Genomic DNA, 54,935 nt, shown 5'->3' on the forward strand with positions numbered 1-54,935 from the left:
CATCAGTTCCTCCGGCTCGGCACGGAGGGCTGCGCCGACATCTGGCAGCCCGATCTCACGCTTTGCGGCGGGCTCGCCCAGGGGAAGCTGATCGCCGAGCTCTGCCACCTCCACCACAAGCGCCTCAGCCCGCATGTCTGGGGCTCGGCGATCGGGCTCGCCGCGGCGGTGCACCTCGTCGCGACACATGCCCCCTATCCGGCGACCACGCATCCCCCCGATCCCACCTTCGTGGAATACGACGTCGGCGAGAACCCGTTGCGCGACGCGCTGCTCGCCACGCCGCTCCTTCCAGAGGAAGGCTACCTCACCGTCCCCGACGGCCCGGGCCTCGGGATCGCGCTCGACCCCGACGCCGTGCGACGCCTCGCCGGCGAGGCGTGAACGGGCTGGACAGCCGCCGCCCCGCTGCCGTCTCATGGCGCGCAGCGAGGAGACACCGATGCCCGACCAGCCCGCCAACCGACGCGTGATCCGAAGCCCCCGCGGCCCGGAGCGCAGCGCGCTCTCGTGGCAGACCGAGGCGCCGCTGAGGATGCTGATGAACAACCTCGACCCGGAGGTCGCCGAGCGGCCGGACGAGCTCGTCGTCTATGGCGGGATCGGCCGCGCCGCACGCGACTGGCCCTCGTTCGACCGGATCGTTTCCGTATTGAAGCGCCTGACCGACGACCAGACCCTGCTCGTGCAGTCAGGCAAGCCCGTCGGCGTCTTCCCCACCCACCCTGACGCGCCGCGCGTGCTGATCGCTAACAGCAATCTCGTCCCAGCCTACGCGACCTGGGAGCATTTCGACGCGCTCGACCGCAAGGGGCTGATGATGTACGGCCAGATGACGGCGGGGAGCTGGATCTACATCGGCAGCCAGGGGATCGTGCAGGGCACCTACGAGACCTTCGCCGAGCTCGCCCGGCGCCACTATGGCGGCAGCATGGAAGGGCGATGGATCCTCACCGCGGGCCTGGGCGGCATGGGTGGCGCACAGCCGCTCGCCGCGGTGTTCGCCGGCGCCTCAATGCTTGCGATCGAGTGCCAGCCGAGCCGGATCGAGAAGCGGCTCGCGACAGGCTACGTTGATGTCTGGGCGAAGAGCCTCGAGGAAGGGCTCGCGATGGTGCGCGCCGCCTGCGCGGAGAGGCGCGCGCTCTCGGTCGCTGTGCTCGGCAACGCAGCCGAGATCTACCCCGCTTTGGTCGCGCAAGGCGTGCGTCCCGATGCGGTGACCGACCAGACGAGCGCGCATGACCCGGTGAACGGCTACCTCCCCGCCGGCTGGACGCTCGCGGAGTGGGAGGAGCGACGCATCTCCGACCCGCGCGGCACGGCGGCGGCGGCACGCCGGAGCATGGTCGCCCAGGTCGAGGCGATGCTCGCCTGGCACCGGATGGGGATCCCCGTGGTCGACTACGGCAACAACATCCGGCAGATGGCGAAGGAGGAGGGGCTTGCCGACGCCTTCGCCTTCCCGGGCTTCGTTCCAGCCTATATCCGCCCGCTGTTCTGCCGCGGCATCGGCCCGTTCCGCTGGGTGGCGCTGTCGGGCGACCCTGCCGACATCGCCGCGACCGATGCGAAGGTGAAGGAACTGATCCCCGACGATCCTCATCTGCACCGGTGGCTCGACATGGCAGCACGGCGAATCCGCTTCCAGGGCCTGCCCGCGCGGATCTGCTGGCTTGGGCTCGGCCAGCGCCATCGGGTCGGGCTTGCCTTCAACGAGATGGTCGCGCGCGGTGAGGTCTCTGCTCCGATCGTGATCGGCCGGGATCATCTCGACAGCGGCTCGGTTGCGAGTCCAAACCGCGAGACCGAGGCGATGGCCGACGGCTCGGATGCGGTGTCGGACTGGCCGCTCCTCAACGCGCTTCTGAACACCGCGTCGGGCGCGACCTGGGTGAGCCTGCACCATGGCGGCGGCGTGGGCATGGGCTGGAGCCAGCATGCGGGGATGGTGATCGTCTGCGACGGCACGGAGGCGGCGGCGCGACGGATCGCCCGCGTGCTCTGGAACGACCCCGCAACGGGCGTGATGCGCCACGCCGACGCAGGCTATGATCTCGCCATCGCCTGCGCCCGCGCGCACGGGCTCGATCTGCCGATGCTCGATGCTTGAGCGTCTGACGCCGGGGGCGGTGACGCTCGCCGCGCTCCGCCACATTCACGAGGGAGCGGGCGTGACGCTTGCCGAGGGCTGGCGCAAGGCCGTCGAGGCTTCGGCCGAGACCGTTTCGGCCATGATCCGCCGCGGCGACACCGCCTATGGCGTCAACACCGGCTTCGGCAAACTCGCCCAGACGCGGATCGCGCCTTCGGATGTGCGCGCGCTGCAGCTGAACCTCGTGCGCAGCCACGCCGCCGGAACCGGCCCGCCTTTGCCTCAGCCCATCGTCCGGCTCGTGCTCGCCTTGAAGGCGATGAGCCTCGCGCGCGGCTTCTCGGGCGTACGGCCAGCCATTGTGGAAGCGCTCGAGCGTCTGCTCGCTGCCTCCGTCCTGCCGGTGATCCCAGGCCAGGGCTCGGTCGGCGCCTCGGGTGACCTCGCCCCGCTCGCGCATCTCGCTCTCGTCCTCGTCGGCGAGGGGGAGGCGACGCTGCCCGATGGGCGCGTCGTGGCTGGCGCCGAGGCGCTTCGTGCCGCCGGCCTCGAACCGCTCGTTCTCGAGGCGAAGGAAGGGCTTGCTCTGCTCAACGGAACGCAGGTCTCCACCGCGCTCGCGCTCGCCGGCCTGTTCGCCGCAGAGGATCTGTTCGCCTCCGCCTTGGTGACGGGGGCGATGTCGGTCGATGCCGCGCGCGGGTCGGATACGCCGTTCGAGGCGCGGATCCAGGAGGTGCGGGGGCATCGCGGTCAGATCGATGCCGCCGCGGCGCTGCGGCGCCTGCTTGCCGGCAGCGCGATACGCGAGAGCCACCGCGTGGGGGACCCGCGCGTGCAGGACCCCTACTCGCTCCGCTGCCAACCGCAGGTGATGGGTGCAGTGCTCGACCTGATCCACACCGCCGCCGCCACGCTCGAGACGGAGGCGAACGCCGTTTCCGACAATCCGCTCGTGTTCGCAGACAGCGGCGAGATCGTCTCGGGCGGCAACTTCCATGCGGAACCTGTTGCCTTCGCGGCCGACCTGCTCGCGCTTGCGCTTGCCGAGACCGGAAGCCTCGCCGAGCGGCGGATCGCGCTTCTGACGGACCCGGTGATGACCGGCCTCCCCGCCTTTCTCGTCCCTGACCCAGGGTTGAACTCGGGGTTCATGCTCGCGCATGTCACCGCCGCTGCGCTCGCTGCCGAGAACAAGGCCCTCGCTCACCCGCGCAGCATCGACAGCCTCCCCACCTCTGCCAACCAGGAGGACCATGTGAGCATGGCGACGCATGCTGCCCGCCGGCTCGGCGAGATGGCGGCGAATCTTGCGGGCATCGTCGCCATCGAGGCGCTCGCCGCGGCGCAAGGGATCGAGTTCCATAGGCCGCTCCGGTCCTCCGAGCCCATCGAGGCCGCGATCGCGGCGCTGCGCGAGCACGTCCCCCGCTGGGAGAACGACCGGGCCATGGCCCCCGACATCGCGGCAGCGACCGCGCTGGTCGCAGGCGGTAGGCTTGCCGCGTTCGCGCCGATCGCGCTTCCCTCGCGCGCATGAGGGGGTCTTCCGGGACGATCGCGGTCGTCTATCATCCGGCGCAAATAAGGAGGGGGCGGATGAAACGTCGAGGCGTGGTAAAGGCAGGGGCTCTGGCGGCCGCGTCGGTCGCGCTCGCGGCACCTGCGCTGTCGCAGGGCAGGATCGAGTGGCGCATGGTCACCTCCTGGCCCCGGAACCTGCCCGGCACCGGTACGGGTGCGAACCGGATCGCCGAGCGCATCGGCCAGGCCACGGGCGGGAGAATCATAGTGCGGGTGTTCGCCGCAGGCGAGATCGTTCCGGCCTTCGGCGTGTTCGACGCCGTCTCGCAAGGGACGGCCGATCTCTACCATTCGACACCGCATTTCTGGTTCGCGCGCTCGCGCGCGGCGGCGATCATCGGCAGCTTCCCCTTCGGCCTGACGACGACCGAGCTCACCGGCTGGCTGCGCAATGCCGGCGGCCAGGCGATGTGGGACGAGCTCTATGCCCGGTTCAACCTCAAGCCGTTCGTGTGCGGCAACTCCGGGCCGCAATGGACCGGCTTCTTCCGCCGCGAGCTCGCCACACCCGATGATCTCAGGGGCCTTCGCTTCCGTGCCGGCGGGCTGATCGGCGGGCTCTATCAGCGGCTCGGCGCATCGGTGGTGCAGATGCCGGTGGGCGAGGTGTTCCAGGCTCTTCAGGCCGGCACGATCGACGCTGCCGAGTTCGCCGGCCCTTGGGCCGACGGCCCGCTCGGCTTCGGCAGGGTGGCGCGGTTCTACTACCGCCCCTGCGGCCAGGAACCCTCCGCGAGCCTCGAGACGGTGATCAACAAGGCACGGTTCGACACCCTGCCGGACGATCTCAAGGCGGCCGTTCGCTTCGCCTGCGAAGGCTACAACGAGGAAAGCGTCGCTGAGTGGGACCATTTCAATCCGCTTGCGCTGAAGGAGATGGTGGAGCGGCAGAGCATCGCCGTGCGCTCCGTTCCGGAGCCGATCCTGCGCGCGATGGCCGAGGCCGCCGCCCGCTTCATCCGCGAGCTGCGTGAGGACCAGGACCCCCTGAACCGGCGCATCATCGAGAGCTACATCGCCTATCGCGAGACGGCGGTGGACTACGCGGCCGAGGCCCACGCGCCCGTCAACGCCGGGCGCGCGCTCGCCCGCTGGAGCTGAGCGGCGCGTGATCCGGGCGCTCGAGGTGGCCGGCCGCGCGCTCGACGCGTTCTCCGACCGGTTGGGCCGCACGGTGAGGTGGCTTGCCGTGCCGCTTGTGCTCGTTCAGTTCGCCGTCGTCGTGCTGCGCTACGCGTTCTCGACGAGCCTGATCCAGATGCAGGAGGCGGTGATCTACCTCCACGCCACCCTCTTCATGCTCGCGATCGCCTTCACGATGCGACAGGAAGGGCATGTACGCGTGGACGTCCTCTACGCCGCCCTTCCCCCGCGACGCCGCGCCCTGATCGACCTCATCGGCGTCCTCGTCGCAGTGATCCCGTTCTGCCTCCTGATGCTCTGGACGTGCTGGCCGTTCGTCGCCGCCTCCTGGCGTATCCGCGAAGGGGCCATCGCCTATGGCGGCATCCCCTACCAGTATCTCCTCAAGTCGCTGATCCCGGCGATGGCGATCCTGCTGCTGCTGCAGGCGGTGGCACATCTCTGCCGCTGTGCGCTTACGCTTGTCGGCCGACGCGTCGACCACCGCGCCGGCCAGCTCGCGAACGGGGCCTGACGGCCTTGGGCAGCACGGGCGGGGGCGTGCTCGACGTCCTGATGTTCGCGACCCTCTGTGTCGGCATCCTCTCCGGCTTCCCGGTCGTGTTCATCCTCACCGGTTCGGCGCTCGTATTTGGCGCGCTCGGCTGGGCCTTCGGCGTGTTCACGCCGAGCCTCCTCGGGGCGCTTCCGCAGCGCGTCTTCGGCACCATGACCTCCGAGGTTCTGGTGGCGATCCCGCTCTTCGTGTTCATGGGCATCATGCTCGAGCGGTCGAAAATCGCCGAAGACCTGCTCGAGACGATGGGCCGGCTGTTCGGCCGCTTGCGCGGCGGGCTTGCGATCTCCGTCACGGTCGTCGGCGCGCTGCTTGCTGCCTCCACCGGCATCGTTGGCGCGACGGTGGTGACGATGGGGTTGATGGCGCTGCCGGCGATGTTGCGTAACCGCTACGATGCGGGCTTCGCCTGCGGCACGATCTGTGCGGCCGGTACGCTCGGGCAGATCATCCCGCCCTCGACGGTGATGGTGATCCTCGGCGAGATCATCTCCGCCGCCTACCAGCAGGCGCAGCTCGCCAAGGGCCTGTTCTCGATCCAGACCGTTTCGGTGGGCGAGCTCTTCGCGGGAAGCCTCCTGCCCGGGCTCCTGCTCGTCGCGCTCTATATCCTCTACCAAGCGGTGACGGCCTGGCTGAGGCCCGCGATCGCCCCTGCCCTGGTGCAACCGGAGGGGGCCGTCAGCCGCGGAGAGATCCTCGGCGCTCTGGTGCCGCCGATCGTGCTCGTCGTCGCCGTGCTCGGCTCCATCCTCGGCGGTGTCGCGACGCCGACGGAGGCCGCCTCGGTCGGTGCCGTCGGGGCGACGCTGCTCGCGGCGCGGCGTCTCGCGGGCGCCGTCTGGCCGGCGTCCCTGTCGCTCGCCTCCGTCCTCGGGCTCGTCGTGCTCGCGAGCCTGTTCGACCTCAGACTCGGCCGCTCCGCCCCGCCGCTTGCCGATCAGGCAGCGATCGCCGCCGCGGCGCTGTGCTCGGCCGGGCTTGCGGTCGCGATCGGCCATGCTCTCGCGGTCACGGCCCGCGCCGGCGTGCTCGCTGGCGTCTGCCGTTCCACCGCGACGATCACGGCGATGATCTTCGCGATGCTGATCGGCGCGACCCTGTTCGCGCTCGTATTCCGCGGCTTGGGCGGTGACGACATGGTGCACGCGGCGCTGTCGGCGATCCCGGGCGGCGCGGCCGGCGCGATCGCGGCCGTGATGGCGGTGATCTTCGCCTTGGGCTTCTTTCTCGACTTCGTCGAGATCTGCATCATCGTGATCCCGATCGTCGGGCCGATCATCCTGCAGATGGATGTCGACCCGATCTGGTTCGGCGTTCTCGTCGCGGTCAACCTGCAGACGAGCTTCCTTACCCCGCCCTTCGGCTTCAGCCTGTTCTACCTGCGCGGCGTCGCTCCGGAGAGCGTGCGAACGCTCGACATCTACCGTGGCGTCGCCCCGTTCGTCGCGATCCAGCTTGTTGCGCTCGCGATCACCGCGTCTTTCCCGGAGCTTGCGACCGCGCTGCCAAGGGCGCTGTTCTGACGCCCGGGCTCAGCCGCCGGCGCCGAAGTCGAGCACGCGCTCAACGTCGAGCACGACCATGAGCTTGTCCTGAAGCCGGAACACGCCAGAGGAGACGCTGCGCCAGCGCGGATCGAGCGTGGGCGGGTTCGCCTCGCGCGTCTCGCCGTCAAGCGAGAGCACCTCGCCGACCTGATCCACAAGCAGGCTGTAGAACTCGCCCGACACCTCGACCACCACGCTCATCGCACGCGCCCCCTCGCCCGCCGGAGAGAGGCCGAGCCGTCGCCGCAGGTCGATCGCGGTCACGATCCGCCCCCGCAGGTTTAGGCTTCCCGCGACCTCGGGCGGCGCAAGCGGCACGCGGGTGACGCTCTGCGGCCCGAGGATGTCGCGCACTGTAAGAACCGGAATGCCGCAGAGCTGGCCGCCGACGGTGAGGGTGACGAACTCCTCGCTCGCCGAGCTCGCGCGCGCCGGACGGCGCTTCTCGATCACGGTCGTCATCTCAGACTGCCTCCACCTCCCGGACCGAGAGCGCCTGCTCGAGCGCACGCAGCACCGCGTCCCGGTCGAACTTCGCCACATAGTCGGAGAATCCGGCGGCATGGCCGCGGGCGATGTCGGCCTCCGAGACCCGGCTCGTCAGCGCGATCACCGGCAGGCTCGCCCAGGCGCCGCCGCGCCGCACCTCCGACACGAAGGCGATGCCGTCCATCTCCGGCATCTCGATGTCGGAGACGATGGCGTCGAACATGTCGCCACGATCACGAAGCTTGAGCGCCGAGGCAGCACTGTCCACCACGGTCACCTCGTAGCCGGCTGCCCCGAGCACCGGCACGAGGAGCTGCCGGAAGAAGGCGCTGTCATCGAGCGCGAGAACGCGGCGTCGAGCCTCCGCCTGTCCGGCCGATCGCTTCATGAACCAGTCGGGATAGGCGCGGCGAAGCCAATGCCCCGTGTCGAGCACCTCGGTGGCGCGTCCAGCGATGGTCGCTGTGCCGAGGAAGCCCGGCCTATCGGCGGCGAGCTCGACGCGGAGCCTGTCCTCCACCACGTCGAGTATCTCGTCGACGATCAGCCCGACCGACCGTTCGCCCTCGTTGAACACGAGCACCGGATGGCGCTCCTTCATGGCGGATGCCGAGAACGCCTCGTCGATCGGGACGAGCGGCATCAGCCGGCCGCGATACTGCATCACGAGCGCGCCGTTGGCCCGCTCGATCGACTCGGCCGGCGCCTCCTCAAGCCGCGCCACAAGGCCGAGCGGCACCGCCTTCGGCTCCGCCCCGCCGGCACGGAACAGGAGCAGCGCCGTCCGCTCTGACTCGGCGGTGGCCTCGGCGGTGGCGACGGCGATCTCTTCGCGATCGCCGCCGCCGCGGGTTCCGATCCCGACGGCGCGCGCGATCCCGTTCGGATCGAGGATCATGATCACGCTGCCATCGCCGAGGATCGTGTTGCCCGAGAACAGGGTGATGTGGCGCAGGATCGGCGCCACAGGCTTGACCACGATCTCCTCGGTGTCGAACACGCGGTCGACGATCAGCCCGAATACCTGCACGCCGACCTTGCAGACGATGATGAACGCGCCCGAGCCGGCATCAGCCGTCCGCTCGCCCTCGGACGCAAGCCCGAGCAGCTGGCGCAGATCGACGAGCGGCAGGAGCCGGTCGCGCAGGCGCAGCACCGGTGTCTCGTTGATCCGCTCGATCGTCGCGTCCGATCCGCCGCCGGTGCGCACAAGCTCGACCACGCTGATCTGCGGGATGGCAAACCGCTCGCCGCCCGCCTGAACCACGAGGGCGGCGACGATCGCAAGCGTGAGCGGGATCTTGATCGTGAAGGTGGTGCCCTGGCCCTCCACAGATCGCAGCTCGATCGTGCCGCCGATCTTCTCGATGTTGGTCTTGACCACGTCCATGCCGACGCCGCGGCCGGACACGGCGGTGACGGCGGCGGCGGTCGAGAAGCCGGCGCGCCAGATAAACTGGTGCACCTCGCTGTCAGGCATGGCGGCGACCTCGGCCTCGGTCGCGAGCCCTTGCGCCACCGCCTTCTCGCGAATCCGCGCCGTGTTGAGGCCGCGGCCGTCGTCGCTGATCTGGATGATGATGTGCCCGCCCTCGTGGAAGGCGTTCAGCACGAGCCTCCCCGTCTCCGGCTTGCCGGCGGCGCGTCGCTCCTCCGGCCGTTCGAGGCCATGGTCGACGCTGTTGCGCACCATGTGCGTCAACGGGTCCTTGATCAGCTCGAGCACCTGCCGGTCGAGCTCCGTCTCGGCCCCGATCATCGAGAGCTCGATCTTCTTGCCCATCTCGTGCGCAAGGTCGCGCACAAGCCGGGGGAACTTGTTCCAGGCATTGCCGATCGGCTGCATGCGCGTCTTCATCACCCCGTCCTGCAGGTCGGAGGTGATGTGCGAGAGGCGCTGCAGCGGCACGGTGAAGGGATTGTTCTCGTGCGTGCGCGATAGCTGCAGGAGCTGGTTGCGCGTGAGCACGAGTTCGCTCACGAGCGTCATCAGATCCTCGAGCACGTCGACACCAACGCGGATGGTCTGCTTTGCCGCGAGCGTCTCCGTCACGTCGCGGGTCTGATCGGGCTGCGTGTCGGGCTCGGCTGTCTGCGTCTGGGCGGCCGGGCGATCCGCCTGCGCCGGAGCCGCGGGCGTCTGGGCGGTCGGTTGCGCCACCTGCTCGCCCGAGAGCAGTCGGTTCAGCGCCTCGATGACGTCGCCGTCGTCGCCAGGAACCTCCGAGCCGGTGCGTTCGAGGTCGGCGACGATCGTCTTGATCCGGTCGATCGCGCGCAGAACCACCGAGATGGCCCCGGTGGTGACGGGCATCGACCCGTCGCGGAAACGCCCGAGCACGTTCTCCGCGGCGTGCGCCACCTTCTCGAGACGGGCGAGGCCGAGGAAGCCGCAGGTGCCCTTGATCGTGTGGACAAGGCGGAAGATCAGGGCGAGCGTCTCGGCGTCATCCGGCGCCTGCTCGAGCCGGATCAGGGCGGTGTCGAGCTCGGCGAGGCTCTCTGCCGTCTCGGTGAGGAAATCCTTGAGCAGGTCGTCCATCGGCGCACCTCCAGAAGCGCCGCCATTCGACCCTGATCGACCAAAGAAAGGGTAAAGCCGTGATCAGCGCCCGAACGCGCCGCCGAGATCGGCCGGCGGGCCGAACGCGCGCGGCCGCAAGCCGGCATGGAACCAGGCGATGAAGGAGTAGATATCATACACGGGCAGGCCGAGCTCCGCCCGAAGCAGATGCGCATAGGGCGGCATATTCGTGCACTCGAGCACGATCGCCCCCACCTCGGGGTGGCGTGCGACCAGATCACGACCCGCCTCGAGGATGTCGGCGGCGGCGAGCGCCACGTCGAGGTCCTGCTTCTCGCCCTTGATCAGCACGCGGAAGAACTCGCGCCCTCCTTCGGTGCCGGCGATCGGTGTGTCGCGCGGCACGCCGGCGGCGTCGAGATGCGCGGGCGTGAGCGACGCGGCGGAGACGGTGATGATGCCGACGCGCCGGCCGGGCGGCAGCGTGGCCTGCACCATCGGCACCTGCATCAGGCTCGAGGTCGCGACCGGAACCCTGAGCCGTGCGGCCATCTCCGCCTGGAAGATGCTGAGAAAGCCGCAGTTGGTCGTGATCGCCTCGGCGCCGAGGTCGATGAGGTCCTCGGCGGCGGCGAGGAAGGACTCGAGCAGGCCGCGCGCTCCCTCGAGCACGACGCGTTCCGGGCTCGCGCCGCGAACGACGCGGAACAGGACGGGAAAGGGCCAGGTGAGGCCGTTGCCCATGTCCCCCGGAATGCGGGGGAACCTCGCCTCGAGCATCAGGATGCCGAGCGGCGCCCCGTAGATGCTCTTGCCGCCGGGCGCGACTGAGGCCACCCGCACCGTCCGATCGTCCATGATCGCCCGCTCCCGCATTGCGCTCCCATGCGGAGCCCGACACTATGCCCCTCTGCGAGGTTTTGGGAGAGAGCGATGATCGGTCGTACCGCCGCCCTGCGCAGGCCGCTTCTGGTCGCGGCTGCGCTCAGCTTCGTCCTGCCCGCAGCAGCGGGGGCACAAGGGTTTCCGGTCGCCGGCAAGCCCGTCACGCTGATCGGCGGCTTTCCGAACGGCTCGGGAACGGACATCTACAGCCGCAAGCTCGCCGAACCGCTCGCCCGCGCGCTCGGCGTTCCCGTGGTCGTGGACAATCGCGTCGGCGCCGGCGGCAACATCGCGATGGACCATGTGGCGAAGGCCGCGCCCGACGGGCACACGATCCTGATGGGCACCTCGGCGATGCTCGCGATCAACCCCGCCCTCTATCCGCGCATGCCCATCGACACCATGCGCGATCTCGCTCCCGTGCTCGCGCTCGCGGACGTGCCGAACGCGCTCACGGTCGCCCCCGAACGACGCCCGCAGTTCACCGACTGCCGCGCCGTGATCGCCGCGGCGAAGGCGCAGCCTGGCCGACTTACCTATGCGTCGACCGGCAACGGAACCTCCACACATCTCGCCGGGGCACAGTTCGCTGCCGCCGCCGGGCTTGATCTCGTGCACGTTCCCTATCGCGGCGGCCCGTTCGCGATGACGGCGCTGCTCGGCGGCGAGGTGGACATCTTCCTGCACCAGACGCCCGCCCTCGTCGGCCCCTACCGGCAGGGGCAGGTGCGGCTGCTCGGCGTCACGAGCAGGACGAGGCTCGCCGCCTTCCCCGACGTGCCGACCATGGCCGAGGCCTGCGACCTTCCCGGCTTCGAGACGACCACGTGGTATCTGCTCGCGGTCCCCGCTGCCACCCCTGCCGCGATCGTCGAGCGGCTCGCGGCCGAGGTGCGCAAGGTGATCGATGAGCCCTCCTTCGTCGCCTGGGTGAAGGAGCAGGGCCTGACGCCGATGACCGGGGGCCCGGTGGAGGCGCGGGCGCTGCTTGCCGCCGACCTGCCGAAATGGGCCGAGGTGGTGCGCCGCTCCGGCGCCCGCGTCGACTGAGCCCGTTCCGTGGCGGAGGCGATCCAGTACTTCCACTCGCTTTCGAGCCCCTGGGCCTATCTCGGCGGGCAGCGACTTCACGAGATCGCGGCACGCTACCGTGTCGCGATCGTCTGCCGCCCGATCACCGTCCTGACCGAGAATGGCGGCATCCTGCTCCGCACCCGGCCGGAGCCGCGGCAACGCTACCACGCGCTCGAGCTCGACCGCTGGCGGCGCTACCTCGGCATGGAGCTGAACCTCACCCCGCGCCACTACCCGACCGACCCGAAGCCCGCAGGCCTCGTCGTCATCGCCGCGCAGCGGGCGGGGTATGACGCCGCGCGGCTCTCCCATGCCTTCCTCCGCGCCCTCTGGGCAGAGGAGGAGGACACGAAGGACGCGGCCGTTCTGGCCCGGATCGCCGATCGCGAGGGCATGTTCGGGTCTGCTCTCGTCGCCGCCTCCTCCGCCCCCGAGGTCGAGGCAGAGTGGGAGGAGAACCGCCGCGAGGCCATCGCCGCCGGAATGTTCGGCACGTCGAACTATGTCTAGCGCGGCGTGATCCACTGGGGCCAGGACAGGCTTGGCTTTCTCGAGCGCCTGATCGCGGCAGACCTCGCCCCGCCGATCGCAACCGGGCGCACCTGGTAGGAGCGCACGATGCCTGAACCGCAGCGCGGCGACCTCGTCATCCGCGGCGGCCTGGTCGCCGACGCCGCGCACCCGCTCGCCGAGGCGCGCGACATCCTGGTGCGCGACGGGGTGATCGTCACGATCGGCCCTCCCGGCATCGCGGTGCCCGAGGGAACGGCGGCCTTCGACGCCTCCGGCCTGCTCCTGCATCCAGGCCTCGTGAACGGCCACACGCATTCGCACGGCTTCCTCGGGCGGGGCATCGGCGACCGCTGGACGCTCGAGCTCCTGCTCGCCGCCTCGCCCTGGGTCTCGGGCGGCAGAACGATGGACGACATCGCGCTCAGCGCGACCATCGGCGCGGCCGAGCTTGCGCTCAAGGGCTGCACCGCGGTGCTCGACATGGTGGGCGAGCTGCCGCTGCCGACCGAGGAGGGGCTCGATGCCGTCGCCTCGGCGTATGACCGCGTCGGCCTCCGCGCCGTGATCGCGCCTCTGGTGGCTGACCGCACCCTCTACCAGGCGATCCCGCCGCTTGCGGAAGCGCTGCCGGGGGAGCTGCGCGAGGAGGTCGCACGGCTCGCCCTGCCGCCCTGGGACAGGACCTTCGACGCGCTCGTGCGCCTCGTGCGCGGCTGGCGCTGGTCAGGCCGCGGCATCGGCTTCGGCCTCGGCCCCACCATCCCGACGCATTGCGATGACGCCTTCCTGCGCGCCTGCGCCCGGCTTGCCGGCGAGCATGGCCTGCCGCTGACCATGCACGTGGCCGAAAGCAAGGTGCAGGCAGTGATCGGCGGCCGAACCTACGGCCGAAGCCTCGTCCGCCACCTCGACGCGCTCGGGCTCATCGGCCCCCGCTTCATCGCCGCGCACGCGATCTGGCTCGATGACGAGGACCGCGCGATCCTCGCCGCCCGGGGCGCCTCTATCATCCACAACCCGAGCTCCAACATGAAGCTCGGCAACGGCCTGTTCGCGATGCGCGAGGCGCTCGATGCCGGGATCACGGTCGGGCTCGGCACAGACACCTGCAGCTGCGGCGACAACCTCAACATGTATGAGGCAATGCGCCTCGCCTCGCTGCTCTCGAAGGTGCAGGGCCCCGACCCGGCTGCCTGGGTGTCGGCAGAGGAGGCCTATCGTGCCGGCACGGAGGGTTCTGCGCGGGCGCTCGGCCTTCCCGGCATCGGCCGGATCGAGGAGGGCGCGCTGGCCGACATCGTCTTCCTCGATCTCGGCCACCCGAACTGGATGCCGCACCGCTGGACAGTGAACCAGCTGGTCCATGGCGAGGACGGAACGGCGGTGCGGCACGTCTGCGTCGGCGGGCGCTTCATCGTGCGCGACGGCCGGCTCACCACGGTCGATCTCGACTCGCTGCGCAGCAAGGCCGAGGAGCACCGGCAGCGGCACGAGCGCGCGACGCGGCACGAACGTGCCCTGTTCGAGCGCCTTGCGCCGATCGTCGCCCGGGTCGGTCCGGCGCTTGCCGCAGAGCCCCTTTCGGTGCGGCGCTATCTTTCGGATCGCGGGCCCTTTTGACGATCGCGCGGCTTGACGCGTCCTTCGCGCTTGCGCAGCGTGTTGCGACGCAACGGGGGACGAGGCGATGGATGCGGCGACGCTGCGTGCCCAGCTGGCTGGCCAGATGGCGAATCGCGCCCTGATCTATCTCGAGCTGTTCGAGACCCTGTCTTCTGAGCTCGGCGCGGCGCGGGCCGAGGCGCTGCTCGCCCGGGCGATACGGTCCCGCGGCCGGGCGGTCGGCGAAGCCTTCAAGCGCTTCGGCCCGGCCGATCTTGCCGGGCTCAAGGACGCCTTCCTCGCCTCGCTCCCCGGCGGCACGGAGCTCTTCAAGCCAGAGGTGAAGCGCTGCGATGCCGAGAAGCTCGAGATCCAGTTCCATGCCTGCCCGCTGAAGGCGGCGTGGATCGCGGCCGGCGTGCCTGAGCAGAAGCTCGCCACACTCTGCCGGATCGCCGGTGCGATCGACAACGGCACCTTCGAGGCTGCGGGCTTCACGATCGAGAACCGCACCTGGCAGCCAGGGCGCGAGGGGTGCTGCAACCTCCACATCACGCCCGGGCCGACGGCCTGACCTTGCGACGGAGACCCTCATGACCACGACACGCAGAACCCTGCTGATCGCAACCGCGGCCCTTCCCTTCGCCGGCGCCGCGCATGGGCAGACACGCACGATCACGATCGGTTACCAGCTCCCGCTGACAGGCGAGTTCAGCCAATACGGCGAGCGGTTCCGCAACTCGGCGCTGATGGCGCTCGAGGCCTTCAATCGCTCTGGACGGATTCCGGCCCAGGTGAACATCGTGTTCGAGGACACGCGGTCGGATCCGCGCGAGGCCGTGGCGGTGGCGCGGAAGTTCGTCGACAACCGTGAAATCGTCGCCGTGCTCGGCGACTTCTCCTCCTCCGCCTCGATCCAGGCCGGTCGCGTCTATGCCGAGGCCGGCATGCCGCAGCTGAGCCAGACCGCCTCGCACCCGGATTTCGTCAAGATCAGCCCCTGGCAGTTCCGCAACATCACGACGCAGGCCTATGAGGGCCCACATGTCGCCCGCTGGATGGCCTCGCAGGGGGTGAAGCGTGTGGCTGTCGTTGCGATCCAGAATGACTGGGGCCAGTCGGTCGTCTCGAACTTCGCCGATGCGTTCCGCGCCTTGGGCGGCGAGGTGGTAGCCACCCAGATGTACAACCCCGGCAACCGCGAGTTCCGCGCGATTCTGACCGACATCGCCCGCGCCCGCCCCGACGCGATCTATCTCGGCATGTTCTACGAGGACGGCGCGGCGTTCCTGCAGCAGCGTCGGCAGCTCAACATCCGCGTGCCGGTCTACGGCACCTCCTCGATGTACGAGCCGAAGCTGATCGAGCTCGCGGGGCCAGGCGCGGAAGGCTTGTTCCTCTCCACCTCGTTCATGTCTGAGAGCCCTGAGCCTGCAGTCCGCGCCTATGTGGAGGAGTACAGGCGCCGCTACCGCTCGGAGCCGAACATGTTCAGCGCCCAGGCCTTCGACGCGGTCAACATCATGCTCGAGGCGATCGCGCGCGCCTGGCCCGACGTGACGCGCCAGCGGGTGCGCGACGAGCTTGCGAAGACGAAGGACTTCCCCGGCGTGACGGGAGTGACCACCTTCGACCCCGAGACGCGCGAGCCGTCGAAGACGCTCGCGCGCATGCAGATCCAGGACGGCAAGTTCACGCTGCTCCGCGACTGACACGCAGGCTTTGAGGCGGGGGCGCCGCCCCCACCGATCCGGGGCACGCTGGTGTTCGACCGCTTCGACATCTTCTTCGTCCAGCAGCTGGTCAACGGCTTCTCGCTCGGCCTCGTCTATGCGCTGGTCGCGATCGGCTTCACCCTGATCTTCGGCGTGCTTAACGTCGTTAACTTCGCCCATGGCGAGGTGTACATGCTCGGCGCCTATGCCGGGCTCCTGGCGCTCCTATTCCTTGCCCCTCCTTGGGCGGCGCTCCTCCTGATCGCACTCGCCGCCGGCATTGTCGCGGGTGTGACGCTCGAACGCGTCGCCTTCAAACCGTTCCGCCGCTTCCGCGACGAGGCGTCGCTCAAGTCGAAGGCGATGCGCGAAAGCACGCTCCTCTCCTCTCTCGCGGTGTCGATCATCGTGCGGGAGTCAATGGAGAAGACCTTCGGCGCCGACATGCAGCCGATCCCGCGCGCCTACGCGAACGCGCTGCAGGAGCCGATCCTCTTCGGCGAGCTCGCCGTAGCCTCCGGCCAGCTCGCGATCCTCGCCGCCGCCGTGGTGATGTTCATCGCGCTTCAGGCGATCCTCTACCGCACACGGGTCGGCCTCTCGATCCGGGCGGTCGCCGCGAACCCGCTCGGCGCGCAATATGTCGGCGTCAACGTCGACCGCACCGTGATCGCGACCTTCGCGATCGGCTCAGGGATGGGCGCGGTCGCCGGGATCCTGATCGGGCTCTACCAGGGAACGATCTTCCCGGCGATGGGGTTCGCCCCGGGCGTGAAGGCCTTCGTCGCGATGGTGATGGGAGGGCTCAACTCGATCCCGGGTGCGGTGATCTGCGCCGTCGTGCTCGGCGTCTCGGAGGCGGTGGCGACCGAGTTCTTCTCCCAGGGCTGGGCCGACCTCGTCGCCTATCTCTTCCTCGTCGCAACACTCGTGTTCTTCCCAACCGGCCTGTTGGGCGCGGGGCGAGACCGTGTCTGAGCCCGCACCCTCTGGGCGAGGCGTCCGCCCCTTGCCGCTCGCGGTCGCGGCCTTCGTGTTCGTCCTCCTGCCCCTTGGCTTAAGCCTTGCCGGCTCGGGCTACCTGTTCCGCCTCGCGGTGGTGACGCTGATCTTTGCGATCCTCGCCCTCTCGATGCAGCTGATCACCGGCGTGGCTGGTCTGCTCAGCCTCGGCCACGCGGCAATCTACGGTGTGGGGGCCTACACCGCCGCTATTCTCGCGACACGGCTCGGGCTCGATGCGGCGCTGACCATACCCCTTTCCGGCCTCGTCTCGGGCCTTGTCGGCATCGCGCTTGCGCTGCCGACGATGCGGCTTGTCTCGATCTATTTCGCGGTCGCCACGCTCGGCCTCGGCGAGATGATCTATGTGACGCTCCTGAACTGGGTGTCCTTCACCAAGGGGCCGCTCGGCATCGGCGCCATCCCGCCGTTGCGGCCGCTCGGGATCGATCTCTCGGGCCCGCTTGCCACCTATCTCTTCGTCGCCGTCATCACCGCATTCGCCGCGGTGGTCGTGCATCGCTGCGCGCACAGCTACTATGGAAACGCGCTCCGCGCCGTGCGGGAGGACGACCAGTGCGCCGACGCGATGGGGCTCAACGTGGTGCGGCTCAAGATCGAGGTGTTTGCGATCGCCTGCTTCCTCGCCGGGCTTGCCGGAGCGCTCTGGGCGCACACCACAGGTTACGTGAACCCGGCCGATTTCCGTTTCGCCGAGAGCATCCTGATCCTCGCGATGGTCGTGGTCGGGGGCTTGGGCAGCGTTCCGGGGGCGATCATCGGTGCCGCACTCCTGCTTCTCCTTCCCGAGGCGCTTCGCTCCGTCGGCGAGGTGCGCATCTTGATGGTGGGAGCGGTGATGTTCCTCTGCATCCTGTTCCTGCCAAAGGGGCTGTTCGGCGAGGTCTCGGCGCTCGATCTCGCACGGCGGCAGTTCGGCGCTGCGTGGCAGCCCGAGCGTGGTCTCGGCTGGCGTTGAGCGGATGCCCGCCCTGCTCGAGATTGACCGGGTGACGCGTCGCTTCGGTGGGCTCACGGCCGTCGATGACGTCTCGGGCCATGTGCGGGAGGGCGAGCTCGTCGGTCTGATCGGCCCGAATGGTGCCGGCAAGACCACGCTGTTCAACGTCATCTGCGGGTTCACGCCGCCCTCCTCCGGCGAGGTCCGATTCGCCGGCACACGGATCTCCGGGCTCAAGCCGTGGCGCATCTGCCGCCTCGGAATCGGGCGCACGTTCCAGAACCTGCGCGTGTTCCCGAACATGACGGTGTTCGACAACGTCTCGGTCGGCGCTGCCGGCCGCGAGGGGCACTCGCCGCTTGATGCGCTGTGGCGATCGGCGGCGGCGCGAGAGCGGAGCGCGGCGATCAGCCGGCGCTCCTGGGCGGCGCTCGAGCGCACCGGGCTCGCCGATGTCGCGGGAGAGCTCGCCGCCAATCTCTCCTACGGGCGGCGGAAATATCTCGAGATCGCGCGCGCTCTCGCGACCGGCCCGCGGCTTCTCGTGCTCGACGAGCCAGCGGCCGGGCTCAACGACACAGAGACGCAGGCGCTCGCGCGCTTCATCACCTCGCTCGCCGCCGAGGGGCTGACCATCCTGCTCGTCGAGCACGACATGGGGCTCGTGATGAGCATCTGCCAGCGCGTGATGGTGCTCGCCTCAGGCCGCAAGATCGCCGACGGAACGCCCGAGGAGGTGCAGCGTGACGAGGCGGTGCTCGAGGCCTATCTCGGCGTGGCGGAGGAGGGAGCGTGAGCGCCGTCCTTGCGGTCGAGAACCTCGTTGTGCGGATGGGCGCGCAGACCATCCTGCACGGCGTGAGCCTCGCCGTGCCGGAGGGAAGCATCGTCACCGTGCTCGGCTCGAACGGGGTGGGCAAGACGACGCTGATGCGCGCGCTCTCCGGCGTGTATCGGGTCTCCTCCGGAACGATCCGGCTGATGGGCGAGGACATCACCGGCCTGCCGAGCCATGCGATCGTCCGCCGCGGGCTCGCCCAGGCGCCGGAGGGGCGTCAGATCTTCGGCGCGATGACGGTTGCCGAGAACCTGCGCCTGGGCGCTGTCGGGGCGGTCGATCCCGCGCTCCTCGAACAGGTGCTCGGGATGTTCCCCATCCTGCGGGAACGCTATCGCCAGCGCGCCGGCTCGCTCTCGGGCGGCGAGCAGCAGATGCTCTGCGTCGGCCGCGCGCTGATGGCTCGGCCCAAGCTCCTCCTGATGGACGAGCCGTCGCTCGGCCTCGCACCCAAGCTCGTGAAGCAAATCTTCGACCTGATCGTGACAATCCGGTGCGAGGGAACGCCCGTGCTGCTCGTCGAGCAGAACGCGCGCGCCGCCCTTGCGATCGCCGACTATGCCTATGTGATGGATGGCGGGCGGATCGTGCTCGAGGGGCCGGCACGCGAGCTCGCCAGGGACGACCGGGTGAAGGCCGCCTATCTCGGCGGACACGCCCATGCCTGAGCATCGAGGCCGGCGATGACCGACAACCGAAACGAGATGCCGCCGAGCCTCTGGGCGGCGACCGCACCGCCGCCTCCCGAGACCGTGCCGCTCGAGGGCGAGGTTCGGGCTGATCTCTGCGTCATCGGTGCCGGTTACACCGGCCTGTCGGCGGCTCTCGCCGCAGCGGAGAGAGGCGCGCGGGTGGTCGTTCTCGAGGCGGCGGAGATCGGCTGGGGCGCGTCGGGGCGCAACAACGGCCAGGTGATCCCCACACTCTCGCGCATGGACCCGGACGAGATCGCCGCGCGCGGCGGCGCGAAGGGCGAGGCCTTCGTGGCCCTGATCCGCGACAGCGCCTCGCTCGTGTTCGACCTGATCCGGCGCCACGGCATCGAGGCGGAGGCGGTGCAGAACGGCTGGGTGCAGCCCGCGCATCGCGCGAGCCGGATGAAGCTTGCCGAAAAACGAGTAGAAGCCTGGGCGCGGCGCGGCGCTCCGGTCGAGCTGCTCGACCGCGACGCGATCCGGCGAATCACCGGAACCGACCACTGGTTCGGCGGCTGGGTGAACCGCACGGGCGGGAGGATCAACCCTCTCGGCTTCGCCCGCGGGCTTGCCCGCGCCGTGATCGCCGCAGGCGGAACGATCCACACCCGCACCGCTGCAGAGGGCATCGACCGCGCGGGCGGCAGATGGGTCGTCCGCACGCCTCGTGGCTCGGTCGCGGCCGAGCGGGTGATTCTCGCAACGAACGCCTACTCGACCGACCTCTGGCCGGGCTTCCGCGAGGAGGTGATCCCGGTCCGCTCCTACCAGATGGCGACCGCCCCTCTGTCGGACAATGTGCGCCGGACCATCCTTCCCGAGGGCCATGCTCTGTCAGACACGCGCGGTGATCTCTACTTCTTCCGCTTCGATGCCAACGGCCGGCTCATCACCGGCGGAGCGCTGATGCTGTCGTTCGACTGGGAGCATCGGATCCGCGAGCGGATCGCTCGCCGCTGCGAACAGGTGTTCCCGCAACTCGGCCGCCCGAGCTTCGACTACGTATGGTGGGGCTACGTCGGCATGACGGCCGACCGTGCGCCGCACGTGCACGAGCTCGCCCCCGGCGTCACCGGCTGGAACGGATGCAACGGCCGCGGCGTGGCGCTCGCCACCGCCATCGGCCGGGAGCTCGGCAGGCAAGCAACGGGAACGCCGTGGCGCGAGATCCCCCTGCCCCTCTCGCCGCTCAAACCCATCCCGGCCTACGGCGTCGCGCGGCGGCTTGCTCCGGCAGCGATCCTGGTGCGTCGCTGGCAAGACCGGCGGGACTGACCCTCAGCCGCCGCGGGCGGCCCTGATCGCCCGCCACACCGCCTCAGGGGTCGCCGGCATGTCGATGTGGCGTATCCCGTAGACCGAGAGCGCATCGACCACGGCGTTCATCACCGCAGGCAGGCTTCCGGCGCAGCCGGCCTCGCCGCAGCCCTTCACGCCGAGCGGGTTGGTGCGCGCCGGCACCGGCCTCGTTTCCGTCACGAAGCCGCAGACATCCGCCGCACGCGGCAGGGCATAGTCCATGAACGAACCGGAGACGAGCTGCCCCGCTTCGTCATACACGGTTCGCTCGAGGAGCGCCTGGCCGATTCCCTGCACGATGCCGCCATGCGCCTGGCCCTCGACCAGCAGCGGGTTCACGACGGTGCCGAAATCGTTCACCGCGACGTAGCGCACCACCTCGATCACACCCGTCTCCGGGTCGATCTCGACCTCGGCGACATGGCAGCCGTTCGGGAAGGCCGAGGGCGCCTCGCCGAACACGTGCCGGACGTCGAGGCTCGCGGGCACCTCGGGGGGGAGGTGCTCCTGTGCGCGCAGCCAGGACGCGAGCTCGATCACCCCGATGCCGCGATCGGTGCCGACGACCGAGAAGCGACCGCGCTCGAACACGATGTCGGCCACCGCGCTCTCGAGCGCATGCGCCGCCGCCACCTTGCCCTTCTCGATCACCTTCTCTGACGCCTCGACGATCGCCGCGCCTGACGCCATCAGAGACTTGGACCCGCCCGTGCCGCCGCCCGCGATCAGCTCGTCGCTGTCACCTTGGAGCAGCCTGATCCGGTCGAACGGGACGCCGAGCGTCTGGTGCAGAACCTGGGCGAAGGGCGTCCAGTGTCCCTGGCCGTAATCGAGCGTGCCGGTGATGATCGTCACCGTCCCGTCCTTCTCGAAGCGTATGCCGCCCTGCTCCTTCGCGGGTGGAGCCGTCACCTCGAGATAGTTGCCGATGCCGCGGCCGCGCAGCTTGCCGCGCGCTTGGCTTTCCGCCTTGCGTGCCGGGAACCCGTCCCAGTCGGCGGCGGCGAGAGCGCGGTCGAGCAGCGCGGTGAACTCGCCGCTGTCATAGGTCAAGCCGGAAGCGGCGCGATACGGCATCTGTTCGGGGCGGATGTGGTTGAGACGTCTGAGCGCGATCGGGTCGCGCCCGGTCTCGGCCGCCGCCGCTTCGATCAGCCGCTCCATGAAGTAGTTGCCCTCGGGCCGCCCAGCGCCGCGATAGGCGGAGACGGGGGTGGTATTGGTCACCACGCAGGTGGTGCGCACGCCGATCAGCGGTGTGGCGTAGTTCGACTGCACGTTCTTGACGAAATTGCCCGTGCCCATCAGCGGCGCGACGGTGCCGAGATAGGCGCCCATGTTGGCATAGGCCCTGAGGCGGACGGCGAGGAAGCGCCCCTCCGCGTCGAGCGCGAGCTCGGCCGTCACCTCATGGTCGCGACCATGCTGGTCGGAGAGGAAGCTGCCGGTGCGATCGTCCGTCCACTTCACCGGTCGGCCGAGCACCTTCGCGGCGTGCAGCACGCAGACATACTCGGGATAGACGGAGGCCTTCATGCCGAACGAGCCGCCGACATTGCCCGTCAGCACGCGCACCTTCTCGACCGGCACCTTGAGAATGTCATTGGCGAGCTGGTTACGCAGCCCGAACACCCCCTGGCTGCCAACGCGAAGCGTGAACCGCCCCGTTTCGGCATCGTACTCGCCGATCGCGCTCCGCGGCTCGATGGCGCAGACGACGATGCGGTTGTTACGGATCGAAAGACGCGTGACATGCGCAGCCTTGGCGAAGGCCTCGGCGAGCTTCAGCTCGTCGCCGAACGCGAAGTCGAGCACCGTGTTGTCGGGGATGTCGTCGTAGAGACGCGGCGCGCCAGGGCGCACGGCTTCGGAGGCCTCGGTGACGGCGGGAAGCGGGTCGATGTCGAGCACCACCGCCTCCGCCGCATCCCGGGCGGCGGCCCGGGTCTCGGCCACGACGAAGGCGACCGGGTCTCCGACGAAGCGAACCTTGTCGAGCGCGAGCGCGGGCCGTGCGATGTTGCGCAGCGGCGAGCCGTCGGCGTTCGTGAACGGCAGGGTGCAGCGGAGCGGCCCATAGCTTGCGGCGGCGAGGTCCGCGCCGGTGAAGACGCCGACCACGCCCGACATCGACCGCGCCGCCTCGGGATCGATTCCGCGGATGACGCCATGCGCGTAAGGGCTGCGCACGACCGCGCACCAGAGCTCGCCAGGGAGCGAGATATCGTCGGTGTAGCGGCCCTCGCCGCGCAGAAGTGCTGGGTCCTCGTTGCGCGGCACGGGCTGGCCGATGCCGAACTTGAGCAGCGTCGGATCGACGACCTGGGTATCCGGCATTCGCGCGCTCCTATGTCGATCGCAGGCAGATGGGGCGGAACGCTACGTCAGCAAGACTGTCCAGTCAGCCCGAGGCGGCAACGCGCGCGCGAAAGAAAGGGCCCGCGTCGTGCGCACTGCGCCGCCGCCTCGTCGGCACACGCGGACACGCTCCGTCCGACGAGCCTCTCCCGGCTCAGTGCTCGGGGAGCAGCTCGGCGATATAGGGCGGCAGGGCGAAGGAAGCGACCTGCACCTCGGGGCTCCAATAGCGGGTGGTGCCGAGGATTCCGGCCTTGTCGGCCCGGGCGCGCAACGTCGCCGCATCGTGCCGGCGAAGCCCAGGGTCCTGCGCTGACCACCCGAGCGTCATGAAGCCGCCGACATAGGTCGGAACGGCGGCGAGATAGGCCGAGACGTCGGCGAAGTGGCGCCGCCGTCGCGCCGAGGTCTCCGCAAGCTCCCCGGCCTGCATGAAGGGAACGCCGCTCTGGTTCACCACGACGCCGCGCGGTCCAACGATGCGTGCACAGTCGGCGTAGAACTCGTCCGTGAACAGCACCTCGCCGACGCCGATTGGGTCGGTGCTGTCGACGATGATCACGTCGTAGCTGCCCGCCTCGGCCATGCGCACATAGTCGATCCCGTCGGCGATCAGCACTTCGGCGCGCGGGTCGTCCCAGGCAGAGCCGCCGATCGCGGGAAGGTGCTCGCGCGCAAGTCGCACCACGTCCGGATCGATCTCCACCATCGTCGCCTTCTCGACCCTGCGGTGCGAGAGAACGCGGCGCAGCACTCCGCCGTCGCCGGCGCCGATGATCAGCACGCGCCGCGCATCGCCATGCGCGAGCAGCGGCACGTGCGCGATCATCTCCTGGTAGGCGAACTCGTCGGCCTCGGTGATCTGCACCACGCCGTCGAGCAGCATGGCGCGGCCGTGGCTCGCCGTCTCGACGATCAGGATCTCCTGGAACGGCGAGCGCACATGCGCGAGCTCCCGCACGACCCGGAAACGCTGCCCCCAATCGGGGTAGAGCGTCTCCGCAACCCAGGACACTTCCGCCATCCGAGCAATCGACCTCAGCGAATGACGCCGCGACGCTGCTCGACGAGCTCGACCCACTCGGCCCGGAACGCCTCCTTGAGCGCCGGCAGGGCACGGTAGGGGTCGCAGGCACCGCACATGAAGATGTCGATGGCGGCGAAGCCACGCTCCGGCCAGGTATGGATCGAGATGTGGCTCTCCGCGAGCACGAGCACGCCGGACACGCCGCCATTCGGGGAGAAATGGTGGAAGTGCCCGTGCAGGATGGTCGCGCCCGAGGCCTCGGCGCCGGCACGGAGCGCGGCGTCGATCGCCTGCGGGTCGTCGAGCCCCTGGGCCTTCCAGAGATCGACGAGCAGATGCATGCCGGCGAAGCGCACGCCGTCGCGCTCGATGAAATAGTCCTTGCCCGCCTCGGAACCTTCGGCGTTGCGGATCGTCTGGGCGTCGCTCGGAGAGTCCGAGACCATCCCCAGTCGGGTGAGAGCGTTCATGGCGAACCCCTTTCCAACCAGCAGATGACCAGCGGCTGCGGTCAACAGCCCGCGGGTGCGGGCGCGGCTATGTGCGGCACTACGCCCGCGGATGCAAGCGGTAATTGCTCGCCGGCCCGGCGAGGAGCGCGCCCCTCACATACGCTCAGCGAGGATCAGTTCCGCGCCGGCCCGCCGATCGCCGCGATCGAGCGCGGCAGATTGCGCGCGAGCGCCACCTCGGCGGCGAGCCGCGGGAGATCCGCCGCGCCCGCGACCGGCTCGGCGGTGAGAAGCCGGAACGGTTCGGAATAGGCACCTGTGGCCATACGCTCTCCATGCGCTGCGGCGAGGGAGGAGAGGGTTGCCGTGTCGCCCGCGAGCGCGGCGGCAGCGGCGAGCCTGACGAGCAGGCGGCGATGAGCCTCCTCGAGCGGCCGCCCGGCAGGCGGAAGCGTGGCTTCGGCGAGCTCCGACAGAGCCTGCACGGCCTCCGCCCAGTCGCCTCCCGCGGCGGCGATCTCGGCGCGCGCCTCGGCGGCGGCGCGAAGCCCGCGCAACAGATCGAGAGCGCCCCGGCGGTCGCCGCCGGCAGCGACGGCGCGGGCGCGCAGGATCAGCCGCTCGGTCGCCAGCGCGGCTGGCATGCGCTCGGCCTCGCTCGCGGCAAGAGCGGCGAGTGCCCCGGCGTGATCTCCGTCCGCAAGCCGCAGCTCGGCGAGCCTGAGCCCGGTGCGGGCGCGGTCGAGCCCGCCCTCCGGCTGAACCGCCTGGAGCCGCGCCAGCATCTGCGCGGCGCGCTGGGTGAGGTCGAGCGCCACGAGGCGTTCGGCAATTCGCGCCACGATCGCGTCGCCGGAGGGGCCCGTCGGCAGAAGGTCGGCGTTGTCCTCGAACAGGGCCACGGCCTGGGATGCGGGCAGCGCGTCGGCCGCCCCGTCACGGAACAAAGCGAGGAAGGCCTGGGCCGTGCGTGGGCGAATCTCGGCCAGATGCTCCGGGAATGCCGCCTCGGTCTCGCGCAGAAGCGCGAGCGCTCCCGGCCAATCCCCGGCCTCGCCGCGAAGCTCTGCCGCGCGCAGCCGCAGACGCCGCTCCGACGAATCGCCACGCCAGGCGTAGAGCAGCGGCTCGAGCCGCGCCGCCGCCTCCGGAGCGCCGATCCGCCCCTCGCGCAGCGCGAGCTCGACCGCCCGCACGAGGGCGCGCGCGCGTATCCTCCGGTCGCGCGCCGCACCGAGCGCCTCGTAGGCGGCGATCGCCTGGTCGATCTGCCCCTGCGCCTCGATCAGGTAGGCGCGCGCGAGAGCGAGCGAGGGCAGGTCGCCGAGCCGGGCGAGCAGGGACGCGGCCGCGGCCGCCTCACCACCCGCCGCCATCGCCTCCGCGGCCGCCACACCGAGGCGGGTCCGGAGCGCCTCCGGATAGCTCGGCACGATCCCGGCGGAGGCGGCGAAGAGCGGCGCGGTCGCCGAAGGCGGCTCGCCCTCCTGGTCGGCGAGCCAGGCGCGCCAGAGCGTGATCTCGTCGGTGCCGTCGAGGCGACGATCCTTGAGCGCCGGACGCGCCTCGTCGAGCCGGCCGGCGAGCAGCGAGGCGGCGCCGGCGAGCGCAGCCCAGCGCGCGGTCGCGCCGATCCCGGGGTCATCGGCCGCAGCGATATCGAGCACCGCCCGCGCCTCGACGCCGAAGCCGAGCGCGAGCATGGCCTCGGCAAGCGCAAGGCGCGGCCGCGCGCGGGCGAGCGGCGGCGCGGAGGCGGCCTCGAGGCGGAGCACCCTCACCCGCTCGGCCAGCGCCTCGTTCGGCAGAGCCGGCAGCTCGAACGCCCGGGTGAGTCCATGCCCGGCGAGCACATCGGCCACCTCCCCCGCTGCCGGAGAGACGGCGAGGCCGGCATCGAGCTGGGGGCCGGCGGCGAGCACGAACCCCTCCGCCTGGGCGCGCAGCGTCAGATGGTCGGACCGGGTCGCGACCGCGATGCCGCGCAGCGTCGGCACGAGCGAGAACTGGGCGAAGTCGCGCGCGACCGGCTGGCGTGCCTCGCCCGCTCGCAGCGTGCCGACGAGCAGGAGCTCGCCCGTCTCCGGGTCGGAAAGATGGACCGCGCGCCCCGCACCCTGCGCCCGGAGCAGCAGACGACGCCCCCCTTCGCCGTCGATCACCTCGGCCCGCACGCTCGCCTCCGCCGCGCCCCCGGCCGGAAGCACCTCGACGACGAGACCGCGCTCGGCGGGAAGGATGCGCGCCGTCGCCGGATGCGCGACGGGAAGGCGCAGGAGCGTCGCCGCCGGCCCGACCGTGAGTGTGGCGCGTGACAGGAGCGGATCGTTGCGCAGGGCGCCGAGATCGATCGGGCGCGGCTCGTCGAACACCACCCAGAGCTCGCCGCCACGCCGGAGCACCGCTACCCCCGTGTCACGCTCGAATGGAAGGCGCATCGCCGGCCCCTCGGCGCCGCGGTGGGGAGCGGCGGCGAGGCTGATCGGAGCCTGGCGCTGCGGCACGGAAGGGGGGAGCGACGCGGGCGGTGCGGTCTCGGCAGCCTGCGTCGCCCCCGGCTCGCCTGCCCTCGCGGGCGCGGCCGGGTTCGCCGGGCGCGGCGGCGGCGCTGCGGAGGCCGTGGCCGCCGGCGGTGGCAGCTCGGGCGGCGGCGGAGGCGGCAGGGGCAAAGGCTGCGGCTCGAGACGCGCCGCCTGTCCAGGCGGCACCGCGCGCGCCGCCCCCGGCTCGGGTGGCGCAGATCGGGTCTGGGACGCGCCCCGTCCGGCGGCGTGCTGCTCGCGGGGTGCCGGATCATCGCTCGCGAGCACGTCGAGCACGATCCTGCCGCCGAGGCGGAAATCGCGCACCCGGGCGCCGGGGCTCAGCGTGATGACGACGCTGTCGCCGTCCTGAGCGAGGCCGCCGATCATCGGCGGGAACCGCCGCGGCGTCGCCCCCTCCAGGCTCGGTGTTCGCGCGAAGGTGATCCGCAGCCGCTCGCCCTCGCGGGCGAGCGTGTAGTCGGCAGGCTGCGCCCAGTCGAAGACGATCCGACTGAAGGTCGGGTGCGTTCCGAACCTGACCCCAACCGGCTCCTGCGCCCCTGCCGGCTGCGCGAGGGGAAAGAGCGCCACGGCGAGGGCGAGGCGCAGGGTCAGGGACGCGTTCTGCATCAGTCGAAACTCGCGAGAAGCCGGTCGATCTCGGCTTGATCGACACCGTTTCCGGGAAGCTGGGGGCCATTGAGGAGCGCCGCCTCGCCGGCGCGCTTGGCCGCGGGCGGGGGTGGCGCCTTCGTCTCGGCGACGCAGCGATCTCCGAAGGCGCGGAGGATGCCGGCGATCCGCTCCTCGATCGCCTTCAGCGTCGCGACGACCTTGGTGATCCGCTGGCCGGTGATGTCCTGGAAGCTGCACGCCTCGTAGATCCGCGTGGCCGCCGCCTGGAGCCGAGCCGCCGTCTCGCCTCCCGCTTCCGCCGAGACGGCGTCGAGAACCTCGCAGGCGTCGAGGATCTCGTTGGTCGCCCGCGCCGTCGCCTCGACGATCGCATCGAGCTCGTCGGTCGCGGAGGGGATGAAGGTGCCGTTGATGTCTTCCACCCTGAGCGCGGCGATCTCCTGCTTCGCCGCGGAGATGGTGCGGCCGATCTGCTCCACCTCTGAGAGCAGGCTCGCCTCGGCCTGAGTGAGATCGCCCTGCAACGTTGCCAGCACGGCTTCCACGACCTCCGTCACCTGCTCCCGCGTGGCCGTGCCGCGCTGTTCGGCGCGCTGCGCGAGCCGTGCCGCCATCGACCGACGCCGCTCCGCGATCGGCTGTTCGGGTCCGCAGCCGCCGTCAGGCATGCACGAGCACCTTCTCGATCTTCTCCTTCAGCGTCTCCGCGTTGAAGGGCTTGACGATGTAGTTGGAGACACCGGCCTGCTTCGCGGCGATCACGTTCTCGGTCTTGCTCTCCGCGGTGACCATGATGAACGGCAGGTTCTTCAGCTTCGCATCCGCCCGCACCTCCTGCAGAAGCTGAAGCCCTGTCATCGGCTGCATGTTCCAGTCGCTGATGACGAGGCCGTAGTTGCCGGTGCGCAGCATCGCAAGCGCCTGCGCCCCGTCGGTCGCCTCGTCGACGTTCTGGAAATCGAGCTGCCGGAGCAGGTTCCGGATGATCCTCAGCATCGTCTTGTAGTCGTCGACGATGAGGATGTTCAGGTTCTTGTCCATGCTGCGCCTCTCTCTGCCAGTCGCCTCGAACCGCCTCAGCCGCCCGCGTCGGCACGCGGCCCGCCGGCACGCCGCCGGGCGAGCTCGGCGGTCAGCGCCTTCGCCTTCTCCGGGTCCATGCCGGCGAGGATCGGCGCCGCCGTCCGCTCCTTCATGCGGTCGACAACCTCTACCAGCGTGACCATTTCCAGTTCGTTGAAGATGCGCGCGGCATCGCGCGGGCGCATGTTCTCGTAGATCCGCACGAGGCCGCGCCAGCCTGCCTCCTCGCGTTCGCGCGCGGCCTTGTCGAGCGCCTCGAGCCGGCGCTGCAGCGCCTCAAGCTCCTCGATCCGCTTCGCAAGCCGCTGCTCGCTCGCGGCGAGCACGCTCTCGCGCAGCGCCAGCGCCTGTTCGCGCGCATCGAGTGCGGCGCGACGGGCGCGCAGCTCCTCGAGCACGGCACGCTCGGCGGCGGTCGCCTCCGCCACACGCTGCTCTGGCGTGGCGGGTGTCGGCGCGGTGCTGGGGCTCGGAGCTGCTGGCGCTTGCGGTGCCGAATCGGCCGCGGCGCGGAACGGTTCAGCGGTGACGCGCGCGGCATGCGCCGGGGTCGCGAGCGGCAGAAGCCCTGCGTCATTGCTACGCCGCATCTCGGGAAGGCGGAGCGCGAGATCCGCCGTCTTGATGCCGAGCAGGCCGGTCATCACCAGGATCGCCGCCGGCAGAAGCCGCGGGCCGGGTCGGAGGCGGGCGCTCATCGTGCCGCCCGCAGAGCCTGGAGGAGGTCGCGCTCCGCCTGGCTGCGGACGCGCGGCTGCTCCGGCTCGACCGCAGGACCGAGGGGCTGGCGCTGCGGCGCCGAGCGTTCCGCGACCGCACCGCGCGCCTCCCGGACGGCGGCATCGAGACGGTCGGCGAGCTGCTCGCCGCGCTCGAGCAGGAACAGAAGGTCGTCGCGGAGCCGGCCCGCTGCCTCCACCTGCTCGGCCACCTGCCGGCCCGCTCCCTCGGCGGCAGCGCGCAGGCGCGCGGTCGAGCCCTCGGCACGGGCGGTGGCCTCGTTGAACCCCGCAACGAGGGCTTCGAGCTGTGCGTTGTCGCGCCTCAGCACGCCGAGCCGACGCTCGAGCCGCACCGCGTACCAGAGCGTTGCCGCGAGCAGCACGGCAAGCACCGCCTCGAGCCCCCATGCGAGCGCCGACATCGTCATGCGCGCACCCCTTCCCTGCGTGGCGTCTCGCGATCGATCCTGACCGCCACCCGCCCGTTGCGACGACCCATGCGCCCCTCGAACAGCGGCACGCCGCCGCAGCGAAGCCGGACCGGGCTGTCGACCGTGCCGCTCAGCACAAGCTGGCTTCCCGGCCGCATGCGCATGATGTCGGAGAGCTTCACCCACTGCTCGTCGAGCACGGCCTCGATCTCGACATCGGTCTCGAGCAGTTCATCGGCGAGATGGTTCTCCCAGATGCTGTCGCGGCCGAACTTCTCGCCCATGAACTGCTGAAGCAGCATCTCGCGCACCGGCTCGAGCGTCGCGTAGGGCAGGAGAAGCTCGAGCTTGCCGCCGCGGTCGTCCATCTCGACGCGGAGCTTGGCGAGCACCGCGGCGTTCGAAAGGCGCGAGACGACGGCGAAGCGCGGGTTCGTCTCGAGCCGCTCGAACCGGAAGTTCACCGGGCAGAGCGGGTCGAAGGCCTGGGCGAGATCGGCAAGAACGACGTGGATCATCCGCTCGACCAGCGTGCGCTCGATGGTCGTGTAGGGGCGGCCCTCGATCCGCATCGGTGCGGTGCCGCGGCGGCCACCGAGCAGCACGTCGACGATCGAGTAGATCATCGCGCTGTCGACCACCATCAGCCCGTAGTTGTCCCACTCCTCCGCCTTGAACACCGCGAGCATGGCCGGCAGCGGGATGGAGTTGAGGTAGTCGCCGAAGCGCAACGAGACGATGTTGTCGATCGACACCTCGACATTGTCGGAGGTGAAGTTGCGCAAGGACGTCGACATGATGCGCACGAGACGGTCATAGACGATCTCGAGCATCGGCAGGCGCTCGTAGGTGACGAGACCCGAGGAGATGATCCTCTGGATGCCGGAGAGCTCGGTCTCGGCCGCGCTGTCGCCCTCGAAGCCGAGCAGGCTGTCGATTTCTGCCTGGTTGAGAATCCGCGTGGCATCGACGCCGGAGGGAAGGCCCGGGCCGGCCTCCTCGCCCTCGAGCGCCGCGCCCCAGGCGGCGGCGAGTGCGTCCTCGTCGTCTTTCGGCGTGTCGTCCATGGCGCCTTCGGGCGGGCTCATTGCACGAGCATCTCGACGAACAGGATGTCGGTCACGCGAGCGGGGCGCGCGGCCACGTTGGCGCGCGCGATCAGCTCCTCGCGCAGGCGATGCGTTCCGGCCGAGCCGCGCAGCTCCTCGGGGCGAAGCTCGCGCAAGTAGGTGGTGAAGAGGTCCTGCAGCCGCGGCACGGCAGCCTGCAGGTGGGGGAGATCACGGCTGTCCGCGATCTCGATCTTGGCGCGGAGCTTGAGATAGCTCGCGCGCCTGTTCCCGACATTCAGGTTGACGATGATCTCCGGCATGTCGAACAGGGCCGGAACAATCGGCGGCGGCTCGGCTTCGGCCTGCTCCTGCTTGGCACCCATGCCGAGCAGCCCGGGCAGGATGCCGCTGAACCAGAGGCCAGCGCCGGCGCCGGCGAGAACGAGGGGAATGGCGATCAGCACGATCAGCTTGCCTTTGCGCTTGCTGCCGCCGTCCTCGGCGCCGTCGGTCGGCGCGTCCGCCTCGCTCGCTGCCGCTGCCCCGCCAGACATCGGCGTCTCCCCTGCCAGATTGCGGTGCACCCCCGATGGGCGCATCGCGCATGCATCTGTGCCCCGGAAGCGTTAACGAAGGCTGAAGTGGGCAAATCCTGCTCACCTCGGACGGTGCCGACACCGCCGCCGGCCGACACCGCCCGGCAGGTCATGCCGAGCCGTCGCCCAGGACCGCGGAAACCGGCCTCGCGGCTTGGGTCGCGAGCCTGGCATGCGGCTTGCCTCATGCTTCGCCGGACAGTCACTTCCATCCGAAGGGCAAGCGATGGAACAGGTCGGCTACGTCGCGCTCTCGCGTCTGATCGCCCTCACCCGGCAGACGGAGATGACGGCGCACAACATGGCCAATGCCAACACCCCGGGCTTCAAGGCCTCGCGCCTTGTGTTCGGCGACTATCTCCTGACGCAGCACCGCGTGGCCCAGCCTGCCGGCGCGCGAACGATCCAGTTCGTCCAGGACCGCGCGACCTGGCGCGACCACGCCGTCTCGCCGAAGTCGCGCACTGGAAACCCGCTCGATGTCGCGCTGGCCTCGGACGGATTCCTCGCCTTCGAGACCCCGCGCGGCGAGCGGTTCGGACGAAACGGCAGGCTGACGCTCGACCCTGCCGGCCGGATCACCTCATCGGAAGGCTTCCCCGTGCTCTCGACCACCGGCCAGCCGCTCGTCGTCGCCCCGAACGAGCCCTCGATCAGCATCGCCGCCGACGGAACGGTCTCGACCCAGAACGGCCCGATCGGCCGTCTGCGCGTGGTTCGGTTTGCCGAGCCGCAGAAGCTCATCGCGGAAGGGGCGACACTCTACCGCCCGGCGGAGGGGCAGGAGCCGGAACCGGTCGCCGAGCCGCAGGTGATCCAGGGCATGATCGAAGAAAGCAACGTCAACCCGATCCTCGAACTCACCCTCCTGATCGGCCAGCAGCGCGAGTTCGAGTTCGCAGCGCAATTCGTCGAGCGCGAGGGCGAGCGTCGCCTGCAGGCGATCGAGCGCATCCTCCGCCGGCGGAACTGATCGGGGCGGAAGGAGGAGGACGACACATGCGCTCGCTCCACATCGCCGCGACCGGGATGCTCGCGCAGCAGACCAATGTCGAGGTGATCTCGAACAACATCGCCAACCTCTCGACCACCGGCTTCAAGCGCCGCCGCGCCGAGTTCCAGGACCTGATCTACCAGAACCTGCGCCGCGTCGGCTCGACGAGCTCCGATACCGGAACGATCGTTCCCTCCGGCGTGCAGCTCGGCCTCGGCGTCAAGACCGCCGCGGTCTACCGGATCGCCGAGCAGGGCAATCTCAGCAAGACCGACAACCGCTTCGACCTTGCGATCCGCGGCCCCGGCTACTTCCAGATCGAGCTTCCCTCGGGCGAGACCGCCTACACACGCGACGGAACCTTCGGCCTCTCGCCTCAGGGCGAGATCGTCACCGCCGACGGCTTCCGGGTCCTGCCGGGGATCCAGATCCCGAACCAGGCGCGCGACGTCACAATCAACGCCAACGGCGAGGTTCTCGTGAAGCTCGACGGGCAGCTCGCGCTGCAGAACGTGGGCCAGATCCAGACCGCGATCTTCGCCAACGAAGCGGGGCTCGAGGCGATCGGCGACAACCTGTTCCTCGAGACGCCGGCCTCCGGCCCGGTGCAGCCGGGCGTCCCCGGCTCGCCGGGCTACGGCAACATCATGCAGGGCTTCGTCGAGACCTCGAACGTCAACGTCGTCTCCGAGATCACGAGCCTGATCACCGCGCAGAGGGCCTACGAGATGAACAGCAAGGTGATCACCGCCTCCGACGAGATGCTCGCGACCCTCTCGCGGATGCGCTGAAGGTGGGGGATACCATGCGACGCCTGCTCTTCGCCGCAACGGTTCTCGCCGCCCTCGCCGCATCGGCCGAGGCGGGCGGTGTCACGCCGCGCAGCCATGTCGTCGTGCAGGGGCCGGAGGTGCGGCTGTCGGACCTGTTCGACGGCCCCCTGCCGCGGGGCGACCGCGTGCTCGGCCCAGCGCCCGCCCCCGGCCGGGTCTACACTGTCGAGCCCGCGCAGCTCGCCGCGATCGCGCGCGCCAACGGCATCACCCTCGCCTCCCCCGTGGCGACGGTGGTCGAGCGGCCGGGCAGGCCGCTCGCGCGCGAGAGCGTCGAGCGGGCGCTGCGCGAGGCGCTTCTGGCCGCCGGCGCGATCGAGACGATGGAGGCGCCTTTGATCCTCCAGGGCTACACCGCCCCGGTCGTGCCGCTCTCCGTCGGCGCGCCGCGCATCGTGGTCGAGGATCTCGGCTGGGACGCGAGCCAGGCGCGGTTCAACGCCTCCGTCGCGGCGATCGTCGGCGCCGAGCCGCCGATCCGCGTGCGGATTGCCGGCCGGGTGGAGGACACGGTTGCCGTTCCGGTTCCGGTGCGACGCCTCGCCGAGGGCGAGACGATCCGCCCGGGCGACCTGCGGCTCGTGCGGATGCCGGCAGCGCGCGTTCCGGCGGATGCGGAGCTCGACCCGCAACGCCTCGCGGGACGGATGCTGCGCGAGACGATCCCCGCCGGCGCGCCGATCAGCGCCGGGCAGGTCGGCGCCGCTGCGATGGTCAGCCGCGGCCAGCCGGTCGCGATGCTCGTCGAACTCCCCGGGCTCTCGATCACCGCCCAGGGCCGCGCCCTCGAGGACGGGGAGCGCGGGGCGCGTGTGCAGGTGATGAACAGCGCGAGCCGCGCGGTGGTCGAGGGCGTGGTGATCGGCCCGGGCCGAGTGCGCGTCTCTGCCGACAGCACGCCCCTTCGCCAAGCCCAGCACACCGCTGGGCAGAGCGACCGACTTCCCCAGCCGCAGAACCGACCGGAGGGTCGCCGATGAACCGCCTTCTCCCCCTGCTTGCCGCGGGCCTCCTGCTTGCGGGGTGCAACGCCGCGACCAGGCTGTCGGAGATCGGCCGCGGACCGCAGTTCAGCGAGATCGAGAACCCGACCGAGACCCCGAACTGGCGGCCCGTCAGCATGCCGATGCCGGCACCGCGCGAGCCAGTGGGCAACCCCAACAGCCTCTGGCGCCCGGGCGCGCGCGCCTTCTTCCGCGACCAGCGCGCCGCCCAGGTCGGCGACATCCTGACGGTGCTGGTGCAGATCCGCGACGAGGCGCAGCTTGAGAACAGTTCGAGCCGTACGCGGAACAACAGCGAGACCTTGGGCCTGCCCGCCATGCTCGGCCTTCAGAGCTCGATCAACCGGATCCTTCCGAACGACGTCTCGGCGGCGAACCTGATCCAGGGCAACTCGACCAGCGGCTCCTCCGGCTCGGGCCAGATCCAGCGCACCGAGACGGTGACGCTGCGCGTCGCGGCCACGGTGACGCAGATCCTCCCGAACGGGAACTTCGTCATCGCCGGCAAGCAGGAGGTGCGCGTCAACAACGAGATGCGCGAGCTCGCTGTGAAGGGCGTGCTTCGCCCGCAGGACATTCAGAGCGACAACACGGTACGGCACGACCGGCTCGCCGAGGCGCGGATCGCCTATGTCGGCCGCGGCACGATCTCGGACGTGCAGCAGCCGCGCTACGGCCAGCAGCTGCTCGACATCATCCTGCCGTTCTGAGCGGGCCGCCGCGACGGCCGGGCGTGCGCCCGGCCGATTGCGTGGCCGCAGTGTGGCGTTCGGGCACGGTTTGCCGCCATACATCTCTCACCCTTGGCTCCGTTTCGGGCACCATCCTCGCATGGCCCGTGCGGCGCCGGCGTCCGGAGGGAGGCTCACCGATGATCTCGATCTCGCGCGAAACGCTCGCCTATCTCGTGGTCAAGGCGCGCGAATACGATGCCCAGGTCGCGCCGGAAGGGCTCGAGGACGGGTCGAACGCCGCCGATGACGGGCAGATGGGGATCCTCGAATCGAGCTCCGACAACCCCACACGCGAGGAGCTCCGCGCCGCGCTCGAAGAGCTGAACGAGGACGAGATCGTCGAGCTTCTCGCTCTCGTGTGGGTCGGGCGCGGGGACTACGAGGCGTCCGAGTGGGCGGAGGCGGTCGCGGCGGCGCGCGCGGCGCATGACGAGCGCGCCGTCTCCTACCTTCTCGAGACGCCCAACCTCGCCGACCTGATCGAGGAGGGGCTCGACGCGTTCGGAATCTCGCTCACCGACGAAGAAGGCAGGCTCTGATCCGCCTGCGCCCTCCCCTCGGGCGAGCCGGCAGGCGTCCCGCCGAGCGCCGCGAGCGCGGGCCGGCACGCGCTGAGTGGTTCGGCTGAAGGACGTCGCTGCGCGTGATCGCAGGCCCTCGGGGTTGACGCGGAAAGACATGGACGCGCAGCGGGCACGGGCGCGAGGTCCTTCTCCAGCTCGACCCGATGGAACGCGACCAGAAACGCTCGCGTGAGGAGAGATCGCGCGCCGTCAGCCGCCGGCGACCCGACGCGCCACAAGCCTGATCACCGGGCCGAGCACCGGCAAAGTCGCATAGAACTGGCTGCCGCTGTCCCAGTGGTCGAGATGCGCGGTGACGAGGCCGTCCGCCCCGAGATGGACCTCGCTCATCCCCTCGATCCGCTTCCCGCCCGCGCCGGCGCCCCAGGCGAACGTCCAGCGGAGATAGCCGGCCTCGATGCCGAAGGCGCGGTCGGTCACGGTGAAGCGCGGGTTGGGCACACGCTCGAACATGTGGGTGAGGACGCGCTTGAGCCCGTCGCGGCCGCGCACGTCCTGGAACGGATCACGGAAGCGGATGTCGGGAGCGGCGAGCGAGAGGAGATGATCGATCGTGCCAGGCCTGAGCCCCTCCCAGGCGGAGCCCCAAGCAGCGAGGGCGGCGGCGCGGGGGTTGAGCGTCGTGGTCGCCGCCATCGGTCAGCGCCTCCCGGTCCCGCGCCCGACCAGAGGGAAATAGACGGCGTAGGGGACGATCCGCATGGCCTTCAGGATATACGCGAAGCGGCGCGGGAAACACACCTCGAAGCGGCCGCGGGCGAGCCCCGCGACGATCCTGCGCGAGGCCTCCTCCACGCTCATCAGGAACGGCATCGGGAAGTCGTTTCGGTCGGTCAGCGGCGTCTTCACGAAGCCCGGGTTGATCAGGTTGATCATCACCCCGGCGCGGTCGAGGTCGAAGCGTAGGCTCTCCGCCATGGCGATCAGCGCCGCCTTGGTGGCGGAGTAGGCGATCGCGCGAGGCAGGCCGCGGTAGCCGGCGACGGAGGAGACGATCGCGATCTGGCCGGACCGGCGCGCGATCATCGCCGGCATCACCGCGGCGAGGGCGTTCGCTGTGCCGATCAGGTTGACGGAGACTTGGGCCGTGAAGGCCGCGAGGTCGAAGCCCGCGGCGCTGTCGGGGAGGTAGGTGCCGGCGTTGAGGATGGCGAGAGCGATCGGCCGCCCCGTCTCGGCCTCGACGCGCCGCGCGGCTTCAGCGACCGCGCCCGCATCCGTCACATCGGCCGCCGCCGGGATGATCCGCCCCTGGGGCGCCTCGGCAGCAAGACGCGCGAGCTCCCCCTGACGCCGGGCGGTGGCCACCACCGTCCAGCCCGAGCGGGCGAGGTCGAGCGCGACCTGCCGGCCGATCCCCGAGGATGCGCCGGTGATCCAGGCGAGCCCGTCCTCGGGGCGCGCGGGGCGCGGGGCGGTCACGCCGCCCGGTCCTTCAGGCGCGGGGCGACGCGGTCGAGGAAGGCGGCCGCTCGGGCGCGGATCGCCACGAGTTTTGCGGGGCCCATGCGGTCCATCGTGCGGTACATCTGCGCCATGCGCGGGTTGGCCTCGAAGCGTTGGCGGTGCCGGGCGAGGAAATCCCAATAGAGCGCGTTGAACGGGCAGGCGTTCGGGCCGGTCGTCTCCTTCACGTCATGGCGGCAGGTGCGGCAGTAGTCGCTCATCCGGTCGATGTACTTGCCGGAGGCGGCGTAGGGCTTCGAGGCCATGATGCCGCCATCGGCGTGCAGCGCCATGCCGTGCGTGTTCGGCAGTTCCACCCACTCGAAGGCATCGGCGTAGACAGAGAGATACCATTCGTTCACCGCACCCGGGTCGATCCCGGCGATCAGAGCGAAATTGCCCGTCACCATCAGGCGCTGGATGTGGTGGGCATAGGCCTCGTCACGCGTCTGCCGCACCACCGCGTCGATGCAGGCCATGCCGCTGTCGCCCGTCCAGTAGAACTCGGGCAGGGCGCGGTCCGCCCCGAGCGCGTTGAGCGCGGCATAGCCAGGCATCTTCAGCCAGTAGAGGCCGCGGACATATTCGCGCCAGCCGATGATCTGGCGGATGAAGCCTTCGACCGCATTCAGCGGCGCCCGCCCCGCACGCCATTCGGCTTCGGCGCGACGGCACACCTTGAGTGGGTCGAGCAGGCCGAGATTGAGGCTCGTGCTGATCAGCGAATGGAACAGCACCGGCTCGCCGGTCGCCATCGCGTCCTGGTAGTCGCCGAACGAGGGCAGCCGGTCACGCAGGAAGGCCCCGAGCGCGGCTTCGGCCTCGGCGGAGGTGACCGGGAAGGAGAAGCCCTCGAGCGTGCCGAAGTTCGCGGGGAAGAGCCGGGCAACGAGGTCGAGCACCTCGGCGGTGACGGCATCCGGGGCGAAGCGCGGCGGCTTGGGGATGGTGAGCCCGCGCGGCAGTGGCTTGCGGTTCTCGGCATCGAAATTCCACGCCCCGCCGACCGGCTCTCCGCCCTCCATCAGAAGCCCGGTGCGTCGCCGCATCTCGCGGTAGAAGAACTCCATCCGGAGCGTCTTCCGGCCCTGCGCCCAGGCGGCGAACTCGGCCCGAGAGCAGAGGAAGCGTCGATCCTCGCGGATCTCGACGGGGATGCCCGCGAGCCTCTCCCAGGAGCGCATGTCCTCGAGCACGCGCCACTCGCCCGGTTCGGTCACGACGATCGCGGCCGGGGCGAGCGCCTCGGCCGCGCGCGCTACCTCGCCCGCGAGCGTGCCGGTATTCGCCGGATCGTCGAGCCTGATGTAGCGCACGCGCACGCCCTCCGCCTCGAGCGCGGCGGCGAAGTGGCGCATCGCCGAAAGCACGAGCGCGATCTTCTTCGGGTGGTGCGGCACGTAGGTGCATTCGCCCATCACTTCGGCGAGCAGCACCGTGTCGGCTGCCGGGTCGAGGTCGGCGAGCGAGGCGAGGCCGCGCGTGAGCTGGTCGCCGAGGACGACGCGAAGCGTCCGGCCGCGTCGGAGGCTCATGCCGTGCGCGTGTAGAGGATCACCGACCCGTCGCTGCGCACGAAGCGCAGGCGCGACCAGGCTCCGGCGGCGTCATACCAGATGTCGAGCTCGAGATCGCCCTCGATGCGCCAGCGCGTCGCGGGAATGGTCCGGCCGGCGACGGGGATCGGCTCCTCGCCGAGGCGGATGAGGCGCGTGTCGAGCAGCCTGCCACCCTGGGTGTCGATCTTCCGCCCGCGCAGGAAGGCGCCGTGCCAGTAGCTGGTCGAGACCGCGTCGATCGGGGCGAGATAGGCGCCCGATTCGGTTCCCTCGACCTCGATCGCCCGCTCGTTGGCGCGCGCCTTCACGGCAAGGCGGGTGCCGTTGTTGTCGGTCGTGGCGTTGATCGAGACGAGTTTGTCGCCACGCCAGACCTCCGTATTTCGGTGGACGTAGCGGAAAGCGGTCAGCCCGACGAAGCGCACGGCGAAGTCGATCGCGATCCCGACGCGTACGTCGCCGCCGTCGCGCGCGAAGTCGAGCACATGGGTGCCGATCGGGCTGTCGTTCCGGGTCACGTGGAAAGCAATCCGGTTGCCGGGGGGAATCGCAGCGAGGCTCGCCCCGGAGGTGATGAGGGCGGGGGCCGCGAGCATCAGCGTGCGTCGATGCAGCATGGTCCTCTCCTTCGTCTCAACCCTTGGTGCGCAAGCTCGAGCGGCCGCCGTCGACGGCAAAGACCTGGCCGGTGATCCACCCCGCCTCGGGCCCGAGCAGGAACCGCGCAAGCGCAGCCACGTCTTCGGGCTCGCCGAGGCGCGGGATCGGGTGCTGGGCGGCGATCGCCTTCGCCATCGCGTCGTTGCCGGTGAGCGGCGCCGCGAGTCGCGTGCGCGTCAGCGACGGCGCGATGCAGTTGACCCGAACCGCCGGCGCGAGCTCGGCAGCGAGCGCGACCGTAAGGCCCTCGACGGCGGCCTTGGCCGGGCCGATCACCGTGTGGTTGGCGAAGCCTGATCGTGCCGCGACGGACGAGAACAGAACCACCGACCCGCCCCCTACCTTGAGCGGCGCCTCGGCCGCGGCGACGGCCTCCGCCGCCGCAACGACGTTGAGCCTGTAGGCCGCGAGATGGTCCTCGACCGTCACCCGCTTCAAGGGCTTGAGCACGATCGAGCCGATGGCGAAGACGAGCCCCGCGAGCGCCCCGCCATGCGCCCCCGCTGCCTCGGCGACGGCCTGGGCAATCGCACCGGGAGCGAGCACGTCGGTCACCGTCGCCGGGGCTCGGAGGCGCGCGGCGAGAGCGGCGAGTCGTTCCGGGTCGCGCCCCGCAAGGTGCACCGCCCGGCCGGAGGCGACGAGGCCCTCGGCGATCGCCCCGCCGATCCCGCCGGTTGCGCCGAACACAAGAACAGCCGCCATCGCTCTCCCCTCCCCTCGCCGTCGTGAGATGGGGGGGAGCGTTCGAGCCGCGTCCCTGCCCACGCAACCGTGAAGTCGCGCTCACCGGGTATGGGCGGCAGGCCGCGTCCGTGCGATGGTCCGGGCCGTTCGCGGGGCAGAGGAAGGTCCGGTCAGGCGATGCGACAGCTTTTGCTGCTGCGCCATGCGAAATCCTCCTGGGACGACCCTGGGCTGCCGGATCACGACCGGCCGCTCGATTCGCGCGGCCGGCGTGACGCCGCCGCGATGGGCGAGGCGATGCGCCGGCTCGGCCTCTCGCCCGACATCGTGCTCGTCTCCTCGGCGCGGCGCACCCTCGAGACACTCGCCGCGATCGAGCCGCTCGAGGGCTCGCCGCTCGTTGACGAGCACGCCGAGCTCTACCTCGCCCCGGCGGAGAAGATGCTCGCGATGCTTCACGCCGTGCCGGAGACGGCGCGGAGCGTGCTGCTCATCGGCCACAATCCCGGCCTGCACGACCTCGCGCTCGCCCTGATCGGCCCGTCCGGGCTTGCCAGTGGCGGGGAAGACGCGCGGCGTCTCGGCGAGAAGTATCCGACCGGGGCGCTGGCCGAGTTCGCGATCGCCACCCCCTGGTGGGGCGTCGAGGAGGGGGGCGGGCGGCTCGTCCGCTTCCTCTGCCCGAAGGACCTTCCGGCCGCGCATGGCTGAGACGGCGCTCGAGCTCGTGCTGCCGCCCGAGCGGGCGACGCGGCTCTTTCGCCACCCCTCTCTTGCCGTCCACCCCCAGAGCGCCGGCTTCACCGCCTCGTTTTACGTCTCGGCCGACGGCGTGCTCGAGCGCGAGGGGCTCGCCGTCGTGGTGGAGCGGCGTCGTCGTGGGGCGGTGCAGCGTCTCGTTCGCGCCATGCCGGCCGAGGGATCCATCTGGCTGCCGGGCGAGCCGATGCCCGTGCCCGCCGAGACGCTGCTTGCCGAGCCGAGGCCCGATCTCGACGCGATCGCCGCCCATGCCGGGCTCGAGACGGGGGAGGAGCCGACGGCGCTCGCCGCGCTCGAGGGGCGGCTCTATCGGGCGGAGGCGGGCGGCGTGCGGGTGACGCTGCTCGCCGGGACGCTGCACGGCATCGCCGCCGAACGCCCGATCGCGCGGCTCACGCTCGCTGGCGGGAGCGAGCCGGTGTTCGCCCTTGCCTCCGCGCTGGCGGCCGATGTGGCGCTCGCCCTCCCGGCCACGAGCCTCGCCGAGGAGGCGCGCGCCCTCGCCCGCGGCGAGCCGCCTCGACCCTTGCGCGAGGGCGCGCCGCACCTTGCTGACGATCTCACCACAGCCGACGCCTTCCGCGCGGTGGTGTCGCATCTGACGCTCGCGATGGTCGCGCAGGCACCAGCAGCGCATGCTGGCGAGAGCCCCGTCGGCGTCCACCAGATGCGGGTGGCCTTGCGCCGGCTTCGCTCCGCGCTCTCTCAGTTCAAGGAGCTCGCCGGCTCCGAAGGCGAGGCGGCCTCGGCCGGGCTGAAGGCGCTCGCCGCCTGCCTCGGCCCTGCGCGCGACTGGGACGTGTTCCTCGGGGGGCGCCTCGCCGAGGTCGCCGCCGCCTTTCCGGGCGAGGGCCGGATCGCCGCCCTGCGCGAGGCGGCGACGGCGGAGCGCGAGGCCGCCTACGAGGCTCTGCGCGCAGCGCTCGACGCTCCGGGCTTCCGGCTTCTCTGCCTCTCTCTCGCCGCCTTGGCGCGCGCTCCGCTCGAGGCGCCTGAACCGGCACGGGACTTCGCCGCGCGCACGCTGACCCGAAGGCTGAGGCGCGTGCTTCGCCACGGGGAGGACCTCTCAGGGCTGCCTGCGCCGGAGCTGCACAAGCTCAGGCTGGACGCCAAGCGGCTTCGCTACGCCGGCGAGATGTTCGCGCCGCTCTTCGCCGGGCGCAAGGCGCGCCGCTTCCTGCGCGCTCTCGCCGCGGTGCAGGAGGAGCTCGGCCATCTCAACGACATGGCGGTCGCCACGTCCCTGCTCTCCCGGCTCGAGTTGCCCGACCCAGGCCGTGCCTTCGCGATCGGCGCCGTCGAAGGGTGGATCGCGGCGAAGACCGACGGCGCGCGCGAGGCGGCCTTCGCTGCCTGGGAGAAGTTCCTCGGCCGCGAGCTGTTCTGGGAGGGCTGAGCCCGGTCACGACCTGGCGTAGGGGCACGCTCTCGTCATTGGCGCCCTCGCCCTCGCCGGGCTTGCCGCCGGCTTTCTCGCTGGCCTGTTCGGCATCGGTGCCGGGGTGGTGCTGGTCCCCGCCTTTTCCTTTTTCCTTCCGCTTGTAGGGGTTGACGAGGCGGTCAGGCAGAAGCTTTCGGTTGCGACCTCGCTGGCGGCGACCATTCCCACCAGTCTTCTCGGCGCGCGCGCACACTGGCGCCACGGGGTGGTCGACGTCGCCTTCGTGCGCGGCCTCGCCGCTCCGATCCTGATCGGGTCGGCAATCGGTTCTGTCCTCGCGGTGTGGCTTGGTGGCGAGACCCTGAGCCTGATCTTCGCCGCGCTCGCCTTCGCCACCGCGCTGCTGCTTGGGCTTGCGGGACCCGGGTTTCGCCTGAGCGAGCAGTTCCCGGAGCGGTCGGTGGCAGCGGCGATCGGCGTCGCCCTAGGTCTGGTCGCGGCGCTGATGGGCATCGGCGGCGGAACCGTTGGCGTACCGGTGATGGTGATGTGGTGTGCCGATCCTGCGTGCCGTCGGCGCCGCGTCGGTTTTCGGGCTCGTGATCGCCGTGCCGGGAACCGCCGTGGTGATGGCAGCACCGCCACACCCGGCGATGCCGCCGTTTTCGCTCGGCTATGTCAGCCTGCCTGCGCTCGCGGTGATCGTTCCATTTGCGATGCTTGCGACCGGCGCGGGCGCTCGGTTTGCGCATCGCCTCAACCAAGGGCTGCCGCGCCGCGGCTTCGCCGTTCTTCTGGTCGTGGTCGCGGCGCGCATGGCGGCGACGGCGCTCGGCTGAGCGCTCACGGGCTCCAGGGCAGCGTGCCGGGCGGAAGGCGCCGCGCAGCGAGGCTCGCGAGCCCCATCAGAACGAGCACGATCACGAGCGAGACGACCGAGACCGCCGCCGCCTGGCCCACCGCCCCGCCGTCGTTCAGGCCGAACACGATCACGCCGAGCGTCTGGCTTCCCGAGGCATAGAGCAGGATTGAGAGCGTGATCTCGTTGAGAGCAGTGAGCGCGACAAGGATCGCCGCCGCCGCGGCAGCCGGCGCAAGTAGGGGCAGGGAGATGGTCGCAAGGCGACGCAAAGGTCCCGCTCCGGCGAGCCGTGCCGCCTCGTCCAGGCCGGGGTCGAGCCGTGCCGCGGCGGCTTCTACCGGCTTCAGTGCCAGCGCCTGGAACCGGGCGAGATAGGCGATCAGGATCAGGGCGAGCGTGCCATAGAGCGACACATCAAGGAGCGGCAGAGGGCGGAGATAGACGAGAATCGCGGCCACCGCGACGCACACCCCCGGCAGAGCGTAGGGCAGGTCGATCGCGAACCGCGCCGCGCGGGGCAGGCGCACCCGGGCCATCACGAGCGCGATCGCGACGAGGATCAGCGCCGACAAAGCCGCGAGCAGGAGGCTGTTGCGGAAGGCGATGATGGTGTTCTGCTGCACGAACAGGACCGAGACGAAGTTCGCGACCGTCACCGTGGACGCCGAAAGGGTCACGCCCGCCGCAGGGACGAGAGCGGTCGAGACGAGGGCCGCAAGCGGCAGCGCGAGCACGGCGGCGAGGTAGAGCCCAAGCAGCGCGAGCACCGCCCAGCGCCAGGGCCCGAGCGGGAAGGGCGGGGCGGACGCGGTCGCGCCTGAGGTGAGGAAGCGTCGGCCCCGCCGCCCGGAGAAGGCCTCCAAGGCGAGGGCAAGGGCCGCAAGCGCCGCGAGAAGGAGCGACATCAGCGCCGCCTCCGAGAGGCCGGCCGGGCCGAGCCCGGCAAGACGCTGCCAAATCATCACCGTCAGAACCGTGTAGCCGGCCGGGATCCCGATCAGGGCGGTGATGCCGAAATTGCCGATCGAGGCGATGAAGGCGAGAGCGGTGCCGGCGGCGAGCGCCGGCCTGAGCAGGGGCAGCACGATCCCGCCGAACACCTGCGCCCGCCCCGCGCCGGCAAGCCGCGCCGCCTCGATGAGGCCCGCGGGAAAGCGACGAAGCGCGCCCCTCACCGCGAGGAACACCAGAGGCGCGTGCTGCACGCCGAGCAGGAGCACGATCCCGCCGGGCGAGTAGAGCGGATGGGGCGTGCCGAGCGGCGGCGCGAGCCCGAGCGCGTTGAGGAGCGCCGAGGAGGGCCCGAGAGCGCCGGTCCAGGACAGAGCCGCGATCTGCGGCGGCACAAGCATCGGCAGAACGAACAGGACGGTGAGCACCCGCCGCCCCGGCAGGGCGCACAGCCCAAGAGCCAGCGCCGCCGCGGCGCCCACGATCACCGAGAACGCCGTCGCCGCGACAGCGACCTCGAGTGTCCGACGCCCGGCGCGCCAGACCCGGGCATCGCCGAACACGGCAAGCGCGAGATCGCTTTCCGCCCCGGGCAGCGACGGCGAGACCCCTTCGAGAAGCAGGCGCGCCATCGGCAGGGCGGAGACGACGCCCACCCAGGCGAGCAGTAGCGGCCGCAGGAGCCGCTCCCCGACGCTGACCGCCAAGCCGGCGCTACTGGCCGATCAGGGAGGCGAAGCGCCGCTGCACGGCGTCCGCCTCGGCGAGCGCCCGACGCGGATCGAGCGGCATCACTGTAATCGACCGCGGATCGGGAAAGCCAGCGGGCGGGGCGACGGCTGGGTCAGCCGGCAGGAAGCCCTGACGCGCGGCGAGCTCCTGCCCCTCGCGCGAAAGGAGGAAGGCGACGAAGGCCTTGGCCGCCGCCTCGTTCCGCGTTCCCGCGAGGATCGCCACCGGCTCGGTGATCGCCGACACGCCTTCCTTCGGGAAGATGAACTCGACCGGCGCTCCCTTCGCCGCCTCGCGGATCGGCAAGAAATCGACGATCATGCCGAAAGCGCGCTCGCCGCCCGCGACCGACTGCATCACCGCTCCGTTGCCGCCGCGGACGCTGAGCCCGTTCCGGGCGAGACGCTCGAGATAGTCCCACCCAAGAGCCGGGTTCTGCACGATCGCATAGACATGGATCAGCGCCGCCCCGGAGACGGAGGGAGAGGGCATGGTGACGAGACCCCGCGCGCGGGGATCGGCGAGATCGTTCCAGGAGGAGATCTCGATCGGCGCGCGGCGGTTGCGCACGATCCCTGTCGTGATCAGCTTGGTGCCCCAGTAGAAGCCCTCCGGGTCGACATGGTCGGCCGGCACGCCGCCGCGCGGCGCCTCCGCCCAGCGCAACAGGCGGTTCTCCGCCTTCAGCGTCTCCATCGTCAGGCTGTCGGCGATGAGAAGCACATCGGCGCGCGGGTTGCCGGCGGCGAACTCGGCGCGCAGGCGGGGGATCAGGGCGTTGGTGCCGCCGCGCACCCACTCGACCTCGACCCCGGGATGGCGGGCCCGGAAGGCATCGACCGTCCCTTGGGCATCGGGTTCGAGCTGGCTCGTGTAGAGCACGAGCCGGCCAGAGAGCGGCTGCGATGCCGCTGGGGTCGCGAGCGGCAGGGCAGTGGCGAGCAGGGCGGCGGCGAGGAACCGGCGCGGGAGGCAGGTTGACATGGCGGGACGGCTCTCCGGATGGTCGGTCTTGGGTGTCCGGGCGCCTCTGTAGCGGGGGCGAGCCCGGTCGTGCAGAGTGGAAGCGTGAAGAGTGTGTGACAGCCTGTGGCCGGCGCGGCCGGCGGTCGTCCTCGCCGCTTTTCTGCTCGTGGCGGGAGGGGACGGCATGGCGTTCGATCTTCAGGGTCATCGCGGCGCGCGGGGGCTTGCGCCGGAGAACACGCTTGAGGGGATCGCGCGAGCGCTCGCGATCGGCGTGACCACGCTCGAGATGGACGTTGGCATGACCGCCGACGGCGTGCTCGTCGTCTCGCACGACCCCACCCTCAACCCTGACATCACCCGCGCCCCGGGCGGGGCCTGGCTCGAGGGGAGCGGGCCAGCGATCCGCTCGCTTACCCTTGCCGAGCTCCAGGCCTACGATGTCGGCCGGATCCGCCCCGGGACGCGCTACGCCGCCCTGTTCCCCGGGCAGGTGCCGGCCGACGGCGCGCGCATCCCCACCCTCGCCGAGGTGCTCAAGCGTGCGGGCGAGGCGAGCTCGAGCGTGCGGTTCAACATCGAGACCAAGGTGTTCCCCGACCGGCCGGAGCTCACCGCGCCGCCTGAGGAGATGGCCCGCGCGCTCGCCGACGCGATCGAGGCGGCCGGCATGACCGCGCGGGCGACGGTGCAGAGCTTCGACTGGCGGACGCTCGCCTGGCTTCGCGACAACCGGCCGCAGATCGAGCGGAGCTACCTGACCTCGCAGTCGGGAGGGCACGACACCGTGTCGTCACGGGAGGGGCGCCCCTCGCCCTGGCTCGCCGGGCTGGATGCGGCAGCGCACGGGGGCTCGGCGCCGCGTCTGGTCGCCGCCGCTGGGGGCCGGATCTGGTCCCCCAACCATCGGGACCTGACAGAGGAGAGGTTCAAGGAAGCGAAGCGCCTCGGTCTTGCCGTGCTGCCCTGGACGGTCAATGACGCGCCGACGATGGAGCGGCTGATCGCACTCGAGGTGGACGGCATCATCACCGACCGGCCGGACATCCTGCGCGCGGTGATGGCACGGCTCGGGCTTCCGTTGCCTGAGCCGGTTCCGCCTCCGGCCGCCTCTCCCTAGACCGACGCTTCAGCCGGCCGGGTCGAGGAAGTTCGCGGCCGAGGAGAGGCGCGCCATCAACGCCTGCATCCTCGGATCCTCATAGGCCTTTTCGCGGGTGAGCGCCCCGATGGGGCAGAAGAACTCGTGCGCATGCGGCACATGGCCGGTGACGAAGTGGTCATAGTGCCGCTCGCGCAGCCCGTAGAGCACGCGCATGTCGCGCACCGGCAGCGTCAGCAGCCCTGTGGGCTCACTCCGGAGGATCCCGGTCAGCCGCCAGCGCGGGGTCGGGTCGGACGGGGAAACTGGGCCGAGGAGCCAAGGCAGCGGGCAGATCGCGAGCAGAGAATGGGTCGAGGGGGCGAAGCGCGATCGTTTGTCGAGCAGGTTCTGGAAGGACGAGCAGGCCTCGATCGCGACCACGTCGCACCAGGGCTCCTCGGGCGTGCCGCCGAACTGGAGCCACATCCCGTCGGGCAGGGTGCGCAGCCGGTCGGTTCCTGGGATCTTGAGGAAGGGCGATGCCGGGGACTGCGCATCGGACGGACGGGCCCGGAGGGTCGGAGGAGCGGCGCCGCGTGGGGCAAGACCGGGCAGGGACTGGGGCCACTTGCGCAGCTGCTGCCGCACCAGCGCGTCAAGAGAAGCGTGTCGCTCCATGAGTCAGGGTTCCCTGTCTGCGACGCATGCCATGGTAGGAATCCTGGGGACAACTCTGGGGAAAATTCAAGAGGGAAGTTCAACCTAGAATAGAATTAACGTTCTCTCCCTCATCCCGTGAGTCATGTCGTGGCTAACGATGCGTTGACGAAGCGGCGTCACAGGCCAGTCGAACGCTTGCAGAGTCGGTCCGGCCCTAAGACCACAAAGCTATTATCTCAAATGCTTAAGCTACGTCTTTATGGTCTCGCCTGCGTTTGCGGACAGCGGGGTCGGACGGCCGCACGCGTCATTCCGATGGCGCGCACGTGACCGGCCCACGAAGGCCGATGACGATCGGCGGATTCAACCGCTGCGCGAAATTCCTGTGGATAAGTCTCAGAGCTCTTGACGCGGCGGCAAGGTCACCCGCGCTCGGCAAGCGGCGGCACGTCGCGCAGCGGCGCCCCGGTGTAGAGCTGGCGCGGGCGGCCGATGCGCTGGGTTGGGTCCTCGATCATCTCCTTCCACTGGCTGATCCAGCCCGTGGTGCGCGCCACCGCGAACAGCACCGTGAACATGCTGGTGGGCATTCCCATCGCCTTGAGGATGATGCCGGAATAGAAATCGACATTCGGGTAGAGCTTGCGGCTGATGAAATACTCGTCCTGCGTGGCGACACGCTCGAGCTCCATCGCGAGATCAAGCAGCGGCTCGTGCGCGATCCCGAGCTCGGCCAGAACCTCGTGACAGGTCTTCTGCATGATCTTCGCCCGCGGGTCGAAGTTCTTGTACACGCGGTGCCCGAAGCCCATCAGCCGGACATTGCTGTCCTTGGCCTTGACCTTGGCGATGAACTCGGGAATGCGCTTCGGATGGCCGATCTCGGCGAGCATCTTCAGCACCGCCTCATTCGCCCCGCCATGGGCCGGCCCCCAAAGCGAGGCAATGCCGGCAGCGATGCAGGCGAACGGGTTCGCCCCCGTCGAGCCGGCAAGCCGGACGGTTGAGGTGGACGCGTTCTGCTCGTGATCGGCGTGTAGGATCAGGATCCGGTCCATCGCCCGGGCGAGCACCGGGTTCACCTCATAAGGTTCGGCTGGAACCGCGTTCATCATGTAGAGAAAGTTCTCGGCGTAGCTCAGATCGTTGCGCGGATACATGAAGGGCTGGCCGATCGAGTACTTGTAGGCCCACGCCGCGATCGTCGGAACCTTCGCGATCAGCCGGAAGGCCGAGATCCGCCGGTGCTCGGGGTCGTTGATGTCGAGGCTGTCGTGGTAGAAGGCGCTCATCGCTCCGACCACGGCTGTCATCACCGCCATCGGGTGCGCGTCGCGGCGGAACCCGTCATAGAAGCGGCGCAGCTGCTCGTGGATCATCGTGTGCCGGGTCACCCCGGTGGTGAAGGCGGCGAGCTGCTCCCGGTTCGGCAGCTCGCCATTGAGAAGAAGGTAGGCCACCTCGAGGAAGGTGCATTTCTCGGCGAGCTGCTCGATCGGATAGCCGCGATGCAGGAGGATCCCGGCGTCCCCGTCGATGTAGGTGATCTTGCTCTCGGTCGCGGCCGTGTCGGCATAACCCGGGTCGAAGGTGAAGATGCCGAGCTCGGAATAGAGTTTGCGGATGTCGACCACGGCGGGGCCCATCGTCCCCGGGATCAACGGCAGCGTCACTGACCGGCCGGTGCCATCGAGCGTGAGGGTGACGCTGCCCGGAGCGTTGTGACCAGCCCGGGCGTCAGAGGCTGGCGTCGACATCTCGTTCATCGTTGTTCTCCCTCGACCCCGCCCGCCTCGCCGCGCAGGCCGGCGGGCCGTGCGTGGCGGCCACGCGTGCAGGCAAGCGCGAGCATACGCCCGGTGCAGTCGGGGCCGCAACGTGCGGCAGTGCAGCATGAGACATGTCAGTTGCCGCGGCGCCAGCTCTCCGGCGTCTGGAACCGGCCTTCCCAAAGCCCCTACCGACCGGAGCGGGCCTGCGCCTCGGCCAGCCCATAGCGCGCCTGGCCGCGCCCACCCTCGGCCACCGCGACCGCCCAGCCGGAGGCGACCATCGCCTCGGCGAGATCGACACCCTCCGCCCGGCAGGTTGCGATGGCGCGCCCGTAGCGGTCGCGCCCCTGGGTGTCGCAGGTCACGGCGCGCCGACCGACGAGTGTCGCAAGCTGCCGCGCCGCCGCCTCGCCGCAGTCGAAGCGCGCCCCGTCGGTCCTCTGGCACTCCTGGCCGCGTTCAGGCGCATCGAGCCCAGCGAGGCGAACGGTGACGCCGCCGAGCCGGAGCGTGTCGCCATCGACCACCCTTACCTCTCCTGGCCCGGCCGAGAGCACGCGCGGCAAGGGGTTGCGCCGCCGCTCGGCGACGTCCGTCGGGTCCTCGTGGAACAGTCCGAACCACCCCGCCAAGGCCAGCATGAGGAGCCCGCCCAGCCACCAGCGGCGTCGGCCGCCGCCGCGCGGCTCGCGGCGCACGAACACCCGTCTCGACCGAAGCCAGCCTCTCACCCGCCTCCCCGCGTCCTGACGTCTTGGCCACCGGCGTCCGAGGTGCTAGCCCGCTGCCGGCGGCGCGGCAAGGCGGAGCGAACGGATGGGCCGGCCGCAGGAGGTGGGCGGCAGGGTGCTCTCGGCAGCGGTCGTCGGCACGGGGCTGATCGGGTCGGGCTGGACGGCGCTGATGCTCGCGCGCGGCCTTGCGGTGCGGGCCTGGGACCCTTCCCCCGGTTTCGACGAGCGGCTTCGCGCGGCTGTGGCCGCGCGTGCCCCCGCCCTCTCCCGCCTCGGCCTCGCGCCTGACCTCTCACGCCTCACTTGCCATGACCGGCTCGAGGAGGCGGTCGGCGACGCAGGGTTCGTGCAGGAGAACGCTCCCGACACCGAGGAGGCCAAGCGGCCGCTCTTCGCCGCGCTCGATGCCGCCGTGCCGCTCGGAAGCGTGATCGCCTCCTCGAGCTCGGCGCTCCTCCTCACCCCGCTCGTTTCCGGACTTGCCGGAGCCGAGCGGTTCGTGCTCGGCCATCCGATCACGCCGGCCGATCTGATGCCGCTCGTCGAGGTCTCTGGCGGCGAGCGCACCGCACGTTGGGCGATCGAGGCGGCAGTGGCGTTCTATCGTTCCCTCGGCAAGCGCCCCGTGGTGCTGCGCCGCGAGATCGCGGGCCACATCGCCGGGCGGCTCGCCGCGGCGCTCTATCGCGAGGCGGTCGCTCTGGTCGAGGACGGCATCGCCGATGCCGCGACCATCGACGAGGCGCTGCGCCACTCGATGGGGCTGCGCTGGGCGGCGACGGGCGTTCACCTCTCCTACCATCTCGGCGGCGGTGCGGGCGGCTTGCGGCATTATCTCGACCATCTCGGCCCGGCGCAGGAGCGTCGCTGGGCGTCGATGCGCACCCCTCGGCTCACGCCGGAGCTCAAGGAGCGTCTGGTCGCCGAGGTCGAGGCGATCGCCGCCGGCAGGAGCATCGCCGCGCTCGAGGCGGAGCGTGACGCTCGGCTCGCCGCGATCCTTGCCGCTCTCGCGGAGGTCGAGCATGGGTGAGCGGATCATCGGCGTGCTCGGTGGGATGGGCCCGCTCGCGGGGGCGGACTTCCTCGCCCGCCTCACCCTCGCGACCCCCGCTTCGCGCGACCAGGACCATGTGCGCGCGGTTCTCTGGTCCGACCCGACCGTGCCGGACCGGACGGAGGCCGCCCTCGGCGGAGGCCCTTCGCCGCTTCCGGCGATGCTCGCGGGCCTCAGGGTGCTCGAACGGGCAGGCGCCGGCTGCCTCGCCATCCCCTGCAACACCGCCCATCTCTGGGCCGAGAAGATCGCGGCCGCGACCGCTCTCCGCCTGCTCCACATCGTCGATGCGGCGGCCGAGGCGCTCGCGGCCCGCGGCATCAGGGGCGGCACGGTCGGGCTGATGGGAACCGAGGCGACGCTCCGCCTCGGACTCTACCAAGAGCGCCTTTCGAGGCGGGGCCATGCCTGCCTCTTTCCCGATGATGATGAGATGCGGCGCCTCGTGACGCCCGCGATCGCGCGCGTCAAGGCGAACGACCTCGCGGGCGCCACCGGCCCCTTGCTCGCGGTCGCCCGACGCCTCGCCGAACGGGGCGCCGCCGCGGTCGTGCTCGGCTGCACCGAGATCCCGCTTGCCCTGCGCGGGCCGGAGGCGGCGGGGTCCGGGCTCGTGCTGATCGACACGATCGACGCCCTCGCCCGGGCCGCTCTCGCCTGGGCCCGCGGCGGCTGACGGTCAGAGCAGAAGGAGCGCCGCCAGCGCAGCGGCAAGCGAGAGGAACGCGACGCCGGTCAGGACGGCGGCGCCGGTCGCGGCGAAGGTCTCGCACCGTCGCTTGGCAGCACCGGGCAAAGGCGTGGCGCCGCACGGGGCCAGGCTCTCGAGGCGACCCGGTCCGACGTCCGGTGCATCTTTCCGCTGCCCACTCCGCATCCCCGGCCCTCCGCGTCTCCGCCCCGCAGGCAGGAGCGGCGAGCCGGATCATCCGGGATTGGCGCGTCGGAAACGGACGCAGATGGCGGAGCGAGGTGCGCCCCTCGCACTCAATCGCAGGCGCAGCCGCGCGTCGGAGCGCTGTCGCGGCGGACGATGTGATGGTCGATCCATTCGGCGACGAGGCGCCTCGCCTCGCTCACCGAGGCCTCGGGGTGATGGATCCGGTAGAGCGTGGTACAGGCCGCGAAGGCCGAGAGGTCATCGGTGCCGTTGGCGCGAAGGTCACGATAGGCGGTGATGACCGCCCGCTCGCAACGCCGCGTGATCTGGCTGAAATCCCGTCCCATCAGGCGACCTCGCTTCGGCGCCAGGCGCAACCTCGACAGTTCCCGCACCGCGACCCGGCCTGCGATGCGAGCGAGTTGCGAACCACTCGCAACTTCCCCCTCAGTTATAGGGACCTTTCAACGCCCGTTCAATCTTCGCCCGTTCAATCGTCACTCGCCCTCTGGCTCTCGCCTCATCCCGCGGGGCTGTCACGCCGCCGGCGCCCCCTCCGCCACGAGCTCGGCGATCGCCCTGCCAACCTCCGCCGACCCCGCCTGCCCGCCCAGGTCGCGCGTGCGGGGGCCATGCTCGAGCACGGTCTCGATCGCCGACACGATCGCCGCCGCCGCCGCCGTCTCGCCGAGATGCTCGAGCATCAGCGCGCCCGACCAGATCTGCCCGATCGGGTTGGCGATCCCCTTGCCCGCGATGTCGGGCGCGGAGCCGTGAACCGGCTCGAACATCGAGGGATGTTTCCGCTCCGGATTGATGTTGGCCGACGGCGCGATGCCGATCGATCCTGCCACCGCCGGGCCAAGGTCGGAAAGGATGTCGCCGAACAGGTTCGAGGCGACCACCACGTCGAACCAGTCCGGGTGCTGGACGAAGTGGGCACAGAGGATGTCGATGTGGAACTGGTCGGTCGCGACGCCCGGATGGCGCTTCGCGGCCTCGGCGAAGCGCTCGTCCCAGTAGGGCATGGTGAAGGTGATGCCGTTCGACTTGGTGGCGGAGGTCACCTTGCGGCGGGGACGCGTCATCGCGAGGCGGAAGGCGTAGTCGATGATGCGGTCGCAGCCGATTCGGGTGAACACGCTCTGTTGCGTCACGAACTCGCGCTCGGTTCCGGCGAACATCCGCCCGCCGGAGGAGGAATACTCGCCCTCGGTGTTCTCGCGCACGACGATGAAGTCGATGTCGCCCGGGGCCCGGCCGGCGAGCGGCGTGCGTGCTCCCGGCATCAGCCGGCAGGGGCGGATGTTGGCGTACTGGTCGAAGCCGCGGCGGATGGGAATCAGGAGGCCCCAGAGCGACACATGGTCCGGCACGCCGGGCCAGCCGACGGCGCCGAGGAAGATGGCGTCGGCCTCGGCGAGCCGGTCGAGCCCGTCCTCGGGCATCATCGCGCCGGTCTTGAGGTAGCGGTCGCAGGACCAGTCGTATTCGGTGCAGGCGAGGGTGAAGCCGAAGCGCCGGCCGGCGGCCTCGAGAACCCGCAGGCCCTCGGGCACCACCTCGCGGCCGATGCCGTCGCCCGGGATCACCGCGATCCGGTGCGTGCGAAGCGCTGCCGACATGGCCTCCCTCCTGACTGTGCGGGCCGCGACCATAGGCGGTCGCGTCAAGGCGTCAATGCGGCGCCGGCCGATGCGCGCCTGCCCGTTCCGCACGCCGTCCCGATGCCTGTATCATCGGGCCGGATTCGAAGGGAGCATGCGCAGGCTTCTGCGGAACCTGTTCGAGCGCGTCGGGCGAGGCCAGTCGGAGGCGATCGCCGTCCGGTTCGCCGATGGCTCGTCCTGGCAGAACCGTGCGGGCGATCCCGCCGTGACGGTCGTCTTCCGCACCGCCGCCGCCGAGGCGCGCACGCTGCTCCTCGGCTATGTCGGTTTCTTCGAGGCGTATTTCGACCAGCACATCGACATCCTCGGCGAGGATGCCGTCGGGCGGCTGATGCGGCTCGCCTACGGCAGCGCCTACCGCTACCAGGCCAACCCGATCGTGACGCTGCTGCGCCGCTGGCGGGAATGGCGCGACGACAACCACGATGCCGCCGCCGCCCAGGCCAACGCGCGCCGCCATTACGGCCTGCCGCATCCGTTCTTCCGGCTGATGCTCGGCGAGGACTGCCTCTACGCCGAAGGCATCTGGGACGAGGGCGCGACGACGCTCGAGGAGGCGCAGCGGCATCGCTGCGAGACGATCTGCCGCGCGCTCCAGCTCAAGCCCGGCGAGCGTCTGGTCGAGGTCGGCTCCGGCTGGGGCGAGATGGCGCTGCATGCGGCCGAGCGTCACGGCGTCGAAGTGGTGAACTACGGGCTCGTGCCCGAGCAGAACGCGGTGATGGCCGAGCGGATCAGGCAGCGCGGGCTCGAGGGGCGCGTGACGATCGTGGAGAAGGACCACCGCGCGCTCCTCGAGGAGAAGGAACGCTACGACAAGTATCTCTCCGTCGGCGTCTACGAGCACGCTGGGCGGCGCTGGCAGCCGGCCTGGATCGAGAGCATCGCCGCGGCGCTCAAGCCCGGCGGCATGGGGCTGATCTCGACCACGAGCTACCCCTCGCAGTTCGCCACCGAGTACCTGACGCTGAAATACGTCTTCCCCGGCGGCAGCGTGCCCAGCCTGCCGCGCCTGCTCGAGCTGCTCGACCGCAACGGGCTGCACGTCGTCCGCGTCGAGGAGCTCGGTTGGCACTACCAGCGCACCGCCGCGTGCTGGCTGGCCAATGTCGAGGCGCACTGGGACGAGATCGCCGCGCTCGACCCGCGCCGGTTCGACGAGAAGTTCCGCCGCGTCTGGACCTGGTACCTGCACGGGGTGATCGAGGGGTTTCGCCCGGCGGGCGGCGGGCTCAACCTGCACCACATCCTGTTCACCAAGGGCAAGGGGCAGTGGTCGCGCGGCGGTGTCAGGGAGCGCGCGGCGAGCGGCGATGGCGGCTGAGCCGGAGGCGCTGCGGCGCGCCCCAACCTCGGCGCTGCTCGAGGCGCTGCTCGCCGAGGCCCCGGGCGCCGAGGTGACGATCGACTGGCTGATCGAGCGGCTCGGCGAACGCGGCTTCGGCATGCTGCTCATGCTGTTCGGCCTCGTCGCGATGCTGCCGGGCGTCTCGGCCGCGGCGGCGATCGTGCT

The 54,935-nt window shown here is 70.5% G+C and carries 53 protein-coding genes and 1 pseudogene (2 of these 54 running past the window's edge); 29 read left to right on the forward strand and 25 right to left on the reverse strand.

From position 1 onward, the window contains the following. The 6 genes in view from KO353_RS03205 to KO353_RS03230 are tightly spaced (at most 59 nt apart) and all read left to right on the forward strand, a layout consistent with a single transcriptional unit that may run on beyond the window. On the forward strand, positions 1-384 hold the 3' portion of the coding sequence (locus KO353_RS03205; protein WP_218286324.1) for a mandelate racemase/muconate lactonizing enzyme family protein. The gene continues 750 nt to the left of window position 1, outside the view; 384 of the gene's 1,134 nt are visible here — the last part of the coding sequence; its start codon lies beyond the left edge, outside the window; the stop codon is at positions 382-384. A gap of 58 nt (positions 385-442) precedes the next feature. Further along, a complete protein-coding gene (hutU, locus tag KO353_RS03210) occupies positions 443-2,113 on the forward strand; it encodes a urocanate hydratase (RefSeq protein ID WP_218286325.1) in 1,671 nt (556 codons plus the stop codon). Beyond that, the gene (gene hutH / locus KO353_RS03215; protein WP_218286326.1) at positions 2,106-3,635 is read left to right on the forward strand and encodes a histidine ammonia-lyase; all 1,530 of its coding nucleotides are present in this window, start codon (positions 2,106-2,108) and stop codon (positions 3,633-3,635) included. The genes hutU and hutH overlap by 8 nt, the downstream gene beginning before the upstream one ends. A gap of 59 nt (positions 3,636-3,694) precedes the next feature. Further along, positions 3,695-4,780, forward strand: coding sequence for a TRAP transporter substrate-binding protein (locus KO353_RS03220; RefSeq protein WP_218286327.1), 1,086 nt, complete (start codon positions 3,695-3,697; stop codon positions 4,778-4,780). Between the two features lie 7 nt (positions 4,781-4,787). Continuing rightward, on the forward strand, positions 4,788-5,336 hold the full coding sequence (locus KO353_RS03225; RefSeq protein WP_235692004.1) for a TRAP transporter small permease subunit: 549 nt from the start codon (positions 4,788-4,790) through the stop codon (positions 5,334-5,336). Positions 5,337-5,362: 26 nt separating this feature from the next. Beyond that, positions 5,363-6,904, forward strand: coding sequence for a TRAP transporter large permease (locus KO353_RS03230; protein ID WP_328774496.1), 1,542 nt, complete (start codon positions 5,363-5,365; stop codon positions 6,902-6,904). Between the two features lie 9 nt (positions 6,905-6,913). Here the strand turns inward: KO353_RS03230 and KO353_RS03235 are convergent, their stop codons facing one another. From KO353_RS03235 to KO353_RS03245, 3 genes are all read right to left on the reverse strand, one after another. Next, positions 6,914-7,390: a chemotaxis protein CheW gene (locus KO353_RS03235; RefSeq protein WP_218286328.1), complete on the reverse strand. Its 477-nt coding sequence runs from the start codon at positions 7,388-7,390 to the stop codon at positions 6,914-6,916. 1 nt (position 7,391) lies between these two features. Then, complete coding sequence (locus tag KO353_RS03240; RefSeq protein WP_218286329.1) at positions 7,392-9,959, reverse strand: hybrid sensor histidine kinase/response regulator; 2,568 nt, start codon at positions 9,957-9,959, stop codon at positions 7,392-7,394. Positions 9,960-10,022: 63 nt separating this feature from the next. Then, the gene (locus KO353_RS03245) at positions 10,023-10,799 is read right to left on the reverse strand and encodes an aspartate/glutamate racemase family protein (RefSeq protein WP_218286330.1); all 777 of its coding nucleotides are present in this window, start codon (positions 10,797-10,799) and stop codon (positions 10,023-10,025) included. Positions 10,800-10,874: 75 nt separating this feature from the next. Here KO353_RS03245 and KO353_RS03250 point away from each other — a divergent pair, with 75 nt between their 5' ends. The 10 genes from KO353_RS03250 (at position 10,875) to KO353_RS03295 (ending at position 20,501) form a co-directional block, all read left to right on the forward strand. Next, positions 10,875-11,876 (forward strand): Bug family tripartite tricarboxylate transporter substrate binding protein, encoded by a 1,002-nt coding sequence (locus tag KO353_RS03250; protein ID WP_218286331.1) that lies wholly within the window; start codon positions 10,875-10,877, stop codon positions 11,874-11,876. A 9-nt stretch (positions 11,877-11,885) separates the two neighbouring features. Beyond that, positions 11,886-12,410 carry a 2-hydroxychromene-2-carboxylate isomerase gene (locus tag KO353_RS03255; protein WP_218286332.1) on the forward strand — a complete coding sequence of 175 codons (525 nt, stop codon included), beginning with the start codon at positions 11,886-11,888 and terminating at the stop codon, positions 12,408-12,410. Between the two features lie 108 nt (positions 12,411-12,518). Next, on the forward strand, positions 12,519-14,033 hold the full coding sequence (locus tag KO353_RS03260) for an amidohydrolase family protein (RefSeq protein WP_218286333.1): 1,515 nt from the start codon (positions 12,519-12,521) through the stop codon (positions 14,031-14,033). Positions 14,034-14,100: 67 nt separating this feature from the next. Further along, positions 14,101-14,589: an L-2-amino-thiazoline-4-carboxylic acid hydrolase gene (locus tag KO353_RS03265; protein WP_235692005.1), complete on the forward strand. Its 489-nt coding sequence runs from the start codon at positions 14,101-14,103 to the stop codon at positions 14,587-14,589. Between the two features lie 19 nt (positions 14,590-14,608). Then, positions 14,609-15,727, forward strand: a complete 1,119-nt coding sequence (locus tag KO353_RS03270) for an ABC transporter substrate-binding protein (RefSeq protein WP_218286334.1) — start codon at positions 14,609-14,611, stop codon at positions 15,725-15,727. A gap of 51 nt (positions 15,728-15,778) precedes the next feature. After that, positions 15,779-16,708 (forward strand): branched-chain amino acid ABC transporter permease, encoded by a 930-nt coding sequence (locus KO353_RS03275; protein ID WP_218286335.1) that lies wholly within the window; start codon positions 15,779-15,781, stop codon positions 16,706-16,708. Then, positions 16,701-17,711: a branched-chain amino acid ABC transporter permease gene (locus tag KO353_RS03280; RefSeq protein ID WP_218286336.1), complete on the forward strand. Its 1,011-nt coding sequence runs from the start codon at positions 16,701-16,703 to the stop codon at positions 17,709-17,711. Before KO353_RS03275 ends, KO353_RS03280 begins: the two co-directional genes overlap by 8 nt. A 4-nt stretch (positions 17,712-17,715) precedes the next feature. Next, positions 17,716-18,489, forward strand: a complete 774-nt coding sequence (locus tag KO353_RS03285) for an ABC transporter ATP-binding protein (protein WP_218286337.1) — start codon at positions 17,716-17,718, stop codon at positions 18,487-18,489. Continuing rightward, on the forward strand, positions 18,486-19,199 hold the full coding sequence (locus tag KO353_RS03290) for an ABC transporter ATP-binding protein (RefSeq protein WP_235692006.1): 714 nt from the start codon (positions 18,486-18,488) through the stop codon (positions 19,197-19,199). The genes KO353_RS03285 and KO353_RS03290 overlap by 4 nt, the downstream gene beginning before the upstream one ends. A gap of 15 nt (positions 19,200-19,214) precedes the next feature. After that, positions 19,215-20,501, forward strand: a complete 1,287-nt coding sequence (locus KO353_RS03295) for an NAD(P)/FAD-dependent oxidoreductase (RefSeq protein ID WP_218286338.1) — start codon at positions 19,215-19,217, stop codon at positions 20,499-20,501. A 3-nt stretch (positions 20,502-20,504) separates the two neighbouring features. Here the strand turns inward: KO353_RS03295 and KO353_RS03300 are convergent, their stop codons facing one another. The 10 genes from KO353_RS03300 to KO353_RS03345 all read right to left on the reverse strand — a co-directional run bounded on the left by KO353_RS03300 (position 20,505) and on the right by KO353_RS03345 (position 31,365). Continuing rightward, the gene (locus KO353_RS03300) at positions 20,505-22,862 is read right to left on the reverse strand and encodes a xanthine dehydrogenase family protein molybdopterin-binding subunit (RefSeq protein WP_218286339.1); all 2,358 of its coding nucleotides are present in this window, start codon (positions 22,860-22,862) and stop codon (positions 20,505-20,507) included. Between the two features lie 175 nt (positions 22,863-23,037). After that, a complete protein-coding gene (gene speE / locus KO353_RS03305) occupies positions 23,038-23,907 on the reverse strand; it encodes a polyamine aminopropyltransferase (protein ID WP_218286340.1) in 870 nt (289 codons plus the stop codon). Positions 23,908-23,921: 14 nt separating this feature from the next. Beyond that, the gene (gene speD, locus KO353_RS03310) at positions 23,922-24,380 is read right to left on the reverse strand and encodes an adenosylmethionine decarboxylase (protein WP_218286341.1); all 459 of its coding nucleotides are present in this window, start codon (positions 24,378-24,380) and stop codon (positions 23,922-23,924) included. Between the two features lie 155 nt (positions 24,381-24,535). Then, on the reverse strand, positions 24,536-27,517 hold the full coding sequence (locus KO353_RS03315; protein ID WP_218286342.1) for a hypothetical protein: 2,982 nt from the start codon (positions 27,515-27,517) through the stop codon (positions 24,536-24,538). Then, positions 27,517-28,191, reverse strand: coding sequence for a protein phosphatase CheZ (locus tag KO353_RS03320; protein ID WP_218286343.1), 675 nt, complete (start codon positions 28,189-28,191; stop codon positions 27,517-27,519). Before KO353_RS03320 ends, KO353_RS03315 begins: the two co-directional genes overlap by 1 nt. Further along, positions 28,184-28,564 (reverse strand): chemotaxis response regulator CheY, encoded by a 381-nt coding sequence (locus KO353_RS03325; RefSeq protein ID WP_218286344.1) that lies wholly within the window; start codon positions 28,562-28,564, stop codon positions 28,184-28,186. Before KO353_RS03325 ends, KO353_RS03320 begins: the two co-directional genes overlap by 8 nt. Before the next feature lie 35 nt (positions 28,565-28,599). Continuing rightward, positions 28,600-29,304 carry a MotE family protein gene (locus KO353_RS03330; RefSeq protein WP_218286345.1) on the reverse strand — a complete coding sequence of 235 codons (705 nt, stop codon included), beginning with the start codon at positions 29,302-29,304 and terminating at the stop codon, positions 28,600-28,602. Then, a complete protein-coding gene (locus KO353_RS03335) occupies positions 29,301-29,756 on the reverse strand; it encodes a DUF6468 domain-containing protein (RefSeq protein WP_235692007.1) in 456 nt (151 codons plus the stop codon). The genes KO353_RS03330 and KO353_RS03335 overlap by 4 nt, the downstream gene beginning before the upstream one ends. Next, positions 29,753-30,847, reverse strand: coding sequence for a flagellar motor switch protein FliM (gene fliM / locus KO353_RS03340; RefSeq protein WP_218286346.1), 1,095 nt, complete (start codon positions 30,845-30,847; stop codon positions 29,753-29,755). The genes KO353_RS03335 and fliM overlap by 4 nt, the downstream gene beginning before the upstream one ends. Beyond that, positions 30,844-31,365 carry a flagellar basal body-associated FliL family protein gene (locus tag KO353_RS03345; protein WP_218286347.1) on the reverse strand — a complete coding sequence of 174 codons (522 nt, stop codon included), beginning with the start codon at positions 31,363-31,365 and terminating at the stop codon, positions 30,844-30,846. The genes fliM and KO353_RS03345 overlap by 4 nt, the downstream gene beginning before the upstream one ends. Before the next feature lie 268 nt (positions 31,366-31,633). Between KO353_RS03345 and KO353_RS03350 the strand changes: the two genes are divergently transcribed. The 5 genes from KO353_RS03350 (at position 31,634) to KO353_RS03370 (ending at position 35,511) form a co-directional block, all read left to right on the forward strand. Continuing rightward, positions 31,634-32,380, forward strand: coding sequence for a flagellar hook-basal body complex protein (locus KO353_RS03350; protein WP_218286348.1), 747 nt, complete (start codon positions 31,634-31,636; stop codon positions 32,378-32,380). A 26-nt stretch (positions 32,381-32,406) separates the two neighbouring features. Beyond that, entirely contained in the window at positions 32,407-33,192 is a 786-nt protein-coding gene (gene flgG / locus KO353_RS03355; protein ID WP_218286349.1) for a flagellar basal-body rod protein FlgG, read from the forward strand. 14 nt (positions 33,193-33,206) lie between these two features. Continuing rightward, on the forward strand, positions 33,207-34,214 hold the full coding sequence (flgA, locus tag KO353_RS03360; RefSeq protein ID WP_218286350.1) for a flagellar basal body P-ring formation chaperone FlgA: 1,008 nt from the start codon (positions 33,207-33,209) through the stop codon (positions 34,212-34,214). Continuing rightward, positions 34,211-34,948 carry a flagellar basal body L-ring protein FlgH gene (gene flgH / locus KO353_RS03365; RefSeq protein ID WP_218286351.1) on the forward strand — a complete coding sequence of 246 codons (738 nt, stop codon included), beginning with the start codon at positions 34,211-34,213 and terminating at the stop codon, positions 34,946-34,948. Before flgA ends, flgH begins: the two co-directional genes overlap by 4 nt. A gap of 161 nt (positions 34,949-35,109) precedes the next feature. Then, entirely contained in the window at positions 35,110-35,511 is a 402-nt protein-coding gene (locus KO353_RS03370) for a DUF3775 domain-containing protein (protein WP_218286352.1), read from the forward strand. Positions 35,512-35,745: 234 nt separating this feature from the next. Here KO353_RS03370 and KO353_RS03375 read toward each other — a convergent pair whose 3' ends face one another. Genes KO353_RS03375 through KO353_RS03395 form a run of 5 tightly spaced genes read right to left on the reverse strand, consistent with a single transcriptional unit; the run spans position 35,746 to position 39,926 of the window. Then, on the reverse strand, positions 35,746-36,192 hold the full coding sequence (locus KO353_RS03375; RefSeq protein ID WP_218286353.1) for a nuclear transport factor 2 family protein: 447 nt from the start codon (positions 36,190-36,192) through the stop codon (positions 35,746-35,748). 3 nt (positions 36,193-36,195) lie between these two features. Next, a complete protein-coding gene (locus tag KO353_RS03380) occupies positions 36,196-36,978 on the reverse strand; it encodes an SDR family NAD(P)-dependent oxidoreductase (RefSeq protein ID WP_218286354.1) in 783 nt (260 codons plus the stop codon). Further along, a complete protein-coding gene (locus tag KO353_RS03385) occupies positions 36,975-38,537 on the reverse strand; it encodes a cryptochrome/photolyase family protein (RefSeq protein WP_218286355.1) in 1,563 nt (520 codons plus the stop codon). The genes KO353_RS03380 and KO353_RS03385 overlap by 4 nt, the downstream gene beginning before the upstream one ends. Further along, on the reverse strand, positions 38,534-39,178 hold the full coding sequence (locus tag KO353_RS03390) for a DUF6134 family protein (protein ID WP_218286356.1): 645 nt from the start codon (positions 39,176-39,178) through the stop codon (positions 38,534-38,536). The genes KO353_RS03385 and KO353_RS03390 overlap by 4 nt, the downstream gene beginning before the upstream one ends. Positions 39,179-39,194: 16 nt before the next feature. Continuing rightward, entirely contained in the window at positions 39,195-39,926 is a 732-nt protein-coding gene (locus tag KO353_RS03395) for an SDR family oxidoreductase (RefSeq protein WP_218286357.1), read from the reverse strand. A 159-nt stretch (positions 39,927-40,085) separates the two neighbouring features. On the opposite strand from KO353_RS03395, the gene KO353_RS03400 reads away from it, so the two are divergent. The 3 genes and pseudogenes from KO353_RS03400 (at position 40,086) to KO353_RS16260 (ending at position 42,893) form a co-directional block, all read left to right on the forward strand. Then, positions 40,086-40,619 (forward strand): SixA phosphatase family protein, encoded by a 534-nt coding sequence (locus KO353_RS03400; RefSeq protein ID WP_218286358.1) that lies wholly within the window; start codon positions 40,086-40,088, stop codon positions 40,617-40,619. After that, positions 40,612-42,069, forward strand: coding sequence for a CYTH and CHAD domain-containing protein (locus KO353_RS03405; protein ID WP_218286359.1), 1,458 nt, complete (start codon positions 40,612-40,614; stop codon positions 42,067-42,069). Before KO353_RS03400 ends, KO353_RS03405 begins: the two co-directional genes overlap by 8 nt. A gap of 106 nt (positions 42,070-42,175) precedes the next feature. After that, positions 42,176-42,893: pseudogene (locus KO353_RS16260) on the forward strand (sulfite exporter TauE/SafE family protein). 4 nt (positions 42,894-42,897) lie between these two features. Here the strand turns inward: KO353_RS16260 and KO353_RS03420 are convergent. Together KO353_RS03420 and KO353_RS03425 are read right to left on the reverse strand one after the other, a co-directional pair. Beyond that, complete coding sequence (locus tag KO353_RS03420; protein ID WP_235692008.1) at positions 42,898-44,574, reverse strand: ABC transporter permease; 1,677 nt, start codon at positions 44,572-44,574, stop codon at positions 42,898-42,900. A 7-nt stretch (positions 44,575-44,581) separates the two neighbouring features. Next, entirely contained in the window at positions 44,582-45,583 is a 1,002-nt protein-coding gene (locus tag KO353_RS03425) for an ABC transporter substrate-binding protein (RefSeq protein ID WP_218286361.1), read from the reverse strand. 166 nt (positions 45,584-45,749) lie between these two features. Between KO353_RS03425 and KO353_RS03430 the strand changes: the two genes are divergently transcribed. Next, positions 45,750-46,685 carry a glycerophosphodiester phosphodiesterase gene (locus tag KO353_RS03430; protein WP_218286362.1) on the forward strand — a complete coding sequence of 312 codons (936 nt, stop codon included), beginning with the start codon at positions 45,750-45,752 and terminating at the stop codon, positions 46,683-46,685. A 9-nt stretch (positions 46,686-46,694) separates the two neighbouring features. Here the strand turns inward: KO353_RS03430 and KO353_RS03435 are convergent, their stop codons facing one another. The 3 genes from KO353_RS03435 to KO353_RS03445 all read right to left on the reverse strand — a co-directional run bounded on the left by KO353_RS03435 (position 46,695) and on the right by KO353_RS03445 (position 49,722). Beyond that, positions 46,695-47,327, reverse strand: a complete 633-nt coding sequence (locus tag KO353_RS03435) for a hypothetical protein (RefSeq protein WP_218286363.1) — start codon at positions 47,325-47,327, stop codon at positions 46,695-46,697. 404 nt (positions 47,328-47,731) lie between these two features. Continuing rightward, the gene (locus KO353_RS03440) at positions 47,732-49,066 is read right to left on the reverse strand and encodes a citrate synthase (RefSeq protein ID WP_235692085.1); all 1,335 of its coding nucleotides are present in this window, start codon (positions 49,064-49,066) and stop codon (positions 47,732-47,734) included. A 200-nt stretch (positions 49,067-49,266) separates the two neighbouring features. Continuing rightward, positions 49,267-49,722 carry a thermonuclease family protein gene (locus KO353_RS03445; RefSeq protein ID WP_218286365.1) on the reverse strand — a complete coding sequence of 152 codons (456 nt, stop codon included), beginning with the start codon at positions 49,720-49,722 and terminating at the stop codon, positions 49,267-49,269. A 175-nt stretch (positions 49,723-49,897) separates the two neighbouring features. On the opposite strand from KO353_RS03445, the gene KO353_RS03450 reads away from it, so the two are divergent. Next, positions 49,898-50,848, forward strand: coding sequence for a 3-hydroxyacyl-CoA dehydrogenase NAD-binding domain-containing protein (locus KO353_RS03450; protein ID WP_218286366.1), 951 nt, complete (start codon positions 49,898-49,900; stop codon positions 50,846-50,848). Beyond that, positions 50,841-51,548 (forward strand): cysteate racemase, encoded by a 708-nt coding sequence (cuyB, locus tag KO353_RS03455; RefSeq protein ID WP_218286367.1) that lies wholly within the window; start codon positions 50,841-50,843, stop codon positions 51,546-51,548. The genes KO353_RS03450 and cuyB overlap by 8 nt, the downstream gene beginning before the upstream one ends. Positions 51,549-51,859: 311 nt before the next feature. On the opposite strand, the gene KO353_RS03460 is transcribed toward cuyB, so the two are convergent. Beyond that, on the reverse strand, positions 51,860-52,099 hold the full coding sequence (locus KO353_RS03460; protein ID WP_218286368.1) for a hypothetical protein: 240 nt from the start codon (positions 52,097-52,099) through the stop codon (positions 51,860-51,862). Between the two features lie 189 nt (positions 52,100-52,288). Continuing rightward, positions 52,289-53,377: a tartrate dehydrogenase gene (locus KO353_RS03465; RefSeq protein WP_218286369.1), complete on the reverse strand. Its 1,089-nt coding sequence runs from the start codon at positions 53,375-53,377 to the stop codon at positions 52,289-52,291. A gap of 136 nt (positions 53,378-53,513) precedes the next feature. Between KO353_RS03465 and KO353_RS03470 the strand changes: the two genes are divergently transcribed. Then, the gene (locus KO353_RS03470; RefSeq protein WP_218286370.1) at positions 53,514-54,746 is read left to right on the forward strand and encodes an SAM-dependent methyltransferase; all 1,233 of its coding nucleotides are present in this window, start codon (positions 53,514-53,516) and stop codon (positions 54,744-54,746) included. Further along, a protein-coding gene (locus KO353_RS03475) for an exopolysaccharide biosynthesis protein (RefSeq protein ID WP_218286371.1) crosses the window boundary here: on the forward strand, positions 54,736-54,935 show its 5' portion. It continues 412 nt past the right edge of the window; the window shows 200 of its 612 coding nt (coding positions 1-200); the start codon lies at positions 54,736-54,738; the stop codon falls past the right edge of the window. The genes KO353_RS03470 and KO353_RS03475 overlap by 11 nt, the downstream gene beginning before the upstream one ends.

The sequence above is a fragment of the Elioraea tepida genome, assembly GCF_019203965.1.
Taxonomy (GTDB): Bacteria; Pseudomonadota; Alphaproteobacteria; order Acetobacterales; family Acetobacteraceae; genus Elioraea_A; species Elioraea_A tepida.

Excerpts from the sequence above, each read along its gene's own strand:
- hutU (WP_218286325.1), top strand. The coding sequence starts at position 443 with ATGCCCGACCAGCCCGCCAACCGACGCGTGATCCGAAGCCCCCGCGGC.
- hutH (WP_218286326.1), top strand. The coding sequence starts at position 2,106 with ATGCTTGAGCGTCTGACGCCGGGGGCGGTGACGCTCGCCGCGCTCCGC.
- KO353_RS03220 (WP_218286327.1), top strand. The coding sequence starts at position 3,695 with ATGAAACGTCGAGGCGTGGTAAAGGCAGGGGCTCTGGCGGCCGCGTCG.
- KO353_RS03235 (WP_218286328.1), bottom strand. The coding sequence starts at position 7,390 with ATGACGACCGTGATCGAGAAGCGCCGTCCGGCGCGCGCGAGCTCGGCG.
- KO353_RS03240 (WP_218286329.1), bottom strand. The coding sequence starts at position 9,959 with ATGGACGACCTGCTCAAGGATTTCCTCACCGAGACGGCAGAGAGCCTC.
- KO353_RS03245 (WP_218286330.1), bottom strand. The coding sequence starts at position 10,799 with ATGGACGATCGGACGGTGCGGGTGGCCTCAGTCGCGCCCGGCGGCAAG.
- KO353_RS03250 (WP_218286331.1), top strand. The coding sequence starts at position 10,875 with ATGATCGGTCGTACCGCCGCCCTGCGCAGGCCGCTTCTGGTCGCGGCT.
- KO353_RS03260 (WP_218286333.1), top strand. The coding sequence starts at position 12,519 with ATGCCTGAACCGCAGCGCGGCGACCTCGTCATCCGCGGCGGCCTGGTC.
- KO353_RS03265 (WP_235692005.1), top strand. The coding sequence starts at position 14,101 with ATGGATGCGGCGACGCTGCGTGCCCAGCTGGCTGGCCAGATGGCGAAT.
- KO353_RS03270 (WP_218286334.1), top strand. The coding sequence starts at position 14,609 with ATGACCACGACACGCAGAACCCTGCTGATCGCAACCGCGGCCCTTCCC.
- KO353_RS03285 (WP_218286337.1), top strand. The coding sequence starts at position 17,716 with ATGCCCGCCCTGCTCGAGATTGACCGGGTGACGCGTCGCTTCGGTGGG.
- KO353_RS03295 (WP_218286338.1), top strand. The coding sequence starts at position 19,215 with ATGACCGACAACCGAAACGAGATGCCGCCGAGCCTCTGGGCGGCGACC.
- KO353_RS03300 (WP_218286339.1), bottom strand. The coding sequence starts at position 22,862 with ATGCCGGATACCCAGGTCGTCGATCCGACGCTGCTCAAGTTCGGCATC.
- speE (WP_218286340.1), bottom strand. The coding sequence starts at position 23,907 with ATGGCGGAAGTGTCCTGGGTTGCGGAGACGCTCTACCCCGATTGGGGG.
- speD (WP_218286341.1), bottom strand. The coding sequence starts at position 24,380 with ATGAACGCTCTCACCCGACTGGGGATGGTCTCGGACTCTCCGAGCGAC.
- KO353_RS03315 (WP_218286342.1), bottom strand. The coding sequence starts at position 27,517 with ATGCAGAACGCGTCCCTGACCCTGCGCCTCGCCCTCGCCGTGGCGCTC.
- KO353_RS03320 (WP_218286343.1), bottom strand. The coding sequence starts at position 28,191 with ATGCCTGACGGCGGCTGCGGACCCGAACAGCCGATCGCGGAGCGGCGT.
- KO353_RS03325 (WP_218286344.1), bottom strand. The coding sequence starts at position 28,564 with ATGGACAAGAACCTGAACATCCTCATCGTCGACGACTACAAGACGATG.
- KO353_RS03330 (WP_218286345.1), bottom strand. The coding sequence starts at position 29,304 with ATGAGCGCCCGCCTCCGACCCGGCCCGCGGCTTCTGCCGGCGGCGATC.
- KO353_RS03335 (WP_235692007.1), bottom strand. The coding sequence starts at position 29,756 with ATGACGATGTCGGCGCTCGCATGGGGGCTCGAGGCGGTGCTTGCCGTG.
- fliM (WP_218286346.1), bottom strand. The coding sequence starts at position 30,847 with ATGAGCCCGCCCGAAGGCGCCATGGACGACACGCCGAAAGACGACGAG.
- KO353_RS03345 (WP_218286347.1), bottom strand. The coding sequence starts at position 31,365 with ATGTCTGGCGGGGCAGCGGCAGCGAGCGAGGCGGACGCGCCGACCGAC.
- KO353_RS03350 (WP_218286348.1), top strand. The coding sequence starts at position 31,634 with ATGGAACAGGTCGGCTACGTCGCGCTCTCGCGTCTGATCGCCCTCACC.
- flgG (WP_218286349.1), top strand. The coding sequence starts at position 32,407 with ATGCGCTCGCTCCACATCGCCGCGACCGGGATGCTCGCGCAGCAGACC.
- flgA (WP_218286350.1), top strand. The coding sequence starts at position 33,207 with ATGCGACGCCTGCTCTTCGCCGCAACGGTTCTCGCCGCCCTCGCCGCA.
- flgH (WP_218286351.1), top strand. The coding sequence starts at position 34,211 with ATGAACCGCCTTCTCCCCCTGCTTGCCGCGGGCCTCCTGCTTGCGGGG.
- KO353_RS03370 (WP_218286352.1), top strand. The coding sequence starts at position 35,110 with ATGATCTCGATCTCGCGCGAAACGCTCGCCTATCTCGTGGTCAAGGCG.
- KO353_RS03375 (WP_218286353.1), bottom strand. The coding sequence starts at position 36,192 with ATGGCGGCGACCACGACGCTCAACCCCCGCGCCGCCGCCCTCGCTGCT.
- KO353_RS03385 (WP_218286355.1), bottom strand. The coding sequence starts at position 38,537 with ATGAGCCTCCGACGCGGCCGGACGCTTCGCGTCGTCCTCGGCGACCAG.
- KO353_RS03390 (WP_218286356.1), bottom strand. The coding sequence starts at position 39,178 with ATGCTGCATCGACGCACGCTGATGCTCGCGGCCCCCGCCCTCATCACC.
- KO353_RS03395 (WP_218286357.1), bottom strand. The coding sequence starts at position 39,926 with ATGGCGGCTGTTCTTGTGTTCGGCGCAACCGGCGGGATCGGCGGGGCG.
- KO353_RS03400 (WP_218286358.1), top strand. The coding sequence starts at position 40,086 with ATGCGACAGCTTTTGCTGCTGCGCCATGCGAAATCCTCCTGGGACGAC.
- KO353_RS03405 (WP_218286359.1), top strand. The coding sequence starts at position 40,612 with ATGGCTGAGACGGCGCTCGAGCTCGTGCTGCCGCCCGAGCGGGCGACG.
- KO353_RS03425 (WP_218286361.1), bottom strand. The coding sequence starts at position 45,583 with ATGTCAACCTGCCTCCCGCGCCGGTTCCTCGCCGCCGCCCTGCTCGCC.
- KO353_RS03430 (WP_218286362.1), top strand. The coding sequence starts at position 45,750 with ATGGCGTTCGATCTTCAGGGTCATCGCGGCGCGCGGGGGCTTGCGCCG.
- KO353_RS03435 (WP_218286363.1), bottom strand. The coding sequence starts at position 47,327 with ATGGAGCGACACGCTTCTCTTGACGCGCTGGTGCGGCAGCAGCTGCGC.
- KO353_RS03440 (WP_235692085.1), bottom strand. The coding sequence starts at position 49,066 with ATGTCGACGCCAGCCTCTGACGCCCGGGCTGGTCACAACGCTCCGGGC.
- KO353_RS03445 (WP_218286365.1), bottom strand. The coding sequence starts at position 49,722 with ATGCTGGCCTTGGCGGGGTGGTTCGGACTGTTCCACGAGGACCCGACG.
- KO353_RS03450 (WP_218286366.1), top strand. The coding sequence starts at position 49,898 with ATGGGCCGGCCGCAGGAGGTGGGCGGCAGGGTGCTCTCGGCAGCGGTC.
- cuyB (WP_218286367.1), top strand. The coding sequence starts at position 50,841 with ATGGGTGAGCGGATCATCGGCGTGCTCGGTGGGATGGGCCCGCTCGCG.
- KO353_RS03460 (WP_218286368.1), bottom strand. The coding sequence starts at position 52,099 with ATGGGACGGGATTTCAGCCAGATCACGCGGCGTTGCGAGCGGGCGGTC.
- KO353_RS03465 (WP_218286369.1), bottom strand. The coding sequence starts at position 53,377 with ATGTCGGCAGCGCTTCGCACGCACCGGATCGCGGTGATCCCGGGCGAC.
- KO353_RS03470 (WP_218286370.1), top strand. The coding sequence starts at position 53,514 with ATGCGCAGGCTTCTGCGGAACCTGTTCGAGCGCGTCGGGCGAGGCCAG.